Raw genomic sequence first — 57,671 nt, 5'->3', positions numbered from 1 at the left:
TGTTAAGTTCTTACGTAGTTGGAAATTATCTAATAAATTGATCGATGATGTTAAGAAAGTGGTACCTGCAGTTACCTCCATTAAACGTCGTTCATTCACTCGAGAGGAAATGTTTGAAGCAGGCCAGGATGGCTTGTATAATGCTAACCGCGTTGCCGCAATTTTCAATTGGAATATGATGCAAAGTGAGCTTGATAGTGCATACCAGCACTTACCGCTAAAATACAAAAAAGAATTAGCTATCAATGGTTCTGACTTGCTAGATGCTCAAGTCGTTAAGCCCGGACCAGAAATGGGCAAGTTGATTCATGATCTACAAGTCAAGGTTTTGTATGGTAAATTGCCAAATAACCACGAAAAGTTAATGGAATACGTTAAACAAGAAAGGGGCCAACAATAATGCAAACCCTGCGTGCTGAAGGGTTAACAAGCACTTATGGCGAAAAGATACTTTTTAAAAATGTTTCATTCCTGATTAAAGAACATGACAGAATTGGTTTAATCGGTGTTAATGGCAGCGGAAAGACGTCTCTTTTAAACGTAATAGCTGGCCTTAACAGTCCAGAAGCTGGATCTTTTGAAAAACCAAAAGATTACTCCATGGGTTATCTTTTACAACAACCAAAGCTGGATCCGAACAAAGACATTCTTGATGCTGTTTTGGCTGGTGACCAATCTTTATTTCAGTTGATTCGTCAGTATGAGCGAGTATTACAGACGGTTAGTCAACACCCTGAAGATCAATCCGCATTAAGTCAATTAAATGACTTACAGTTAAAGATGGACCAACAAAATGCATGGGAAGTTCAAAGCCGTGTTGAAACAGTCTTAACTCAACTAAAAATTAAAGATATGAACCAGCGGATTGGCCAAATGTCTGGTGGTCAGCAAAAGCGGGTTGGTTTAGCCCAAGTACTGATTCAACAACCCGATTTATTACTATTGGACGAACCTACAAACCACTTAGACTTTGACTCAATTATCTGGCTGCAGGATTATCTCGCAAAATATCGCGGGGCTGTTTTGGTTGTCACCCATGATCGATACTTTTTGGATGAAGTAACCAACCATATTTGGGAATTATCTTTTGGTAAGTTGTATCAGTATGATGGCAATTACCAGGAATATGTCCGTCAAAAAGCTGAGCGAGAAGAAAAAGCTGCTACAGCTGAACACAAGCGCCAGCAATTGTATAAAAAAGAGCTGGCTTGGATGCGTACTGGTGCCAAAGCGCGGTCTACCAAACAAAAAGGTCGCATTAATCGCTTTAACGAACTGAGTCAACACGTCGGCAAGTTAAAAACTGAGGGTAGCGTTGATATCGGTTTAGGTTCTCAGCGTTTAGGCAAAGATGTCCTAAGTATGAAAGACGTTAACCTAAAATTAGGTGATCACCAACTACTGAAAAACTTTGATTGGCTTGTCAAACCAGGTGACCGGATTGGTATTACCGGAGAAAATGGGGCAGGAAAAAGTAGTTTGCTGAACGTGATCGCTGGGAAAGTCCCCGTTGATAGTGGGACAGTCAAATTGGGTGAAACCGTCAAACTCGGTTACTACACTCAACAAACTGAACCCATTGACGAAGATATGCGGATGATTAACTACCTCAGTCAAGTGGCGGATAGCGTTACAGATGCTAATGGCCAGCGGGTCAGCGTCACACAATTGTTGGAACGTTTCTTGTTCCCACGTTTCATGCACGGAACGTTGATTCGCAAACTTTCTGGTGGTGAACAACGTCGTTTGTATTTGCTTAAAATACTGATGCAGCAACCTAATGTTTTGTTGTTGGACGAACCGACGAACGATTTAGATATTAGCACGCTGACTGTTCTAGAAGATTACATTGATAACTTTAATGGAACTGTCATTACTGTCTCTCACGACCGCTATTTCTTGGATAAAGTGGCTACTGATCTCTTGATCTTTGATGGTAACGCCAAAATTGAGCGCTACACTGGTCTTTTTACCGACTATCTGCAAGACCATCTGTCATCCAAAAAGTCCAATACACAAAAAACTTCATCAAATCAACCAAAGTCGAAGAAGACAAAGGACACCACTAAAAAGTCTAGTTCAAAGAAAACCAAACTTACTTATAAGGAAAAGTTAGAGTGGAAAGATCTTGAACCTGCTTTGGACAAACTGGATCAGCAAATCAAAGAAGTTCAAAATGAAATGGCTGCTAACGGCAGTAATTACGATAAACTTGCCGACCTTCAGAAGCAGTTAGATCAACTCAACCAAGAGAGTGATACTAAGATGAAACGCTGGGAGTATCTCAGTCAATTTGTTGACAATGACCAACTGTGAGGAGTTAAAAATGAGTATTAATGAAAATGAGGATCAATATCTCAATTTGGCGCGTTATGTAATGGAAAACGGCCATTTTAAGGATGATCGAACTGGAACGGGTACCCGTTCTGTTTTTGGCTATCAGATGCGCTTTAATTTACAAAAGGGTTTCCCAATCCTAACCACTAAACGGGTCCCATTTGGCTTAATTAAAAGTGAATTGCTGTGGTTTTTGCGTGGGGATTCGAATATTCGTTTCCTTCTGCAACACAAAAATCATATTTGGGATGAGTGGGCCTTTAAAAATTGGGTCAATAGTGATGAATACCAAGGTCCAGACATGACAGACTTTGGCCGCCGTTCACTGAAAGATCCGGAATTCAATAAAGAATATCAAACACAAAAAAAGATGTTCTGTCAACGGATTTTGGATGATGAAAATTTTGCTAAGAAATATGGTGAACTTGGCAACATTTACGGCAAGCAGTGGCGTCATTGGCGCACGAGCAATGGTCAATTTATTGACCAGTTAGGTAACGTCATTGAACAAATTAAAACTAATCCTCATTCGCGCCGTCTGATTGTGACTGCTTGGAATCCTGAGGATGTGCCTAGTATGGCTTTACCGCCTTGCCATACGATGTTCCAATTTTACGTGAACGACGGCAAATTAAGTTGCCAGTTGTATCAGCGAAGCGCCGATATTTTCTTAGGTGTACCTTTTAATATCGCTAGTTATGCTTTACTGACCCACATGATTGCTCACCAGTGCCATCTGCAAGTGGGCGATTTTGTACATACGTTGGGCGATGCTCATATTTATATCAACCACTTTGATCAGATTAAGGAACAACTGTCCAGAACACCACACGCTGCACCAAAACTGATTTTGCCTGACGAACCGAAGCCAATTGACCAGTATCAAATGTCCGATATCCAACTGGAAGGATATACTCATGAAGGTTCAATTAAGGCACCAGTAGCAGTTTAAGAGGTTGCTTATGTTAAATTTTATTTGGGCGCAAGACCGCAATGGTACCATTGGTTATCAGGGGTCGATGCCTTGGCATTCACATGAGGATATGGTGCACTTTCGCAAGTTAACCACTGGCCATCCAGTTGTAATGGGACGGAAAACCTTCGAATCCATGGGCAGTCGTCCCTTACCTCACCGTGATAACTATGTTTTAACTCATTCATCTTTGCAATTACCTGGAGTTCATCAACTTTCATCCCTAAGCGAGGTCAAACGACTCCTATCTTCGACAAAAGAAGATATTTTTGTGATTGGTGGCGCAACTGTTTTTCGCCAATTATTGCCATTGGCAGATTGCTTATATCAAACGATTTTGGATGGCAAATATCCATCGGATACAAAAATGCCACCGTTAAATATGAAACGGTGGCACTTGGTTAGCCAAAAGAAAGTTGTTGCTAGTCGCGATGGTGAACCCAATTGTACTTTTAATACGTGGGCATTAACAGCACAATAGGATGGAAAAGTACATTAACGTTGTTCCAATTAGAACGAAGATGTGCCAAATAAGATGCGTATAGGCAGTTGGAAAACTGTATAAGATTGCTCCCAGGGTGAAGGTGATACCACCTGCCAAGAGCAAACTAAAGCCCAAAGGACCTAGAGCATCCCAAAGTGGGAAAAATGCTATCATGCAAAGCCAGCCCATTACGACATAAAGAATTGTCGACAGGTGACTTTTGCCGTGATTTTTGAGGTGAATGGCTTTGTGGACAACTCCTAAGATAGCTAAAGCCCATATCACGCCAAAAAGGGTCCAACCTAACCACCCACGAATAGCAACTAAGCAATATGGGGTGTAGGTAGCCGCGATGACGAGAAAGATCATGGAATGATCAAAAATTCTGAAAACATGACGTGCGCGCGTGTAGATAAGGGCATGATACAGACATGATGATAGGTAAAAGAGAATTAAGACTGCTCCATAAATGCTGAAAGTCACAACTCTCATGGGACTACCGGTATTCACTGCCTTGATGATAAGAAACACAAGACCCACAATTGACATGATTGCTCCCAGTCCATGGGTAACAGCATTACCAATTTCAATTAAAAGTGTTTTTTTAGGATTTACGATGGTCATATAATTAATTAACCTCCTAAAGCAGACTCTTATGGATTCAATGAAATTAAGTAGAACTTCTGTTATACTGACAATAACATGGTTTTTCTACTTAGCTAGTATTAAAAATGCGCTTGCTAGTTTTGATAACTAGATATATTATAGCATAAAAGAATTATCTAGGAAGTGTTATGTCGCAATGGCTAAAATTAAGATTGTAGCTGATTCTTCAGCTGGTTTAACCGAAGACGAAATTAAAAAATATGGTATCACGATCATCCCCCTCAATGTCATGATCGATGGGACTATTTATGTTGAACGGGAAACTATTACTAACGATCAGTTCCCGCAAATGATGGCTAATGCTAAGTCATTGCCAACCACTTCACAACCACCAATTGGCAAATTCGTTGAGACATTTGATAAATTGGGTGAAGATGGTAGTGAGGTCCTTTGTGTTACTATGATGGCCTCAATTTCAGGAACTGTCCATACCGCTGAGCAAGCAGCCAACATGTCTAAGACAAAAGTAACGGTTTATGATTCCCAAAGTACTGATCGTGGTATGGCATTTGAAATTATTGAAGCTGCCAAGGTGATCGAAGCAGGCGGTACTGTCGACGATGCTGTTGCGCGGATGAAAGAAGTGCTGAGCAAATCAAAATTGTACCTGGCAATCGATAACCTTCACAACTTAGTGGCTGGCGGCCGAATTAATCGCTTTGCAGGAGCTCTCTCCAGTTTGCTCAATATTAAAGTGATGCTTCAAGTCTATGGCGGGCAAATCCATATTGCTATGAAAGGCCGTGGCACTAAAGCTATCCATAAAGAATGGGATAAGATCCTGCAAAACATGAGTGAAGGTCCTACAGTTAAGGCCATTGGTATTTCCCATGTGGAAGGTATGAAGGAAGTTAATCGTCTAAAGGATCGGTTAACGAAGTTGTATCCTAAGATTCCAATTGTGGTTCGCGAGACCGTCCCAATTATTGCCACTCATACTGGAATGGGTGCCTGTTGTCTAATGTATTTCACTGAATAAATTATTGAGGCTGCGTGAACCGTTGGGATTGCGCAGCCTTGCTTATTGAAAGGGTGAATCGTGGTTGAAAAAAGCTGTCAAAATAATGGTCGGTATCGTTATAGTGATGCTGATTGCAGCAACTGGATATTGGTTTTATCTGAGCAGGCCTTCAACTGCTCCGCAAAATCATGTTCACACTCATCGTCAAATCAAAAAAGTAAAAAAGCATATTCATCTCTATGCTATTGGTGATTCATTAACGTATGGTCAAGGTGACGAGCAGAAAAAGGGTGGCTACGTCAGCATCGTTGCTCACAAAATCCATCACCATTACCACACGAAAGTTAGCACAGTTAACTATGGGGTTAGTGGTGATCGTTCTGATCAGATCTTATACCGTCTTAATCACCAAAAACAGATGCGTCATGATTTACGCAAAGCCGATGTGATTACGATGACCGTTGGCGGCAATGATCTAATGCAGACATTGGAAAAGATCATTAGCACGAATAGTGAAAAAGAGATTAATTCCGACGTTGCTAAGAGTGGTAACCAATACCAGCAGAAATTGACAAAACTGATGGCTGCCATTAGAAAAGAAAATCCACGTGCACCAATTTTTGTCTTAAGTATTTATAATCCCGTCTACACGTATTTTGCTAATGTCACGTCAATCACCCGATCGATTGCCCAGTGGAATCGTATTACGAGTGAAACCGTGGGCGAAGACAATAATGCTTATTTCGTCAACATCGATCACTTAATGTCTTATGGCCAGTACCACAGCAAAGCATCACGGCAAAAGCTCGTCCATGCTGCGCAGAAGAGCGGTACGGATCAACTTTCACAAAAACAAGTGACATCGATTCTGAACCATAAAAATCAGAACTTAAATAACTATATTTCTACTGAAGACAACTTTCACCCTAACCACCGTGGCTACGAAAAAATGGCGGATCGCCTATTCAAGTCAATGCAACATCACAATGGTTGGGCTTATCAGAAAAGTGAGGCTAACAAATGACAGAAAAAAGATCATCGCAAGGGCATCAGCATAATTGGTGGAAATGGGCTTTCTTTGCTCTTGTAGCAATTTTACTTATTTCTGGTGGGGTGGTTTATCACAAAATCACTGCTCCCGTTCCTTCCAACATGATGGGTACCCCAGCGTACCGTAAAACGGATAACGCAGTGCAAGTTGATCTTAACCGCAAACAAGTTAATGCCTTATCCTCCAATTACCTCAATCATTTTTTGCACAATAGTAAAATTAAGTATCGGTTCATCGTCGGGCCTAAGTATGCCACTCTGATTGGCAAAACTAAGGTCTTGGGAGCTAAAGTACAGTTTGCCTTGAATTGTGTTCCTAAGAGGTTAAGCAATGGTAATGTCTTGCTTAGGGCCAAGGGCTTAGCTGTCGGCCGTTTAAATTTACCGGTTAGTTTTGTGATGGGCTATGTAGAAAATACCTATAAATTACCAAAGTGGGTTACTATTAACCAACACTCTAAGACCGTCCTTCTTGATTTAAATAAATACAGTCGTAGCAAGCAACTGCGCTATTCAGCTAAGGAAATCAACATGACAAAGGGGCAATTTAAGATCCAAATTGCTATCCCACCACATAGTCAAACACGCTAGGAGGAAGTCAATCATGTATCGGCAAAGTTTTTACCATTTTTTGATGACTTTGCGTCAGCCGAATAAACCGGATGAAGTTGAACAATTTGCTAATAATGCTTTTTACGATTCTGCGTTTCCAAAGCAATCCCAAAATTTTGAAGAAATTTCTCATTACTTGGAGGAAAACGCGGATTACCTGCCAACCATGACAATTTTTGATAAAGCTTGGCAAATGTATTTGGACAAAATGAACTAGGAGGAATTATCAATGGCTGATATTCAATGGTTTCCTGGTCATATGGCGAAAGCACTGCGTTTAATCCGGGAAAAGATGTCGCAAGTTGATATTGTTTTTGAGTTGGTTGACGCGCGGATACCATACTCTTCGCAAAACCCGGAAGTTGCTCTAGCCGCAGGACAGAAACCACGTCTGCTAATTCTTACAAAAGCTGATCTCGCCGATCCTAATATTACCCAGCAATGGCTTGACTACTTCAATCACCATAATCAGGCTGCCATCGCACTTGATTCCCGTGGCAATAAGATTAAGGGTCAAGTTACCTCAACCGTCAAAAGAATTCTTCATGATAAATTGGCTGCGGAAAAAGACAAAGGTATGAAGAAGAGACCAATCCGAGCCATGTGCGTTGGTGTCCCTAATGTTGGTAAGTCGACGCTTTTGAACCATTTAGTCGGCAAAAACGTGGCAGCTACTGCCAACCGTCCCGGGGTTACGACTGGACAACAATGGCTTCGTTCGTCTGCCGACTTGGAACTGCTGGATACTCCAGGTGTATTATGGCCAAAATTTGCCAATCAGGATCAAGCAAAACTGCTGGCTATCAGTGGGGCCATTAAAGACAGCCTTTACCCCAAAGATGACGTGGCTTTATATGCTCTCCAGTATTTACGCAAGTTCCGCCAAAAAGAACTGATGAATCGCTACCGTTTGTCAGAGCAGGATTTCGAAGAGAGTGTCAGTGACGCTGACCTGCTACTGACTATCACCGCTAAGATGGGTTTTCGCGATGACTATGATCGCGGCAGTGAACGCCTTATTTTTGAGATTCGGCGCGGCAAACTGGGTAAAATTTCACTGGAAAGCCCACAAGATCTATCAGATAAGCAGGAATAGACCATGACAAAATCAAGAAAAACTGTTAAGCAAATTCGTGACTTGCTAAAACAAGTCAGCTCTACAGAAGATCCGTTATTCCTCAGTTTAAAGGCGGACGACAGGCGAGGTGTGCAACAGGCACTGCAGAGTACTCGTCGCCGGCTAAAACGCCAAGAAGCCGCCCAGGCAGCCTTTAGAAAACGTTTTGCTTACGAAAAAGCTCTATGGTCCCATGGCAACCAGTATGTCGCTGGCATGGACGAAGTAGGGCGGGGCCCCTTAGCTGGTCCGGTCGTCACCTGCGCAGTGATTCTCAACCCCGATTTCGATTTAGTGGCAGTTACGGATTCCAAGCAACTGACGCGACACGAGCGAGAATCTCTGTACCTCAAAATCGTAAACGAAGCGGTGGAAGTTAGCATAGCTGTCAACGATAGACAAACAATTGATCAGCTTAATATCTACGCGGCCACTCAGCAGGCAATGCTGAGATCAGTGGCGCATCTGCACCATCGACCAAGTCACTTGATTGTCGATGCAGTCCCGCTAAAGACACCAATTCCACAAACAACCTTAATCAAGGGCGACCAGAAGAGCATCAGTGTGGCAGCTGCTAGTATCGTGGCCAAGGAATACCGTGATCACTTAATGCGCGATTATGATCGCCTGTATCCTGAATATGGATTTGCACAAAACATGGGTTACGGGACAGCGCAACATTTAAAAGCCCTGCAGCAATACGGTGCTACACCGATTCATCGCCGTTCTTTTGCCCCAGTAAAAAAATATTTAAAGTAATCAAAATGATTCCTCCGTATCTTTATGATGGGAGGAATTTTTTATGCAACCACGAGAGTTCTTATTACGCTTAGCATTATGCAAAGGTATTGGAATACTATCAAAGTATCATCTTTGGCAACAGGCTAGCAGCACTTACTGCTTTGATGATATGGCTAAGATTGCAAATGGAGCGGGGCTGACTTTGAATTCACAAACAGCCTTGATGAATAATTGGTCAAGCAAAAAGTTAGACGAAACTATTCAATTCAACCAATCTCAGCACTTTATCACGATCTTAGATGATCTCTATCCGCCACAGCTTAGGGAAAGCTATTGCCCGCCAATTGTGCTTTTCTATCAAGGTAATGCTGATTTAATGCGTGACGATAAGTGTTTAGCCGTTGTAGGCAGTCGACAAATGACAACCTATGGGCAATCCGTTGTGAGAGGCCTAATTCCGCCGATGGTTAAACATCATTTGACGATCGTCAGTGGCTTAGCACGGGGGATTGACTCCACTGCCCAACAAGTCGCCTTGCATTTTGGCGGACATACGATTGGCGTCATTGGATCTGGATTAGACCAGGCTTATCCCCCAGAAAATGAATCACTGCAGGCATTAGTGGCCGAAAAAGGGCTTGTCATCAGTGAATATCCTTTAGGAACACCGCCGTTGCCTTACCATTTTCCTGAACGCAACCGCATTATTGCAGGACTTTGTCATACTTGCTTGGTGGTAGAAGGTAAAAAGAAAAGTGGCAGTTTAATTACGGCTAACATCGCTTTACAGGAAAATCGTAATGTCTGTGCCGTCCCTGGTCGAATTGACGCGCCCTTATCTGTCGGTTGTAACGAGTTAATTGCGGCCGGAGCAAAGCCGATTCTTTGTGCCAATGATCTGCTAAATGAATTTCGCTTTCCGTCAAATTTAGCTGACTACTAAGGTAAAGAAAATATTATTAGTTTGACATCACCGCGTTAATGCAATATGCTGATTTTGGTTTGATCATTATTTTAGTGATTAATTTGAAAGTAAAATTTTATGCAGTAAGGAGCCTGACAATGGCAACCAAAAAATCAACGAAAACAACCACGCGGCGGCGTACACGTACAAATACGCGGAAGCTTGTAATCGTTGAGTCACCTTCCAAGGCAAAAACAATCGGGAGATTCTTAGGCAGAACCTACAAGGTTGTGGCCAGTTTGGGTCATATCCGTGACTTGCCTAAGAGCCGGATGGGTGTCGAAATCGATAACAATTACAAGCCAGAATATATTTCTATCCGTGGTAAGGGCGATGTAATTAAGGGCCTTCGCCGTGATGCCAAAAACGCTAAGGCAATTTACCTCGCATCTGACCCTGACCGTGAAGGAGAAGCAATTGCGTGGCACGTATCTAATATTTTAAAACTCGATCCTAAAGGAAAAAACCGCGTTACCTTTAACGAAATCACTAAAGATGCGGTAAAAGATGCCTTTAAGGAACCGCGTTCTATCAATATGGATCTGGTCGATGCTCAACAAGCTCGCCGTGTTTTGGATCGTTTGGTGGGTTACTCAATTAGTCCAATTCTGTGGAAAAAAGTTAAGACAGGCTTAAGTGCTGGTCGTGTCCAGTCCGTTGCCTTAAACCTCATTATTAAACGCGAGCAGGCCATCCGTGACTTCAAACCCGTCGAATACTGGTCCATTGATGCTGAATTTGCGAAGGGCAAAGAGCATTTCCAAGCCAGTTTCTTTGGCCAACACGGCAAAAAGATGGACTTGCACAATAATGACGATGTGCAAAAAGTTTTAGCCCAAATCGATAAAAAATCACCTTTTACGATCAGTAAAGTCACTCGACGTGAACGGCGGCGGATGCCGCAGCCACCGTTCACTACTTCTACTTTGCAACAAGAGGCCAACCGCCGTTTGAATTACCGCACTCGCAAAACGATGATGGCTGCCCAACAATTGTATGAAGGAATTAACATTGGTCAGGGTGCCGCTGTTGGTTTGATTACTTATATGCGGACTGACTCGACACGGATTGCTTCAGTAGCTAAGCATGAAGCTTCTAAATTTATTCACGAAAAATACGGGGCAGAATATGCTGCCGCTAAACCGGTTAAGGGTAAGATGCAAGAAGGTGCTCAAGATGCGCACGAAGCCATTCGTCCGACATCTGTTTACCGCACTCCAGCAGAGATGAAACAGTACCTGACTAACGATCAGTACCGCTTGTATTCGTTAATTTGGTCGCGTTTTGTGGCCAGTGAAATGACTGCACAGGTTGTCGACACAATGAGTCTGACAATTAGCCAAAATGACGTGGATTTCCGCGCAACCGGGTCGAAAGTGAAGTTTCCGGGCTTTACCAAAGTTTATCATCGCAGCAACAAGGATACCGATAACTTGTTGCCTGACTTGGCAGATGGTGATCAAGTCAAAATGGTTAAAGATGATCCTGCTCAGCACTTTACCCAACCACCGGCACGTTACACAGAAGCCGCTTTAGTTAAAACTTTGGAAGAAAACGGTGTGGGTCGTCCTTCAACTTATGCCCCAACACTGGACACCATTCAACGTCGTTACTACGTGCGTCTGGTAGCACGGCACTTTGAACCAACTGAATTAGGGGAGATTGTTAATAAGATTATTGAAAAGCAGTTCCCTGAAATCGTTGACGTCAAATTTACTGCCGATGTTGAACACAATTTGGACCAAATCGAAGAAGGCAAACGCCAGTGGGTTCAAGTGGTGGATCAATTCTTTAAGCCGTTTGAAAAAGAAGTCGATGCCGCTGAAAAGCAAGTGGAAAAAATCCAAATGCGGGATAAATTAGCTGGCATTAACTGTGACATTTGTGGTGCACCGATGGTTGTAAAAATGGGGCGTTATGGCAAATTCTACGCCTGCTCCCGTTTTCCAAATTGTCGGAACACCAAGGCAATCGTAAAGGACACGGGAGTCACTTGTCCGAAGTGTGGCAAAGGGACAGTCGTTGAACGCAAGTCAAAGAAGAACCGAACTTTCTACGGTTGCTCACGTTATCCTGATTGTGATTTTGTATCGTGGGATCAACCAATTGCACGAAAATGTCCAAAGTGTGGGCACTTCTTAGTTGTGAAGAAATTAAAAGGCGGTCAACAGATCGTTTGTCCAAATGGTGATTACAAGGAAAATGAGCAAAAGTAATGTTTATCACTCCTTTTCAACGTGCTCTTGCGGCACCCGAAAGGGGTGTTTTTATGTCTGAAATTAAAATTGCTGATATTTTACACGGAAGTAAGCTATCTACCAACGATCAAAACAATCTGATCAAGACTGCTGAAAACTTTCAACACTTTTTTGACGTGACCAGGAGCTTTCCTGGCTGGAATTGCGTCAGCAGTCGTGAACTTGCTATTTATGTTGAAGGGTTAAACCAGAGCAACGTAGACAGTCAGGTGATTAGTCAGAAACTGGATCAGCTTAGCCAGATTGGCCAGATTCTAGTCGATAATGATGTGCTTAAGCAAAATACACTAACCTATTCTTCCCTCTATCAAGACTACTTGACATCTGAACGTCAGTATTCCGACGATACGGTGAAAGCTTACTTAGAAGATCTCAAGGGATTCAAAAAATTTCTGGAAGATAATAATGGCTTTAGCAGTTGGCAAGCGGTTGATTCTTTAGACGTGCAGGTCTTTTTATCACAATTACGTGATGAGCAGGATGCATGGTCAACCGTTTCGCGAAAAGTCTCCAGTCTGCGTTCCTTTTATGATTTTTTAGAACGCAATCAGCTGATTGACCATAATCCTTTTGAGGATGTTTTAATTAAAAGACGATCGCGCACTTTACCCCGGTATTTCTACGAAAAAGAAATGACCGCTCTCTTTCAAGCTGCTGATGGAGAAGGAAAACCTCTCGATTTCCGCAACCGTGCAGTGCTGGAATTACTATACGCAACGGGAATGCGGGTTAGCGAGTGTGCTAACCTTCAGCTTTCTCAAATTGACGAAAACGTGCGTATGATCCTGGTCGAAGGTAAAGGTGGCAAGCAGAGATACGTGCCTTTTGGTCACTATGCCTTAGATGCTCTTCACAGGTATTACAAGCATTGTCGTCAGCCCTTGATGGCTAAGTTTCATCAAGATCACGAGCGAGTTTTTATCAATGCTCACGGTAAGCCAATCACCAGCGCTGGAATATCTTATTTGTTACAACAAGTTATGAAACGCAGCACACTCACTGGTAACATTCATCCCCACATGCTCCGCCATACCTTTGCAACGCATCTACTAGATAACGGTGCAGATATCCGCAGCGTACAGGAGTTACTTGGCCACGCCAGCCTCTCTACAACACAAATCTATACACACGTCACACGTCAAAAGCTGCGTCAAAGTTATGACAAGTTTTTCCCACGTGCCACAGAAAAGAAAGGATATCTTCATGATAAAAATTCAAAATGACAATTTACGGGTGCAGATCGATCCCCATGGCGCACAGATGCACAGTATCAAACTACGAAACTCATCTAGTGAATACCTATGGCAAGGCAACTCTAATTTTTGGGATCGGCAAGCTCCAATCCTGTTTCCGTTCGTCGGACGTTTAAAAGATGATCAATATGAATTCGCTGGCAAAATCTACCACCAAACTCAACATGGTTTTGCTCGTGATAGCGACTTTACTGTTGTTGCACAATCAGCAGATGCTGTGACTTTTCGTCTGCAAGATAATGTTCAAACTTTGCTTGCATATCCGTTTAAGTTTACGTTAGATGTGCAATATAAATTGATTAAGCAAACAATTCAAGTTTCATATAAAGTAACTAATCCGGATCAAAACCAAGATTTACTTTATTCAATTGGTGCCCACCCAGGATTTCACATCCCCCTAGAACATGATCATTTTGAAGATTATCAGTTAGTAATGCGACCAGCAAAAAAATATCAGTTAAGCAAATTAGTAGGCTCCTACAATGATCTCGGGACTGTCAACAACGATCCTCTGGATTTTTCAAAAGCAAGAGCCGTCAATCACCAACTTTTTAAAGACGATGTCCTCACATTAGTGACTCAGGGCGAACCCGTTTTAATCAAATTGTGGAATCCTGAAAATAAACATGGTATTCAATTAGGTGCCAAAGACGCGCAATTCGTGGGCCTATGGTCTTCTTATCCAGCAAAGGGTGACTTCGTATGTATCGAACCATGGTGGGGGATTGCCGACAATGTCAACACTGACGGTCAATTAATTCATAAACAGGGGATTCATTCACTTGATGCCCACCAAAGCGCTAACTATCAATTTGTAATCGAAATTTTCTAAATAAAAAGCGACTTTTGACGTTGGGTCAAAAGCCGTTTCTTTTTCGAATTTCTTAATGTTGGTGGTGCTGTCTCAAGTAGTTACCCAAGCCAAAAGATACCATTGATTCTTTGCCCTGAATGATTCGCATGATATTACTGCGGTGTCGAATAAAGACCAACACGGTCAGAATACCAGCCACGATTGATAATATGACGTCGCCTTCTACTAGGGCAATGATAAAAATGGTGGAAATCCCAACCATACTGGCGATGCTGGCCATACTGGTCAACAGCAGCATGGCTACAAAGACGGCAGCCGCCAAAATAAAAAGCGGGGGATTGTAAGCCAGCAAAATACCAGCACTAGTGGCAACTGCTTTACCACCATGAAAGTTATCAAAGATGGAAAAAGTGTGACCGAGAGAAGCAAAAATACCGATCAAAAGGGGATTAACTGCGGGATACATATGAAGAATGTAAGGCTGACTGGCAGCTAGCGTCCCTTTCAATATATCTACTAACAAAACGATTATTCCGGCACGAGTACCTAATACCCGGAAAGCATTGGTTGTACCAATATTGCCGCTGCCTTCTTTACGAATATCCTTGTTGTACATTAATTTACCAACCCATAATCCTGAAGGAATTGAGCCCAGGAAGTAGGCGATTACTATCATCAAGCCAATTAGGAAAATATGCATTGTAGTTATTTAATTCTCCTTGTTAATTCTTAACCTTTTAATCTTATCATGGTTCAATTATTACTGCCAGCTAATCATCAGCGCAATTCAGGATTTGCGCCTTTTTCTATTGTTCGTTATTATAGTATGGTATCGTTTTTTTCGTGGCGCCGCTAAAAAGATAGACGCCGCTAAATTTGGAGGGGATCATTATGGCAAAGTATGATGATGCTTCAATCAAAATCCTCAAGGGCCTTGAAGCCGTTCGCAAACGTCCCGGCATGTACATTGGCTCTACTGACACCCGTGGGCTTCACCACATGGTCTATGAAATTGTAGACAATGCCGTTGACGAAGCTCTGTCGGGTTATGGCAATGAAATTCAGGTTACGATTGGTGCTGACAATTCTATTACAGTAGTGGACCACGGACGTGGGATGCCAGTGGGAATGCATGCTAGTGGCAAACCGACGCCTGAAGTTATTATGACTGTCCTGCACGCTGGGGGGAAATTTGGCCAGGACGATGGCTACAAGACTTCTGGTGGCTTGCACGGGGTTGGTGCGTCGGTCGTCAATGCATTATCTACTCACTTGACGCTTTCGATTGTCCGCGACCACACTCTCTATCGTGAAGAATTTGAAAATGGTGGACATCCTGTTGGCACATTGAAAAAACTCGGCCATACTTCGACTGCTAGTGGGACCACGGTTTCATTTAAGCCTGATCCTAAAATCTTTACAACGACTACCTTTGATTTTAATACCTTGGCCCAACGTCTTCGTGAATCGGCTTTCCTCTTGAAGGGAATTAAAATCACTTTGACTGATCAACGCCCCGGTCAAGAGCAAACTCAGGTTTATCACTATAAGGATGGAATTAAAGAGTTTGTCGACTACCTGAACGAAGGTAAAGACGTCTTAGGTAAGGTGATGTATTTTGATGGTAAGGAAGATGGCGTCGAAGTAGAAGTCGCTGCCCAGTACAACGATGGTTACTCCGAAAACATCCTCAGTTTCGTCAATAACGTCCGAACACCTGATGGTGGGACCCACGAAGCCGGTTTCCGTAGTGGTTGGACTAAAACCTTTAATGACTACGCGCGCAAAGTCGGCTTGCTTAAAGAACGCGACAAAAACCTTGAAGGGTCTGACGTGCGGGAAGGCCTGACTGCTGTCGTATCCGTGCGCATTCCCGAACGGATTCTGCAATTTGAAGGGCAAACTAAGGATAAGCTAGGCACACCTGAAGCCCGTAAAATCGTCGACTCAATTGTCAGCGACCAACTATCATATGAATTGATGGAAAACGGCGATTATGCCCAGGATTTAATCCATAAGGCCTTGCGTGCCCGCAAGGCTCGTGAAGCAGCCCGGAAAGCGCGGGATATCTCACGCGGCAAGCGTAAGAATAAAAAGGAACGCAACTTATCCGGTAAGCTAACTCCAGCACAGTCGAAAAATGCTAAGAAAAATGAGCTCTTCTTGGTCGAAGGTGACTCAGCCGGCGGGAGTGCTAAACAAGGCCGTGATCGTCGATACCAAGCCATCCTTCCTCTTCGTGGGAAAGTATTGAACACCGAAAAAGCTAAGCTTGATGACGTTCTGAAAAATGAAGAACTCAATACGATCATCTATACCGTCGGTGCTGGTGTCGGGGCAGATTTCAATATCGAAGATGCCAATTACGATAAAGTGATTATCATGACTGATGCCGATGATGATGGCGCGCATATTCAAATTTTGCTCCTGACTTTCTTTTACAAGTACATGCGGCCGATGATTGAAGCAGGGCGTGTTTACATTGCTCTACCACCACTGTACCGTTTGCAACGCGGCAAGGGGGCTAAGACAACAATCCAGTACGCATGGACCAATGAAGAGTTAGCTAAACTGACGAGCAAGGGCCGTGGTGGCTCACTCCAGCGGTTTAAGGGTCTTGGAGAAATGAACGCTGATCAATTGTGGGAAACGACGATGAATCCCGAAACCCGGACCCTCATCCGTGTCCGGATCGAAGATGCTGCAATGGCTGAACGTCGGGTAACTACTCTTATGGGCGATAAAGTGGAACCCCGTCGTGAATGGATTGACAACAATGTCCAGTTTACGCTAAACGATAGTGACAGCGATCAACTGGAAGCTAGCCGTCGCCAGATGCGAAGTGGCACTCATCGCAAGACCAAGCATAGCAAAGGCAGCCAAGTTAGTTCACGTTCACCAAAACACACTCCTCATACTCACAATCAAACAGGACAACTCGATTTAAATATTTAAGGAGGGAACTGAAACGTGAGTGAACCAAAGATTAGGGAAGAAACACTTGAACAGTTAATGGGTGATCGTTTCGGTCGTTACTCCAAAGCCATTATCCAAGAACGGGCTTTACCTGACATCCGGGATGGACTCAAACCTGTTCAGCGGCGGATTCTCTTTGCAATGAACAAAGACGGCAACACCTACGATAAAGGATTCCGCAAATCAGCCAAGTCCGTTGGTAACGTCATGGGTAATTACCACCCCCATGGCGATAGTTCAATCTACGAAGCCTTAGTCCGGATGAGTCAGGACTGGAAACTGAGAGAGCCATTGATTGAAATGCACGGTAATAATGGTTCAATGGATGGTGATCCACCGGCCGCCATGCGTTACACTGAGGCACGCCTCAGCAAGATTGCTGGGCTGATGCTTCGTGATATCGACAAAGACACCGTCGATATGACCTTAAACTTTGACGATACCGAAAAGGAACCAACCGTTCTGCCAGCACGTATTCCGAACCTGTTGGTTAACGGGGCAACGGGTATTTCTGCTGGTTATGCTACCGAAATTCCGCCGCATAACCTAAGTGAGGTCATCGATGCTTTAACTTATTTGATGAAGCATCCCGATGCTAGCTTGGACGACCTAATGCAGATTATTCCGGGTCCTGACTTCCCAACCGGGGGAATTATTCAGGGTGTTGACGGTATTCGCAAAGCTTATTCTAAGGGCCGCGGGCGGATTGTCGTGCGCGCCAAAACTGAAATTGAAAACCTGCGCGGCGGCCGTCAACAAATTAACGTCACTGAAATTCCGTATGAAGTTAATAAGGCCCAATTAGTAAAACGAATTGATGACCTGCGGATCAACAAAAAAGTTGAAGGACTGGCAGAAGTCCGCGATGAAACCGACCGTACTGGTTTGCGAATTGCCATCGAGCTGAAACGGAAAGCTGATGCCCAGGGGATTCTTAACTATCTGTTCAAGAATACTGACCTGCAAATCAACTACAATTTCAACATGGTCGCCATCGAAGATCAGCGACCACAACGGGTAGGGTTGAAAGAATTCTTGCGTGCCTACCTAGTATTCCAGCAAGAAATTATTACCCGACGGACACGTTTTGACCTTAATAAAGCAGCCAAACGCTTGCACATCGTCGAAGGGCTGATTAAGGCTCTGTCCATTTTGGATGAAGTAATCCATACCATTCGCTCCAGTAAAAACCGTGCCAATGCCAAGCAAAACTTGATTGATCAGTACGAATTTACCGATGATCAAGCCGAAGCCATCGTGACCTTGCAATTATACCGGTTAACTAACACGGACGTGACTGATCTCCAAAAAGAGCAGCGCCAGCTACAATCTAAGATCAAGGAATACCATCATATCTTAGATGATCCGAAAGAGCTGAACCGGGTCCTGCAAAACGAACTGACTGCAGTTAAAAAAGAGTTTGGCAATCCCCGCCGAACGAAGATTGAGCAACACGTCGCTAAATTAACGGTCGCCCGTGAAGTGACGGTTGCTGATGAACAAGTGGTCGTACTGGTTTCACATGCTGGCTACATCAAGCGCAGCAGCTTACGTTCGTTTAATGCTTCGCCGATTGACGATAACGGCTTGCGTGAAGATGATTACCCAATTATGATCCAGCAAAGCTCGACGCTTAATCATCTGTTTATGTTCACGAATAAGGGCAATTTAATTTACCGTCCAATCCATGAATTATCGGACGTGCGCTGGAAAGACATGGGTGAACACCTTTCGCAAACTGTCGGCCTGGCTGATAATGAAGTGATTATCAAGGCTTTCACTTTTGACAAGTTAGACATGCCTGGTAGTTTCATCATGGCTACTTCTGATGGTCAAATCAAGCAAACCAAGATGAGTGATTATGCTCCAGGCAGTCGTTATAAGACACATGCTTCTAAGTACATTAAGCTCAAGAGCAAGGATGCAGAAGTCGTCAATGTCAGCTACTATGAACCTGACAGCAGTGCCAAACAGTCCATCTTATTGACGAGCCGGCAAGCTTATGCCCTGCGCTTTGACGTGGCAGAGGTGCCGACAACTGGCGTTCGAACTGGTGGGGTCCGTGGTATTAACCTGAAAGATGACGACCACTTATCCAGCATGAACTTAGTTTCTGAAGACCAACATCTAGCCGTGATTACGCAACGCGGCTCATTTAAGCTGATGAAGGTCGCTGATATCGAATTAGGCAGCCGGGCACGACGGGGCAATTTGATTTTGCGGCATCTCAAACGTAATCCACATGAACTGGCTGCGGCAATTGCGTTTGATCCTAACTATGACGGCAATGTTGAAGTAATCACTAGTCGCCCGCAGATCGTCGAAATCCCGGTTAAAGATCATCACGTCAGCGTTCCACAATCCAATGGTATGTTTGTGATTGACGTTGATAGTCAGGGTGAACCACGTACTATCAGGATGCCATTGGTTGTGAAATCAACCGCTAAAACCCATAGTAATGACAATGCTTAATAACTAGTTCCCAATTGCAGAACTGAAAGTGGTAAAATTGTGATGTAAGTTTCTTGCCAATTGAGCAAGCAAATCGAGGAGGAATTCATTTTATGAGTAAAGAATTAGTTTTTGGTCACCGCAATCCTGATACGGATGCCATTACGGCGGCAATTTCATACTCCTATTACCAAAACCAGTTGGGCTACGAAACCGAAGCTGTTGCTTTAGGCGAACCCAATGATGAAACTAAGTATGCCTTAGACCACTTCAACATGAAGGCTCCACGTGTTGTGAAGACCGTTTCTAACGAAGTCGACAAGGTTATGCTGGTCGACCACAACGAACCACAACAAAGTGCCGAAGACATCGACAAGGTCACTGTTACCCACGTTGTTGACCACCACCGGATCGCTAACTTTAACACGGCTCAGCCACTGTATTACACTGCTCGTCCTTACGGCTGTGTCAGCACCATTTTGACTGAAATGTACCAGGAAAAGAACATCGATATTCCAGCAAACTTAGCTGGTATGATGTTGTCAGCAATTATTTCTGATACCTTACTGTTGAAGTCACCAACTACCACTGACCATGATCGTGAAGCTGTTAAGTACCTTGCTAAGATCGCCGGAGTTGATTACGAAGACTACGGTCTGAAGATGTTAAAGGCTGGTACCAACGTTGATAAGCGCACTGACATGGACATTGTCGAAGGCGATGCTAAGTCATTTAGTCTTGGTGGCAAGAGTATCCGGATTGGCCAAGTTAACTGTGTTGACCTCGATGATGTATTTAAGCGTCAAGCTGACCTTGAAAAGACCATGCACAGTGAAATGGACAAGAACGGCTACGATCTCTTCATTTTGATTGTTACTAATATCCTTAACAGTGACTCCGACCTCTTAGTTGCCGGTGAGCCAACTGAAGCCGTTGAAAAGGCCTTTGGTAAGAAGCTCAATGATCAACACCGGATGAACCTGCCAGGCGTTGTTTCACGGAAGAAGCAGGTTGTTCCACCGTTGACTGACGCATTTGAAGGTTAATTCACAATTAACTATAGAAAAGTTGCAGTGCCATGATAGCGCTACAGCTTTTTTTCTTGCAGTTTTTTATTGCACTCATTGTTTTTTGTTATACAATGAACATAATCTTTTTATGAGAAGGAGGTGAGAAAGTGAAGGTAACTGCAGTGATTGAGGATTTTTCTGGAATTGGCAACATGTCAATGCTGACGGCTTTAGATATCTTGCATGCGGTGAACATCACAACCGCAGCATTACCAGCAACCGTTTTATCCACGCAGAGTGAAGGCTTTGGTCAACCGGCAGTCATGAATTTAAGTACAGTGCACCAGTTTCAAAAGCAAACACTAATGCACTGGGGTAGAGTTGCTAATATGCAAATAACTAATATTCTTTTAGGATATTTAGGCGACCTCTCTACAATTGACTCGGTTAGTCATTGGCTGCACTGCCAACATAATATTTTCACAATCATTGATCCTGTAATGGGGGACCAGGGTTCCTTATATCCAGGATTAAATCAAAATATTCCTTATAAAATGCGTCAATTAATTTTAAATGCTTCCGTTATTACACCAAATCTAACGGAATTGAAGCTATTATCTGGGTTATTCACTGAAAAAAATTATGATATTAAAGATTATATTGATGCGTTGAGGGATCTGGGATACTTCAATGATTGTATAATCACTGGCATTCCCAAAGATCAAATGATTGTTTCGGAATATTGGTCCAAAGATAACAAGTTAGTCGACCGCTACCAAACAAAAAGATTGACTGGCCATTTTTATGGTACTGGCGATGTTTTTTCGGCTTTGTTTGCTGCCTTTGTAAATATCGGTTTGCCGAAGCAAAAAGCATTTATCCAAGCCAATCAATTACTCACCACTGCAATTCAAGAAACATCGGTCCTACCTGAAGAAGATAGAAAATACGGTCTATTAATGCATGACCTTTTACAAAAACTTAGCTATTACAAAATAAGGAAATGATGAATAATGCAGAATAAGCGTTTACAAAAAACGATCTTTGCTGCTTTGCTTCTGGCAATCACTGTTGTCCTCGGGCGGATTTTTCTAATTCCAATTCCAATGACCCGGGGAAACATTAACCTTTGTGATGCACCAATTCTGTTAGCATCCATGTTGTTGGGCCCAATTTCTGGTCTAGTTGTCGGTGGCTTTGGTGGTTTACTGTTGGATTTGATCTCAGGTTATAGTCAGTACATGATCTTTTCATTTATTTCTCATGGTTTGGAAGGATTCTTAGCTGGTTGGATTATCAAGCGCAGTGGCAAAAAGAAGATTGCCTTACTGGTTGGCGTTGTTATCATGGTAATCGGTTACTTCTTTGCCGACTGGATCCTGTCCAAGTCAATTATTACTGGATTCTGGAGTATCGGAACCAATTTGCTGCAAGGAATTGTCGGTGCCGTCGTAGCATGGATCGTCGACAAGCCACTGGAAAAGCGAATTCATTTTTAAAGAGTGAAGTCAAAAGCTTTGGTGGGTGATACCACCAGGGCTTTTTTCTTTTGGAGATACTACTTGTGATAATATATATTATGTAAACTAGATAATCAAAAACGGATTTGCCCAACGGCAATACTAATTGCAACAGCAACTTGATCATCACTAAATATAATATTTTCAAACAAACTGCTGATAATGGACACTTATTTGTCTGCTTTCTTCATTTGAGGTGTAAAACAAGCTCTCTGTATTTTCTTTTAGTCATCAAATTTGATCCCACTAGTGAATGATAATATACTGACACCAGTTAGCTCTGAGAGTCACCTAGACGATCAATTACTCGTCTAATCTTTTAAAAATGCGTCTGAGGGCAAATCTGAGCACCAATGTAGCTAGAATGCCGTCAGACCAGGGTTTGAACGTCTTTTAAATAGTGAATGCGGTAATTTTGGAATTATTATGGGGCTAATTTGGTGATTTAACGACGAATCATTTAGAAATGAAGCCAAAATTGTGGATTGACGCCAATTATCAAAACGTCTTTTGATCTTGGATCCATCATTGGCTTTGCTGACATTCAACAATTTTAGTTTTAGCCCTAGAATTCTTGCATTAAATTGACTGAGGAACTTATAATTTTACATTTGCCGAAGTCGATACTTAGTTAAAGAATTAGGTAAGTGTTGATTGAGCTATGAAAAGTATTTGCGAAGATTATTTAGCTTCATTGATGATGGTGGATCTTCAAAGATGATTATTTAAAATCTGCACAACGATGATTCAATTTGCTTTTTGCTGTCATTAAAACTATAATTTTAATGACAGGTAGCAATTGGATTTTTGCACTCACCTGATTTCAATCTTTATCTGTCAAGCTTCAACTTTACTGGATGTAACTTTCTTTTGTTTTTATGTTGTTCTTCTTTGAAATCAATCTGGCTGAATCAGGATTGCCAGTAATTTTAAAATTATTTCCAATATCATGGCTTTTGCCAATACATTGATCATTTACTGAAATGCTGCCAAGATTTGCATTTGCTAACAATCGTCTGTTTTTTTACTTATATTTTTTGGTGTTTTTATGCACATTTAGTGGTTCAGCAAGCATATAAAATTTGTTTCTTATTGATTCAGTTAGCAATTTCTCGTTATTCGACTGGGATACGCTAGCAATGCCGCATTAACAGATTGCTGCAGTAATCCTTAGCCGAGTTAATGAGCCCAATCTGCAATAATACAAATAAATACCTTTAATTGATAATTATCTCGCGCAGGGGAAGAGAAACTTAACTATTCCCCCTACCCCGCCCCACTATTTCTAGGAGGGAAACACAATGCCGGTTAATAAATACCTCGATTTAATCAAACAGGAACTGGCTGCCATGCCATCTTTTGTTCAAGAGTATTATGTCGGAACAAACCATGCCGTTACAACAATTTACCAGTACTTAACGGAAATTCGTCGCTTTTTCGACTGGCTTCGTGAAGCTGGCTTAACTAAGGCTCAAACCAACCAAGAAATCACGACGGCTGATCTGGCAAAATTGCGACGTAATGACATCATGTTTTATATTGACCAACTAAAGCACACGACGAACAAGCAGCACCGCCTAGATTCGCCAACAACGATCAACCGTTCATTAAATGCTTTGCGGTCATTATTTAAATTCCTGACTGTCACGGCTGATAATAACAATGGTCAGCCGTACTTCGAACGAAACGTGATGGAAAAGATCGGCTCTCTTAATGACACCCAAACCCTAAACTACCGCGCCCATATTCTGGAGTCGCACATGTACACCGGCCAGCGTAAATATGATTTTATCGACTTTCTTAAAAACCAGTATGAAAAACAATGTGACCCCCATGCTCGCCCTGCTTTCAAGAAAAACCACGAACGTGATATCGCAATTATTGCCTTAATCCTCGGAACTGGCGTCCGGGTATCCGAAGCGGCCGGCGTCGACCTGCAAGACTTAAACCTCAAGAGTCAGACCCTTGATGTCACTCGCAAAGGTGGCTGGCGTGATACCGTACCCATCGCACCGTGGACAATTCCGTTGATTAACGACTATGCAGCTATTCGCAAGCAGCGCTACCAAGCCGACAAAAAAGAGCGTGCCTTTTTTCTGACACGCTACCATGGACAAACGCGGCGGATGACCACCAATGCCATTGAAAAGATGGTTAACAAATACTCACGGGCCTTTGGACATCCGCTAACGCCCCACAAGCTGCGGCACACCTTGGCTTCAGAACTATACTCAGTTACCAAAGATCAAGTGCTGGTTGCCCAACAATTAGGGCAAAAAGGAACCAGTGCTACCGACCTTTATACCCACGTTGATCAGGCTAAACAGCGCAATGCTCTGAAAGAAATTAGCAACCATGGTCAACATGACGCTAATGAATAAATTATCAATATTAAGTAATATAGTCAGTGAGCATTACTGGCCAAATGTCAGAGATAGGTTCTCCGCCTGCCGCTACTTGTGGTAGAATGAATAAGATTCAGCCATTAATAATTGGTTAATTAGTCATTATTACCTATAATTGTATATTCATTCAATATAACGGAGGAAAATTATGAACAAAGCGCCAACTCAAAAGATCAGTTTATTCTCTGGTATCATGTTGGCCCTCAATTCATTGATCGGTTCAGGATGGCTTTTCGGGGCGGGAACTGCCGCACGTGTGGCAGGGCCTGCTGCCATCCTGTCATGGATTCTTGGGGCCGTCATCATTATTTGTTTTGCCTTAAATTACGTTGAATTAGGGGCTATGTTTCCCGAAAGTGGTGGGATGTCGCACTACGCCCAATACAGTCACGGAGAACTCTTGGGGTTCATTGCTGCATGGGCTAATTGGATTTCGCTAATCACGTTGGTCCCAATGGAAGCTGTGGCTTCGGTTCAATACATGAGTTCATGGCCCTGGTCCTGGGCCAACTGGACAAGCCAGTTTCTCCATCACGGTCAAGTCACCACAAGTGGGATCGGCGTCGTGATCATTTTCATGATTATCTTCACCCTCATCAATTTCTGGTCAGTTAAATTGATGACTCACTTTACGAACTTGATTTCGTTTTTCAAAATCGGGTTGCCATCTTTAACAATTTTGATGCTGATTATCTCCGGCTTTCATGCCAGCAACTTTCATTCGGTAGCAACCGGTGGCTTCATGCCATACGGCAGCAAATCTATCTTTGAAGCAACCGCGGTTGCCGGAATCATCATGTCCTACGATGCTTTCCAAACCATTATCAATATGGGTGGTGAAATGAAGAACCCACATAAGAACATCGTCCGTGGGGTCCTGATTTCAATGTTTATCACCGCCGCAATATACATTTTGCTGCAGGTTGCCTTCATCGGGGCAGTCAACCCGTCAACTTTGCAACACGTCGGTTGGCACGGCATCAACTACACTTCACCGTTTGCAGACATTGCCATTATCTTAGGCATGAATTGGCTTGCCATTTTGCTTTATATGGATGCCTTCGTTTCACCATTTGGTACGGGAGTGGCTTTCGTTGCTACAGCATCACGGACACTAGCTGCCATGACGCGAACCCACCACATGCCAAAGTGGCTTGGTCGGCTGGCACGTCGTTACATGGTGCCGCGTTTTGCGATGGTAGCTGACCTTATTCTGGCGATTATCATTGTTAACGTCTTTCGTAACTGGTCACTTTTAGCTACGGTCATCACTGGCGCCACTCTAATTGCTTATTTGACCGGTCCTGTAACTGTCATCTCATTGCGAAAAATGGCACCAAACCTTAACCGGCCTTTCGCTCCTCATTATTTGTCATGGATGGCTCCCCTTTCCTTCATTCTTGGTAGTCTAGCCATCTACTGGACGATGTGGCCGACGACGGTCCAGGTTATTTTCGTCATTGCCCTTGGTTTGCCGATCTACTTGTACTACGAAATCCGTTATCAGCATCGCCCCTGGAAGCCACAAGTCAAAGGTGCCGCTTGGCTGATCGTTTACCTGGTCTTCATTTCACTGATGTCCTTCCTAGGCAGTAAAGATTTTGGAGGCCGTGGAATCATCGAATACCCTTGGGACATGGTCATCATTGCGATTATCTCTTATCTTTTCTTCCGCTGGGGAATCGCGAGTCACCTATCATCCATTGATCCAGCCGCTACGAAGTCTAACCAACGCGTCCATGATTAGTAAAAAAGGTTCTGCCCACAAGAGCAGAACCTTTTTGGTTACTAATTCTTTTTAACTTTGGTGCCTGAAAAGACATCAGACATCGGCACGGCATCTAGTGCCTCATCAATTTGTTTAACCTCATCAGCTGACATCTTGATTTCACCAGCTGCCAGGTTATCCTTAATTCGATTGAGGTGACGACTGCCAGGAATTGGAACAATGTATGGCTTCTTGTTGATCATCCAGGCTAATGAAATTTGAGCTGGCGTGGCGTTGTGATCCGCGGCAATTTCTTCAAGCAAGTTGAAGAGTTCTTGATTTTTCTTCAGCGCTTCTGGCTTAAACTGTGGCATCTTATTCCGCAAATCATTTTTGGCAAAGGTACTCTGCTTAATTTGATCCGTCAGCAGACCGTTAGCTAATGGAGAGAATGCTACCAGTCCCACATGTAATTCTTCAAGTACCGAGAATAAACTTTCGTAATTTCGATACATCATTGAGTAACGGTTTTGTACAGCAGTCACTTTGCAGACGGCATTAGCGCGACGCAAGTAATCCTCATTAGCTTCTGAAATGCCCCAGTGAGTGATCTTACCTTCATCGATTAATTCTTTCATCACACTCGCAACCGTTTCGGGAGAAACACTTGGATCAATCCGGTGCTGGTAGTACAAATCAATATGATCAGTATTCAGGCGTTTCAGAGAGCCTTCGACTGAACGGCGGATCGTCTCCGGACTCGAATCAACCTTTAAGTCTGATCCTTCATGAGCCGCAATACCAAATTTGCTTGCAATTACTACATCGTCACGAACATCATGCAGCGCCCGTCCCACTACTTCTTCATTGTAGTTGGTTGAACCATCAGGATTGATTCCCTGGTAAATTTCAGCAGTGTCAAAGAAACGGTATCCCATGTCGTAAGCCGCACGAATGTCTTTAACAGCTTGATCAACATCTACCGGTTTGCCATAACCATGGGAAAAGCCCATGCAGCCGAGGCCAACTGCCGTCACTTTCAAATCCTCACCCAGTATTCTTGTCTCCATTTTCTAAACCTCCATCTTAACTGTCGTAGCAAACTTGTTAATCTTACTTTAATCCTTATAGTCCACTCGAAGGCAAGCACATTTTCATGTAATTGCTCATTTGATTCTCATCAAAACTGAGAATTCTAAGCATTTGCTATCAAAAATAAAGTAGGCTAAGAGTGCGATAATACTTCAATAAGACTTTGCTAGAACCGTAGCCACAACGATTAGGCCAGGATATAATGAAGGTGTAAAGAGATATAGAAATTAAATGACATGGGAGGATTGAGCATTATGATGTCAGCTCTGAGTAATTTCATCGCAGTATTTAGTTTTGTGGCTATCATCGTTGCCTCGTTGGCATATCCAATGTTCCATCAGTACCACACACAACACTAAAACGAATTTAGTTTGATTAACGAAAAAAGTCGCTTGGGTGATTTCCAAGCGACTTTTTTGAAAACGGGCAAGGAAACACGTTCTTTTAAGGACGTGATGAATTGCCCTCTTTTTTGTGTCCTTTGGACACATGGATTAACTTAAATATGATATAATTATTGATATGAAAGATACTAATAGGCTTACATATGGGAGAACATCTGTCTATAATCTGAATTACCACATCATTTGGGGTACCAAGTATCGCAATAAGGTGCTTACCGGCCATGTAGAGGAGGTATTTAAGGCCTTAGTACAAGATATTGCGAAACAATATGGCTTTGACATTGCTCATTTGGAAATCGGTAAAGATGATCATGTTCACCTGCTAGTAAGTGCACCGCCAAAACTATCGGTGACTAATATTGTCCGTTGGTTAAAGGGAATTACTGCTTATCAGTTATTTCGCAAATGTCCCGAATTGCAAACTAGTTACTGGAAAAAGCAGGGACGTCATCTGTGGTCGCCCAGCTACTATGTGGAAAGCATTGGTGCAGTAAACGAACAAGCGGTAGCTAAATACATTGATGATCAGCGCAAAAAGGAGCAATAGAAGTGAGGTGAATGTAGTGACTAAAGTGATTAAGGGGATCAAACTTCGTTTGTACCCAAACCAAGCTCAGACCAATTTGATTTGGCAGATGTTTGGCAATGATCGCAAAGTCTGGAATCTCATGTTAGATATGGCTAAAAAACGTTATCACAATAATCCCAAGAGCCAGTTTGTGAATGAATATGGCATGAACTATCTTTTGAAACGCCTAAAGCAGGAATATCCTTATTTAAAATTAAGTGATTCCACGAGTTTCTTAGTAGTTAATCATAATTTGGCCTTGGCTTTTAAAGCTCTTTTTAAACACCGTGGTGGTTATCCACGCTTTAAATCACGGCATCAGCTACGGCAAGCCTACACTGGTCGTTCAGTTTGTCGGGTAGAAGCCAAGCGACGCATGAAATTACCCAAGCTAGGTAGTATTCGCACTAGCAAAACCGGCCAATTAATCCACAGCAAAATTAAACGCTATACGCTTAGTTACAACCCGACGGGTCGCTATTACTTATCATTGCAAGTAGAAACTGAGACCAAGTCGTTGCCTAAAACAGGTCAATCCGTGGGCATTGACGTCGGTATTGCTGACCTAGCCATTGCTTCTAATGGGATCAAATATCCAACGTTCAATGCTCATTGGTATGAAAAACAGGTTATTAAATGGCAATCTAAATTTAACCGTCGTAAAAATATAGCTGAAACGGCGGTCAACCAATGGAACCATAGCCATAAAACTATCAAAGAAGACTTGAATGATTACCAAAACTGGCAAAAAGCTAGAATGATCAAAGCCCGTTACCAAAAGGCAGTGGCCAATAAACGCCAAGACTATTTGCAAAAGCTGACAACCGATTTAGTTAGGAAATATGATGTAATTGTGATTGAAGATTTGAAAGCCAAAAATCTAATCAAGAACCATTGCTTAGCTAAATCCATTGCCAACGCTAGTTGGCGTCAGTTTCGCATCATGCTGGAATACAAGTGCGCTTGGTATGGCAAAAAGCTAATTACCATCAACGCCAAGGACACTAGTCGCATCTGTTCTAAATGTGGCTTTAACAGTGGGCCTAAACCATTGAAAATTCGTGAATGGACGTGTCCCAAGTGTGGTACCCATCACGATCGAGATATTAATGCGGCAGTTAATATCTTACATCGAGGATTAAAAGCCGTTGGCTAGGGACTAGCCATGGTAAAAGAACGAAGTTCTGTAAGTTGGGTAGCATGAATACATGCGCAATACCCCAAATACTACTTCGTGTTCCCAGAAGCTCGGTCATTCATGACCGAGTAGTTCACATTATCGCGCAAACAAGAAATTGATCAAAATGCGATCAACCTGCGTACTCTCGTGGATCTGACTGTGTGTCAGGCCGTGCAGTTCAACTTGTTTGTATTCCTTAGCAGAATCAAAAACTGGGCGCAATGCCCGTGAATACTTGTTAGGTACCCTTGTATCGGTACCGTGGGCTTTATCGCTGTAGACATTCAAAACCCGCAAGTTTTTGACGGTTTGCTTATTAATATTCCCAGCCATTTGTTGTTTAAATTGGGGGAACAAGCCACCAGCCAGAACGACTAAGTGATTTAATCGGGGCAAATTCTGATCATGAGCATGGCGGTTAACGTATTGCACCGCTAGCAAACTGCCCATGGAATGCCCAACCAGGTTGATGCGATTGTAGCCAGACTGACGCTGGGCTACCCGTACAACATTGACTAGCCACTGGTCATAGTGCTTCATGTCGCGTTGAGGATTATGAGCATTATAGTTCATCTCCACAATCGGGTTTTTAGCATGGTGCTTGATTTTACCAACTAATTTCACATGACCATTTTCACTAACATCGGCCCTGACAACTGAATTGCTTGCCCCATGGCTTGTCAGGTAGTTGGCCATCTGTTCTTCAGCGTGGTAGGAGCTGGCGTAGCCATGAACAAAAATCGTCGTTGTATGGGTATTCGGATACTGGGGACGCAAAGCAAGATAAGCCCCCAACCCTCCTAGAATGACTACCAGCACAGCGGCAATGGCAAAAAAGAAGCTTCTATTATTTCTCATCGGCAAATCCCTTCAACATCTTAAGCATATTTGTGTGCTACTTTAGCACAGGTTGCTGCAACAATCGCACCCAGTAAGTCATCGATGAAGGTATTAACGTGACCCTTATCCTCATCGAACTTCTTGATGATTCCGTATTTTACACGGTCGAGATAACCAAAGTTGGTAACCCCAATAGTGCCGTAGATGTCGGCAATTTGCAATGCCAACGATTCGTCAACGCCAAAGACACCAGCGTCATTTCTGACAATTGAAAGAAGCGGCTCCTTCAACTGATTTTCTTCAGCTAGGCGGTCCAATTCTAGGCCAACCATCACGTTATTAAGGAGTTCACGTTTGTGCAGGACGTTATTCAGTTCTTGATAGCATTCCTCTTCCGTTAGTTGTGGAATAAATTGTTCTTGTAAGTGACAGGCAATTTTACTGAGTTCGTGGAGATCCACACCACGCTTTTTGAGTTCACTGATTACAAATTCATAGGCTTTTGTATCCGGATATTTAAAATTTTTGGTTTCCAATTGATATTCTCCTTTCTTTCTCGTTTGAGCATCTTATGCTGTCATTGTATAATAATTGCATTCTCACTAAAATCTTTCCCAAAAGTGATCAAATTAACAATTAGGACCAACCAAAAAGAAAAAACTTCTGAAGTGCCAGTCCTAGATTATGAAAGGAGCAATTGTTTAAATGCTATACAATGCAGCACTGGTTCTTGAGGGTGGTGCCATGCGGGGCCAATATACCGCTGGCGTTCTTGACACCTTCTTGCGACATGACATCGAATTTAGTTCCGTCATCGGCGTGTCCGCCGGTGCGCTTTGCGGTTCTAATTTTGTGTCAAAGCAATACGGCCGTGCGTCGGGTGTCAACATTAACTATCGTCACGATAGCCACTACATCTCACTAACGCACCTGCTGAAGCGACAGAACATCATCAATTTTGATTTTATTTTCACCGACCACGGTTTCCGCTGGCACCAATTTGATGAACGCGCTTACGAACGTTCCGCGTCGGATTTTACGATTGTCGCAACTTCTCTGGCCAATGGCCGAACCGTGACCTTTGATAAACCCACGGGCGAGAACCTGATCAACGCCTTAAAGGCATCCTGCTCGATTCCCTTCATCTGTGATCCGCAGGAAACAACCAAGGGCAAATGTTTGGATGGCGGCGTAGCAGACTCAATCCCGTATGACCTTGCCTATCAGCAAGGATATGACAAGGTAGTTGTCATTCGGACCCGTAATAAGGAATACCGCAAAAAGCCTTCGGGTAAAGTGATGGAAAAGCTCAGCAATCGTACCTTTCAAGATCATCCAGAATTTGCCAAGGCGCTGATTAACCGGCCACTCATGTATAATCACCAAATTGACGAGATTGACCGCCTCGTTGATGAAGGCCGGATGTTCTGCATTGCTCCGTCGAATCCGGTTAAAATCGGTCGACTGGAACACAGCACTAAAAAAATTCGTGGTTTATACGAAACCGGCCTGAAAGAAGGGGCCGCTGCCGTTCCAGCCTTGACGCACTTCCTGATGGATACAGCTTACTAATCATCAGACCACAGATAATGGGCAACATCGTTAATGATGTTGCTTTTTTGGTGTAACATGGGATGACTAGTATGAGCATAAATATGCTCGTGATATTGAATGTTTGGATGATCCTTAATCAAATTGCGCAGCATCTCTGACTGGATGTGCGGAACTGAGCCGTCCGTCCGCTCCCCATCCTTGCTCCCCATCAGGTTGAAGATTTGATCGTTGTGGTGAGTATGCACTGATTTTATTTCTTTTTCAAGTATTTTGAAATTGTCGTCCTTGGACTTTTTGGCTAATCCCAATCGATAGCGTGTCTTGGTGCCAAAGCTTTCGTCGACTGGCACTCCTAAGAGGACAATTTTGCGAAAATCAATCATCTTTTGAATGCTTGGGGAACCAATGTAGGCGTGCATGAATTCTGTCCCACCATATGAGTGCGCAATCACGTTCATCTTGTTGACTCCGTAACTGTTGTGCAGCTTCTTTAAGACAATCGTTAATTGCCTCGTCTGCGGTTGATATGTCGCACTGTAGTTCCAGACGTAAAGCAACTGAATGAGAGGATTCTTCTGGTGTTGATCGAGCGATCCCTTAATAATGGTGCGGCCATTGGGGAAGACCCAAACCGTCATCGCTTTTTGGGCGATCTTCTTATTCTGGAAAGTTTGGATCATTTTGTCTGTACTCCAGGTGCCACCGCCCCATCCTGGGATTAACAAAGTTGGTGTCGAAGAAGCCTTAAAACCGCGTCGCTCGCTGGTAAAAGAATGCGTACGGCTGCCGTGAAGCATCCATATCTGGACAAGCAAAAGGATAATCACTAATGCTATGAATATGCGGCCAACCCATTTTAAAACAGTTCTCAATCTCATCACCAACTTCCAACTTTTGTTTCTATTATATGCCTCCCTCACAGCTACCAACACCAATTTTGACTCACATACTTGCACATTATTGCCCACGGTAGGAAATAATGTGCAATTTTTTTTGCGGTCTTTAACCGCGGTATGACGGCAATGTTTTGTATTCGCTTTCAAAATATTTGTGCAAGCGGTTGCATTATTGGTCTGATCGTATTATAGAGATAATTGTAAATTGATAGTTTGTTAGTTATTCAATGCAATTATTTATTGGAGGTTCTTCAATATGGAGAATAGTAAAGGTAAAAAGCAGCTACCTACATTAGCGTTCGCTACTTTAATGTTAATGACTTTTGGGAACCTTGGTACTTCGATGGCCTTCGCCTTACAAAGTTCCAACATGAGCCGGATCTTCCAAACTTTGGGTGCCGACCCAACGAAATTAGGTTTCTTCTTCATCCTGCCACCGTTGGCCGGGATGATCGTCCAACCACTTGTTGGTTACTTCTCTGACCGGACCTGGGTACCAAAGATTGGCCGGCGTCTGCCATATTTAATCGTCGGGACTATCGTTGCTCTGATCGTTATGATTCTGTTGCCAAACTCTGGTTCATTTGGTTTTAAGACTTCAACCGCTCTCTGGTTTGGTGCTATCGCCATTCTGTTCATGGACTTGTCTTCTAACATGTCTATGCAACCATTCAAGATGATGATTTCCGACATGGTTAACGACGAGCAAAAGGATGAAGCATGGTCCTGGCAAACTATTTGGGGCAACATCGGTTCTGTTGCTGCCGACCTCTTCCCATTCTTCTTAACCTTCGTCGGTGTATCCAACGTTGCTTCTAAGGGTGAAGTCCCTGCATCTGTTAAGGTTTCATTCTACCTTGGCGCCGCTATCCTGGTTGTTTCTTCTATCTTTACTATTTGGAAAGTTGATGAATACGACCCGAAGACTTACGCTAAGTACCATGGTTTCAGCAATGATGAACAAATTTCCGAAAACTTCATCACCATTATTAAGAAAGCTCCAAAAGTATTCTGGACTTTAGGTTTAGTTCAATTCTTCAGTTGGGTTGCATTCCAGTACCTGTCAACTTACGGCACTGGGACGGTCGCTCAAAACATTTGGCACGCAACTAACCCTGCTAGCTCTGGCTACCAAGCAGGTGGTAACTGGTTCGGTGTTCTGTCTGCTGTTGAAGTCGGTGTCGCCATCATTTGGGGATTAGTTCTTTCCCGCTTGAACGATAAGATGCGTAAGCCAGCTTACTCATTTGGTTTAATTATTGGTGCCATTGGTTTCTGGGGCTTGTCAGTTGCTCCAACCAAGTTACTCTCATTGATTGCCTTTATCGGCATCGGTATTTTCTGGGTAACGATGAACTCAATTCCGTTCACCATCTTAACTAACGCCCTCGATGGTAAGCACGATGGTACTTACATGGGCCTCTTCAACTGCTGGATCTGCTTGCCACAAATTGTTGCCTCAATTGTTTCATTTGGCCTCTTCCCACTTCTGGGCAGCTCTATGCCGCACATGTTAGACTTTGCCGCTGTAATGCTCATTTGTGCTGCTGCCGCTGTTTGGGTCGTCAAAGAAACCTCTGTTGAAAAAGGTGACATTGACTAATAGAGAATAAAGTAATCAAACAAAAAAGCCGCGTTGAAAAAACGCGGTTTTTTTTGCGATCAGCCAAACAATCGAGCAAAGAAGCCCTTGTGCTTTGGCGTAGACTGTTCATCATCTTTCTCCGTCTCTGGTTTCTTTTCTTCGTGCGGATTCGGTTCACCGATCCAACGGAAGAAGTCCGGACACTTAATTTCAACAAACTTACCGGTCTTACCGTTCATGCCGTCAACACAAATTTCGACTGGCAGCGCATTGCGGTATTCTTCCATGCTGTTTTCCCCGCCAAAGCCGTTGAAACTGCTGAGCTTGGCCATATCAAACAACAAACTATCTTTTTCTTTGCGGTAGATGAAGTCCTCCGGTTGAGTGACATACAGCTTAGCCCACTTGCTACGAGCGCTCTCGCGGAAGTCATCACAAACGGCGTCGGCAAAGTAGTCTGGCAACTCCATTCCAGCCATATCATAATACTGCTTAAAGATCAGGCGGGTATTAGCTAAGAAGTCCAGACGCCCGGTTTGGTCATTGAAAATTCGCCAAGGCGTCTCATCATTTTCGAGCTTTTCCGCCATGCGTACGACAAAGTCCTTAAACAGGCGGTTATTAAGGGTCTGGCGCACATTGTAGATGTACTTGTTGGCTTCGCCCTTCTTCTTTTCGTCGATAACTTTGTCAATTTGCAGGTAGTACGTCCGCCGGGCAGTTTCTCGAACCATCGTAAAACCAGAGCTGTAGTTGGTGGTGCCAATCATCGGGGCGATCGGCTGGGGATGATTGACAACCTGGTTCATCGTATCAACTACCAAGTGCCGACTGTACTGGGCTTGCTGGAAGAAGTATGGCTCGATTTCATCGACCAGAACCGGGTAAGTGCTACCCTGTTTCATGTAAGATTCCAGGGCTTGCACGGTCTTAGCCTTCCGTTGGTTGGTACCGCTAGGATAAATGGTACCGAAATCGATCAATGATTGGTCGGTGTCCCAAGTCAACTGGTTGATGATTCTCAGCAGCGTCGATTTACCGGAACCAGCCGTCGCACCTAATACCAGGAAGTTAGGGACGTCATTGCCATCTTCAGCGTTAAGACTGGCCTTTTGGCGAATTTCCCACATAAATGGTGCAGTGAAGCTGTATAAGATAGCCTCAAAGAACCGCTTCCCGTATTCTGGCGTGTAGTCCACCACAAATTGCTGGTAGCCCTTCATAACTGAATCAATACTGTGGAGGGCATCGCGAATTTCACTGGTGCTAGCGACTTTACCGAATGGTAACGGGTAAGAACTGGTGTCATTAGGTACGAACAACCCCGTCGTTTGGCGCGCAATATTGCGTTCGAGCGGCCGGTCGTACAAGAAGGTCTTGTACTTCTTTTCAACAGCCTGATCTTCAGCAGACAATGGTGACTTAAGAGCGTTATGCACGTTTTTCATAATCTGCTGACGATTCTTTAACTTCGGGTGGGTAGCCCGTGGGGAAACACTTTCCTTTTGCAATTGCAAAAGCAGGTCATCCTGTTGAATGCGACGACGCTGTTCATCTTTGGTAGCCGTGCGGTTCATCGTCACGTCACGCATATCGCGCGTGAAATTACTCTGCACGATCTTATCATCGATTTGTCGTTGCAGCTGCTTGGTTAAAAGATCAGTCAAACCATCTTCGGCAATCGCATCGGTGGTTTGGTTGTCCAAAATCACCAAGCTATCTTTACCCTGGTTAGCTTTGTGCATTTCCGTTAGCTGTTTTTGCGCTGCTTTCAACAGTTCTTCACTGAAGAATGGCACAACGACCGGCTTAATATCGACTTTGAAGTGAACCATCATATTATCATAAAGCGGTTGGTTGTCGAAAACCAATACTTCTTCATAGCGGTTCTGATTGTCGGTAAATGCTTGCTTGCTGAGATTAGCCGAAGTGATAATCAGCCGATGCTCATTCTTATCAGGATTGCTCAGCAGATAAAAACGTGAATGAATCACCTGGGTCGGTGCCATCTCTAATTTCAGGACGCCACCCAAAACGGCCAACTGAAGCTGACTTGTGAGTCCTTCAAACACTTTGGCTGGCTGCTTGTTGGCAATTTGGCGCATCGATTCGGCTAACGCTACCTTTGTCGACAATTCGACTTTACTGAAATTGTCTTCAGGCTGCTGATTGCCAATCACTAGTTCTAGCTGAACGAAATCAGCTAGGTAGGTATTGATAAAGTTGGCGTCGACTGTCCCGCAGACACCCACAAGTTGGCTATAGCGGTTAGAATCAAATAACTCACTGATGGACATCTGTTCATCCTGGTTATTGTGCACCACGTGCAACCGCGTCAGCTTTTCGCCAACTTTCTTTTTAGTTGTTTTATCTTTTTTTCCGGATGCGGTCATGATAACCCCCTCTAGTTAATACCGCGGATTACCGTCATTTAGGCCAAGCACAGAAATATAAAAAGCCCCGCCTAAACGGAGCTTTGAAACAGATGATTATAAACGGTGTAAAACCGTTCAAAAATGAGGTCTCTTGGTCCGATTTGTCCCATTAATTATATCACAATTAGCACCAAGGGCCCTCCTTTAGGCTATTTACGTACAAGATGGTAACGTTCACTTCGGTCAACATCTTGTACCGCTTCCGCAGGCTGACCAACGGGAACCATGACGGTTGCGCCATAACCATCGTCAACACCTAACCGCTTGAGCAAATCAGCATTGTCATTGAGCTTAATAGCGCCGCTCATCACGTAGACGCTACCCAAGCCGAGATCGGTTGCTTGCAGCATAATGTTTTCGGCAGCAGCGGAAGCGTCACGTTCGCCGAATGGGCTACCCTTCTTTGTTGCGATGACAAAGACCAGCGGCGCATTGTAGGCAGCGTCATCGGTTTGCTTCTCAATATCAGCCAACAGTTGGTCATCAGTGATGATTGACCCTTCCATCACGTCCATTTCGTGCATCCCGCAGGGACTCGCCTGGAAAGCCGCTGCTAATTGGTCAATTTGCTGCTGGCTTAACTTTTCGGCCTTAAATTTACGTACAGAATGACGATTTTGAATAATGTTTGTCATGGTGATTTCTTCTTTGTTATAAGTTAAGGTAAATAATTATATCAAACTAGAAAATTAATCATTCGCGTCCAACCACTTCATCAGCACCCGTTCGTAATCTTCGCGTCTTTCGACAAAGGACATGTGCCGGCAATATTCAAACAATTCCCATTTTGCATTAGGAATTCGGTCGTACATGGCCTTCGCCGTATAAGGCGTGCAGAGATCATCGGTCCCACTGGTTACTAGAACCGGGCTCTGAATAGATTGTAGTTGATCTAGGTAGTCATAACCAGCTAAATTGCCTTCTGGATTGTACTCATTGGGACCCCAACCGGTGAGATAAGCAACCTTCCCGGCCTTTTTCGGCCGTCTCAGTGGCTCCGGATCATCGGCCGACACCGGTGCACTACAATGAAGCGCCATAAATTTAGCATTGGCACGCTGATAAGCAGGACTAGTGAAGTCATCACGGGCTTCCGCGTCAGCAATTGCTTTTTGGTCAGCCGGTGCCATCAACTTAATCAGCCGGTGCAGTTCATCACGCCACATCCAGGATGCTGGCAAAGTGCTGGCGAGAATGCCTGATTTAATTCCTGCCGGATGCTCATCACAGAGGTACATGATCTCCAGCATGCCACCCCAGGATTGGCCCAAAAGGTGAATCTCTTTTAAAGCTAAATAGTCCCGCAGGGCCTTTAGCTCCTTCATCCAAGTCTTGGCATTATAGAACTCATCAGCCCGGTCGTCAGGCATTGATGATTTCCCACAGCCCAGCTGGTCATACATGATCAATTGGCGATGGTCCTTTTCTGCTAAATCGTCCAAGACTTCAAAATAGTTGTGAGTCGATCCCGGCCCACCGTGGAGCAACAGCAATGGTGCCTTCTCACTCTTTTCGCCGACAATGCGGTAATAGGTTTTGAACTGTCCAAAGGGCATGTAGCCTTCTTGTACTTGTGTCATCGTTTGTCCTCCTCATTATTTTGGCCGGGTTGTCCATATTTGAAATCACAGTCCTCAAGGTGGTCGTTAACAAGTCCCACCGCCTGGAGATATGAATAAACCGTCACCGGTCCTACAAACTTGAAGCCCACTTTTTTTAGCTGGCGGGATAAACGTTGCGACAATGCCGTCTGGGCAGGCATATCCGTCATTGTTCGCGGATGGTTGATGATAACATCTGGAACTGCCCGCTGCAGCAACTGCCCCATAGTCTGCCCATCGCGGTGCATCTTCACGAAAACCTGGGCATTATGGATAGCTGCCTCGATCTTGCGTCGGTTGCGAATAATTCCCTTGTCATTCATCAGCCGGGCCACGTCTTCATCCCCGTACGCCGCGACTTTATCGACATCAAAGTCAGCAAAAGCCTTCCGGAAGTTCTCGCGCTTCTTCAGGACGGTCAACCATGACAAGCCGGATTGGAAGCTCTCCAGCACGAGCATCTCGTACAAATAATGCTCATCCAGGTTGAGCTTTCCCCATTCCTGGTCGTGGTATTGCTGGTAAAGAGGATTATCCATCCCCTTCCAAAAGCATCGTTTTACCATCACAAAATCTCCCTTGTTGATAATGCTTACACTATCTCATGATAGCGGATTACTGATCCCAAAACAATCAGGGTAAATAAAAAAACACGTGCCGGAAAACTAGTGCTTTCCAATCACGTGTTATTGAACTTAACTTATTGCAGGGTATCAGCGATGATCTTTTGCATTGCCACGTTATCCGCAGCCTTGCCAACCGAAATCCGCAAGGCATCAGGAGCTAGTCCTTCGCGAATTTGGTAGCCGTTGAGCAGCAGTTTTTTACCAAGTGCTGCAGCTTGGTCGGTCTTAAAGTAAACGAAGTTCGCCTGCGAGTGGTAGGACTGGAGTCCCACTTGCCGGAAGAACTGCTCCCAACGGTCACGTTCGACGCGGTTTTTAGCACGCACGTCTTCGACAAAGGCTTGATCATCGAGGGCGACGCTGGCCGCTAACTGGGAAAGCGAGTTGAGGTTATAAGGCAAACGAATCGTCTGCACATAATTAGCCAGCTGCTGAGACATTACGATGAAGCCAACCCGCAAGTTAGCCAGGCCGTATATCTTGGAAAAAGTCCGCATAATCGCGATGTTATCAAATTCTTTCAGGAGCGGCAGTGCCGTCGCCGGTTGGGCATCCGTCACAAACTGGATGTAGGCCTCATCGATCAGCACGAGTACGTCCTGTGGCACCTTCTGCATGAAGGAACGAAGATCAGCGACGCTTTCGTAGACACCGGTCGGGTTGTTCGGGTTGCACAGCCAAACCATTTTCGTGCGGGAATTCATCAGATCGACCATTTTAGCAAGATTTTGCTTGCCGCTCGGTTCTTGCACCGGAACTTCGATTACTTTGGCCCCTTCAATCTGGGCATTCAATGCGTACTCGGAAAAGGTCGGTTGGGAAACGATGACTTCATCCCCTGGCTCTAAGAAAACCCGTGAGAGATAGGCAATGATTTCGTCAAGTCCGACGCCAAAGATGATGTTATCGCCATCCACCTTTAATTTGTTTGCCACCCTTGCTCGCAGTTGCGTGGCGTAGCCATCGGGATAGTAGTTTAATTCGTTAAAATCGAAATGCTGCAAGGCCGTGACCACTCTTGGCGACTGGCCATAGGAGTTCTCGTTAGCCGACAGACGGGCCAGGCGCTTTAGATTGTACTTTTTCTCCACTTCTTCAGGCAGTGGCGCCGGCTGGTAGCTTTGCAGTTTTTTAATCGTTTCTTTCATCGGCAATCTCCTTAGAGCTTTTCAATCGGGCGACGTTCCTTCAGCTTGCTCATCTTACCGACCCGCGAGCCCAGTTCTTCTTTAATTTGATCGAAGCTGACCCCTTGTTCCACCAGCAGCACCATCAAGTGGTAGAGCAGATCGGCGGTTTCGTACTGCAGCTCGGACTTATCAGGATTCTTGGCAGCGACGACGACTTCGGTACTCTCTTCACCGACCTTCTTCAAAATCTTATCGAGGCCCTTGGTAAAGAGGTAGTCCGTGTAGGAACCTTTAATCGGATTCTTCTTGCGGTCAGCGATCATATCGTACAATTCTTCAAGTTTTTGTTGTTCAGCCATAATTCATTTTCCTTTCTTATTTAAACGTCTTGACTTCATTGAAAAAACAGGAGCGATGACCGGTGTGACAAGCGGGGCCGGCCGGAACGACGGAAACCAGCAAGGTGTCGCCGTCACAATCCAAGGTCATCTTTTTGACTTCCTGCATGTTGCCACTGGTTGCGCCCTTATGCCACAACTCTTGGCGGGATCGTGACCAGAACCAGGTCTGCCCCGTTTTCAGCGTCAGCTGGTAGCTTTTCTCGTTCATCCAGGCAACCATCAAGACCTCTTTGGTCCGGTCATCGACGACCACCGTGGTTAAGAGACCACCCATTTTCGAAAAATCTGCCTTCATAATCGGACCGGCACCTCCTTTGCATTCAGTGCTCCTTTCACTTGGTTAATCGTCAATTCTTTAAAGTGAAAGATTGATGCCGCTAGAGCGCCCGTCACTTGAGTTTGTTGGTAAAGATCGACAAAATCATCAACCTTGCCCGCACCACCGGAAGCAATCACCGGGATGCGAACTGCCTGATTGATGCGCTGATACAGGCGAATATCAAAGCCGCTCTTGGTCCCGTCCTTGTCCATGCTGGTCACCAGCAGTTCACCGGCACCGCAGGAGACAACTTCTTTGGCCCAGGCAACGGCGTTGAGCTTCGTCTTTTCTTTGCCACCGTGAGTGTAAACGAAGTACTGATCCGATTCCGGATCATAGCTGGCGTCGATGGCAACGACGATCGCCTGACTACCAAACTGCTCCGCCCCGGCGGCGATCAGGTCTGGATTTGCCACAGCCGCTGAATTAATGGCCACCTTATCGGCACCGGCTTTCAGCAAGCGTTCCATGTCGGCAACACTGCTGATGCCACCGCCGACCGTCAGTGGCATGAAACATTGCTTCGATACTGTTTCTACCACGTCAGCCATCGTCTTGCGGCCCTCATTAGTCGCGGCAATATCCAGAAAGACCAGTTCATCGGCGCCCTGCGCTTCGTAGGCGGCCGCAATCTGGGCCGGGTCACCGACGTCGACCAAATTGACAAAATTGACGCCCTTTTTGACGCGGCCGTTATCCACGTCCAAACAGGGAATAATCCGTTTAGCCAGCATCATCATTCACCTCCTTAACTTCCTGCAGGGTCAGCGTACCCTGCGCTAGTGACATCCCCGCGATCATGTCCTTGATCCCGGCTTTTTGCAGGGCCCGAATGTCCGCTAGATTGCGAATGCCGCCGGAAGCGACGATGTTAGCATCCGGGAATTTCTTTTGTAGTGACGCTAACAAATCGATGTTGGGCCCGCTCATCATCCCGTCTTTGGCGACGTCCGTGACGATGAAAGTCTGAGCACCGGCAGCGACCATCTCACCAATCAAATCAGCCATTGGCATCACGGATTGGTCGAGCCAGCCCTCGGTCGCAACCTTACCGTCCCGGCCATCGACCCCGATGACGATTTTATCGGGGCCAAATTGCTGGAGGGCGGCCTTGGTAAAGTCGGGATCCTTCAGAGCCACTGAACCGAGAATCACGCGGCTGATTCCCGAATTCAGGTACTGTTCAATCGTCTCGCTTGTCCGAATGCCACCGCCGATTTCCATCATCCCCTGAAAACGACCGGCAATCTGCTGCACCGTCTTCAGGTTCTGGGGCTGACCGGCCTTAGCACCGTCCAAGTCCACCAGGTGGAGACAGTGGATGCCTCGCCAGTTGATCAGGGCCGCTTGTTCGAGCGGCTTACCGTTCACCAGGCGCGACTGCTTGAAATCACCCTGGAAGAGGCGGACGCTCCGCCCTTTTTGCAAGTCAATTGCTGGAAAAATCATCAACTTCACCTCGTTTCGTTAAAGAAGCTTTGCAATAGTTTGAGCCCCACCCGACCGCTTTTTTCGGGGTGGAATTGCATCCCGTAAACCTTGCCGCGCTGGACGATCGACGGCACTGGAACGCCGTAGTCAACGCTGGCAACGACGTATTGCTGCGGACACTGGGCGTAGTAAGAATGAACGAAGTAGGTATATTCTTGGTCGACGCTCTGAAAAAGCGGCGAAGGCTGTTTCAACTGGTTCTGGTTCCAGCCAACCTGGGGAATGAAGAGGCCGTCATCCGGCAACTGGACGACTTTGCCCGGAATCAGCCCCAGGCCCTGCGTCAGACCGAACTCAGCCGAAGATTCGAAGAGCATCTGCATCCCCAAACAGATTCCCAGCAGGGGAATTCCCGCTTGCACGGCCTGCTTCAGCACCTGGTCGAGGCCGCGCTGCTGGAGCCGGTTCATCGCCGATTTAAAGGCACCGACGCCGGGAAAAATAATGCCGTCAGCTTGCAGGATTTCTTGGGGATCATCCGTTAAGCGAGCATCGGCTCCTAAGTAGTCGCAGGCCTTCAAGACGTTAAAGACGTTGCCTGCTCCGTAATCGATGACAGCAATCATTAAATCACGCCCTTTGTGGAATTGACTCCTTGAATTTCTGGATTGATCGTCACGGCCGCCCGCATTGCCCGTGCCGTGGCCTTAAAGAGGGCTTCGATCTTGTGGTGGGTGTTGCGTCCGTACAAGACATTGGCATGGAGGTTCATCTCGTTGTTAAAGGCAAAGGCCTGGAAGAAGTCTTCGGTGACTTCGGTTTCGTAAATCCCCAGACGCGGGTTTTCCAGTTCCGCGTTGAAGACGAGGTAGGAGCGGCCACTTAAATCAACCGTCACTTGCGCCAGTGTTTCGTCCATCGGCACGAAGGCGTTGCCGTAGCGCTCGATCTGTTCCTTATCGCCGAGGGCTTCCTTGAAGCACTGCCCCAGGACGATCCCGGTATCTTCAACCGTGTGGTGGACATCGACGTCCAGGTCGCCCTTGGCCTTCACCTTCAAGCCGAAGCGACCGTGTTTAGCAAACAGCGTCAGCATGTGGTTGAAGAAACCGACGCCCGTGTCGATCTCGATGCCGGTCTGCTGGTCGATGTTCAATTCAACGGTGATATCCGTTTCACCGGTTTTGCGGGTAATCTTACTGGTTCGCATAGGCTAGTCCTCCTTTGGAAAACGTGATTCAACGGCGCGTGCGTGGGCTTCTAGGCCTTCGGTGCGGGCCAATGTGGTAATGGCCTTCAGGTCTGCTTGCAAGGCAGCACGGTCAAACTGGGTGAACTGGGTGCGCTTAATGAAGTCGTAGACGCCCAGCGGTGAGGAGAACATCGCCGTTCCACCGGTTGGCAAAACGTGGTTTGGACCAGCAACGTAATCACCCAGCGGTTCGGAAGCATAGCGGCCCAGGAAGACGGAACCGGCATTTTGGATGGCGCCGAGGTACTGAATCGCATCTGGCAACTGTACTTCCAAGTGCTCCGGTGCCACTTGATTCATCAAAGCAAACATGTCGGGGATGTTCTTCATGATGGCGATGAAGCCGCGGTTGTTAACGGCGGCTCGGGCAATCTCTTGACGCGGCAAAGTCTCCAACTGCTTTTCAACTTCTGCGTCGACCTTCTTGGCGAAGTCTTCGCTGTTGGTGATCAGCATGGCCCGTGCCCGCTTATCGTGTTCGGCCTGGGAAAGAAGGTCGGCCGCGATTTCCCGCGGGTTGGCGCTGTCATCGGCAAGGATGCCAATTTCGGACGGTCCGGCAACCATATCGATCGAAACCGTGCCAAAGACCTGCTTCTTGGCCGTGGCCACGAAGATGTTACCGGGACCGATGATCTTATCTACCTTCGGGATCGATTCGGTGCCGTAAGCCAGGGCAGCCACCGCTTGGGCGCCACCAACCTGGTAAATGGTGGAAACGCCAGCCAATTTAGCAGCAGCCAGGACAGCGGGCTTGATGCCATCCTTTTGCGGTGGCGTCACCATCACGATTTCTTTAACGCCGGCGATCTTGGCGGGGATGGCACTCATCATGATCGTGGAAGGATAAGCAGCGGTCCCACCGGGAACGTAGAGGCCGACCCGGGCCAGCGGCGTGATCTTCTGGCCGCGGATAATGCCGGGTTGCTGACCATCGATGAAGCCCTGTTGAACTTCCATCTGGTGGAAACTGGTGATGTTCTTCTTGGCCAGTTCTAGGGCAGCCTTCAGTTCCGGACTGATTTTATCTAAGGAAGCATCGATCTCTTCTTGTGGTACCTGAAAATCTGTCAGGTCAACCTGGTCAAATTGCTTTTCGTAGTCGCGAACAGCCTGGTCGCCGTTCTCCCGGACATTCTTTAGGATGTCGCTGACGGCTTGTTCAACTTTGAAATCAACGGTTTGCTGAGTGTAATCAGCGACAATTTTCTTCATTTCTGCTAATGACTTTTGATAGATTTTCATATGATGACCTACTTTCTATTAACTTCTTGGGCGAGCATATCAGTAAAGGCAAAGATTTCCTTGCGCTTTTGTTTAAGGGCGACGGGATTAGCGACCAGCCTGGTGGAAACCTGATCGAGATATTCATGAATAACCAGGTGGTTTTCCCGGAGCGTCGTCCCGGTTTCAGTGATATCGACGATCGCGTCGACCAAGCCAACCAGCGGCGTCAGTTCGACGGAACCCTCGATTTTGATAATCTCGACATCCTCCCCCTTGCGGGCAAAATATTGCTGCGCAATTACGGGGTATTTGGTGCCAATCACCTTGCGTTTCGGTTGGTTCCAATCAAAATCAGCCTTGGCCGCCAAGATAAATTGGCACTTGCCGGTTTGGAGGTCCAGCAATTCGTTGGCTTCCGAACGCTCTTCTTTTAAAACGTCGCTGCCGACAATACCGAGATCAACAACCCCGTTTTTCAAGTAAGTGATCGCATCGGGGCCCTTGATAAAGATGAACTGGTAGCGATCGCCTAAGTTAACGATCAACTTGCGTTTTTTATTGATTAGGGGCTGACAATCAATCCCGCATCGTTCCAGCAACGGAATAAACTTTTGTTCCACCCGGCCTTTGGTTAAGGCAATTTTTAACATCTACTCACTTCCTACGGTTATCAGTTCCATCCCAGCTTGCGCGGCTTCCTTTTGGGCACCAGCCAAATCAGCGGACAGTGCTAAGGAATAATTAGAATGCTGCGCAATCAGCTGTAAAGCTTTGGCATAAGCATCAGACTGGCAAAAGACCAGCTTGTTTTTGGTGCCAGCGGGCTTCTTCCAAAGTTGTGCTAGCAGATCGATGTTGATCCCCAGGCCAACGGCGGGCGCCGATGCTTCTTGAAAACCCGTCAGCAGTTTGTCATAACGACCACCGCTGATGACGTAATCATTGGATTGGCCACTGTAGGCCTTGAAGATCATCCCGGTGTAGTACTTTTGCGGCACCAAACTGCTGAGATCGATGATGACACTCTGGCCGGCCAAGTTATTCTTGACGAATTTAGCTAGTGAAACCAGGTCGTTGATGATCGGCTGAGCGACCGGCGGAATCTGCAGTGAAGTCAGCTCCGCTACCAATTCTTCTACCGAACCAAACAGGCGCGGCCACCTCTTCAAGAAAGAGTAATAGGGGTTATCCTGAAATTGCTTAACCAGCTCCTGGTAAGCCGGCAGGTTTTTGTTAAAAAGCGCATCAGATAATTGATTCTTCACCTTGTCATCAATCTGCAGCGAAGCCAGCACTTGGTCGACCAAGCGGGCGTCCCCTAACTCGACGGTTAAGGAATCCTGTAAATACTTTTGGGAAATCCAGTGGATGACCAGCAAGCATTCAACTTCTGCTTTGACGGAGGGAAAGCCGATCAGTTCGACCCCGGCCTGGGTGTTTTCGTTGGCCTGCCCGGATAGCTGACGACCGATCGACAGCCGTTCACCCAGGTAGTAGAACTTCTGCGGCAAGGGCACGTTGTTATTTGCTAGGAAACGCGCCACCGGCAAAGTCAAGTCGGGCCGCAACACCAGCATCTTCCCGTTAGCATCCACCAGCTTGTACATCTGATCTTTTAATTCATAATTTTGAAATAATTCTTCTTGTTCTAACAAAGGAGTCATGATTCGCGTATACCCCTTATGCCGAAACTCACGTAAAATTTGCTGGCCGAGGATATCCTTTTTAGTCGCTTGGATCCCGACTTCATCGCGCAAACCATTCGGTAGTTTAATTTTTTGCAAGGTGCTCACATCCTCCTTTTGATAATTAGCTAAGAAAAAGCCCCCTTCGCTCAAACTAATGAGCAAAGAGGACGTCAGTAACGCGGTCCCACCTCTCTTCGCCATCTCCTCACGAAGACAGCCTCGAGTTGAAGAAACTTCAACAGCCAATAACGGTGGCAACCGCAGCAGCCTAATCGGTTCAGCTGCCTAGTTCATAGGTGTGGTTCACTAGCAGTGGCCGTCCCTTTCCAGCAACGGGGCTCTCTTCAGACCTGCTCACCAGCTACTCTCCTAATCAACACTTTGGATAAGTTCTTGATGAATTGTTATTAATATTATCACATCGTTTTCTAATGTCAACACATCATTTACTAATTTTTGTCCAGATATTCAAACAAGTGGTAGCCCCGCCCCACTTCACTGACGCCGTGAGCGTCGGAACCAAACTCAAAGGGAATACCGAGCTGACGGGCCTGGGCAATAATCTGCCGTCCCGGATAAAGGTCATTGCAGTAAGGCTTATAGAGGCCCGCAGAATTAAAATCTAATTTTAGCTTTTTTTGCTGGGCAACCTCCAGGATCTGGCCGACGAGGTTCATGTTGATCTGGGAAAAGTCAGTTGGCAGCCCAAAGTAATCCTGGTACTTTTTGATCAGGCTCATGTGCCCGATCTTGGCAATGGCCTTGGCACCCCAGTCAGCCTGCACGCTGGCCAGGACAGCCCGGAAATAGCGCTGGTAAAGCTGCTGAACATCTGTCAGCTCGTCGCCAAAACCAGCCTTCAGCTCTGCCGGGCTGTAATCGATCCCGTAATAGCCACCGGCACTATTTTTCAGGTAATGCACGGAAATAATGTTGTTGGCAGTTTGTGGTGCGACCTTTTGCAAAAAAGCCCTGATATCTTCTTCATAATCTTCCAAATAATCCACTTCAAAGCCGACCGTGATCTTGATTCGATCGTGGTATTTTCTTTGCAATCGACGTCCCAGTGCAAAGTAATCATCTAGCTGGTCCCAGCTTAGCGAAGCGGTTTTAACGTTTTCCGGATCACCAGCATAGTTGGCCAGAAAGCCAACCGGCAGCGGCGCGTGCTCAGTCAGGTGATATTCCGTAAAACCCAGGCGAATTGCCCGTTCAATCATTAGACTTGTCTTCTCCCCCGTCCCGTGGGGGCAAAGTTCGGTATGGGTGTGGCCATCGATTTTGATCATTATTAAAACCCTCTCATTGTAAATTAAGAAAATTGTACACCAATCTCAGAAAATCTGCGAGCACACAAAAAGAGCACCCTCAGGGGGAAAACGAGGGTGCTCTTGATGTCTAAGACATCAGAGAAGATATTAGGGAAAATGGTTTCTAGTTATCTAACTAGTGACTACTTATCTTCTTTTTTCTTGCCACCTAAACCGAGCAATGCCATCAGGCTTGCGAGGCCGAAGCCAAGCAGAGCGGCATCGTTAGAATTACCAGTCTGTGGCAACTTCTGACCGGCATTCTGACCGTTATTAGCAGTTCCGTTGTTAGCAACAGCACCATTTGCAAGGTTACCATTCAAACCGTTGCTGCCATTAGCGCTGGCACCGTTTCCGTTACCATTGCCATTTCCGTTGCCAGAAATTCCTGGAACGTTGCTGCCGTTAGCACCATTGCCAGTACCGTGGTTAATACCATTACCATTGTTGGTATTGCCACCGTTGTTGACATTGCTGCCACCGTTGCCAGTGCCGTTGTTTGGCTTGTTGTTCCGTGAAGTGATGGTAATGTCACTTGGAACTTGAATTGGGTTCTGGCCTGGGATGTGGATTTCAACGATAACATGCTGAGTACCTTGCTTGTTTGGATCAGGTTCATGGCCTGGTACCCAAGTTACGGTCGTTCCTGCAGGGAAGTTGCCTGGGTTATTGATGATATCCCATGGACTAGTTGGGTTAGTGACGTGGTGGTTCGTAACAACGACCACAATGTCACCACTGATCTGGTCTGAACTACCATCATGGTAAGTTACCGTTACCGGTACATTGTAAACGCCGCTGCCAGTGTTTGCTGGAACGTTGTAGGAAATCGTCCCGGTGTGTGGATCAACGGAGATCCAAGCAGGTACGTCGGAGCCGGAAGTGATCTGGTAGGTTACCTGATCGTTTGGCTTCTTGTTGTTCTGCCACTGAACGTTGGCCGTGCCTTGCTCACCAGGGTGAGCTGAAATCGTTGGGTAGGATGGCTGGTACTGATGTGCTTCAGTGTAGGTAACAGTGGTTGGAACAGTGATTGGCTTCTGACCAGGTACCGTGATCGTAACGCTAGCTGGCTGGTCACCTGTCTTGTTTGGATCTGGTTCATGACCTGGAGTCCATACAACCGTGGTGCCCTTCGGCAGGTTGCCTGGGTTGTTGATGACGTCAGATGGACCGGATGGGTTAGTGACGTGCTGCTTGCCTGAGACAACGACAACCGTTTCACTTGCGTGATCCTTAGTGCCGTCAGGGTAAGTGATCGTAACTGGGATCGTTACCGTGCCAGTGCCCTGGTCAGCAGGAACGGTGTAGGTAATTGTACCAGTGTGTGGATCAACGTTAACCCAACTTGGAGCACTTGGATCCTTGGTGTAGGTGACGTTGCCGCTTGGTTGATCACCATCGTAGTGAACAGGAGTGGTAATGGAGTCACCTGGTTTAGCAACCGTGGATGGGTAGCTCGGGTTGTACTTGTCGGCATCGTTCTGACTTGGTGTCGTTGGGTAGGTTACCGTGGTTGGAATTGTTACAGGTTTCTGACCTGGAACAGTGACCGTGACACTAGTTGGTTGATCGCCAGTCTTGTGCGGATCTGGTTCATGACCTGGAGTCCATACAACCGTGGTTCCCTTCGGCAGGTTGCCTGGGTTGTTGATGACGTCAGATGGACCAGATGGGTTAGTGACATGCTGCTTACCAGAAACAACCACAACAGAAGCAGTAGTGTGATCCTTGGTGCCGTCTGGGTAAGTGATCGTAACTGGGATCGTTACCGTGCCAGTGCCTTGGTCGGCTGGAACGGTGTAAGTGATCGTGCCAGTGTGTGGATCAACGTTGACCCAACTTGGAGCACTTGGATCCTTCGTGTAGGTGACGTTGCCACTTGGCTGATCACCATCGTAGTGAACAGGAGTGGTAATGGAGTCACCTGGTTTAGCAACCGTGGATGGGTAGCTCGGGTTGTACTTGTCGGCATCGTTCTGACTTGGTGTCGTTGGGTAGGTTACCGTAGTTGGAATTGTTACCGGCTTCTGACCAGGAACAGTGACCGTGACACTAGTTGGTTGGTTACCTGTCTTGTGTGGATCAGGAGTTTGACCTGGAGTCCATACAACCGTCGTTCCACCTGGTAAGTTACCAGGGTTGTTAATGACGTCCTTAGGACCTGCTGGATTGTCAACGTGACTCTTACCAGAAACAACTACAACCGTGCCAGTAGCTTGGTCAGTAGTGCCATCGTGGTAAGTTACCGTTACCGGTACATTGACAACTTGAGTCGTTGCATTAGCAGGAACAGTGTAAGTGATCTTGCCAGTCTTCGGATCTACGCTAACCCAACTAGGAACCTTAGCACCTGGCGTTACAGCATAAGTTGCGTCACCATCAGTTGGTTGTTCATTATTCTGCCACTGTACATCAGTAGTTGCGGTGCGACCTGGCGTCGTCACAACTTCTGGATAACTAGGATCATACTGACTAGCATCAGTTTGAACATAGTTAATGGTTGCAGTTGTGCTTGCAGTGTCAGCAGTAACATTGTTAACAGCGCTGATCAGTGCAGGAGTTGCAGTGTAACCAGCAAAGTGTGGAGCATTGAATTGTGCCCAAGTGCCGGTAGCATCTTGACTCCCATCAACATGCCATGCGTTCCAAATAGTTTGCCGAGTAGATGGATCGTAGTAACCAGCATTGCCATTAGCATCATCCCGACTGAAACGAACTGTTTGAACAACAGTACGAGTTTGATGGTTTGGTTCGTTAATGACAATAGTCCGTGTTACTTCACGATACATGTCATTGTTAGTTGGAACGTAATGGATTGGTGTCCTAGTGCTTGGCGTCGTTGATGGCGTTGTGCTTGGCGTAGTCGATGGCGTTGTGCTTGGCGTGGTCGATGGCGTCGTGCTTGGCGTCGTTGATGGCGTTGTGCTTGGCGTCGTTGATGGCGTTGTGCTTGGCGTCGTTGATGGCGTTGTGCTTGGCGTGGTCGATGGCGTCGTGCTTGGCGTCGTTGATGGCGTTGTGCTTGGCGTAGTCGATGGCGTTGTGCTTGGCGTGTCGATGGCGTCGTGCTTGGCGTCGTTGATGGCGTCGCTGGCGTAGTCGATGGCGTTGTGCTTGGCGTCGTTGATGGCGTTGTGCTTGGCGTGGTCGATGGCGTCGTGCTTGGCGTCGTTGATGGCGTTGTGCTTGGCGTGGTCGATGGCGTCGTGCTTGGCGTCGTTGATGGCGTTGTGCTTGGCGTCGTTGATGGCGTTGTGCTTGGCGTGGTCGATGGCGTCGTGCTTGGCGTCGTCGATGGCGTTGTGCTTGGCGTCGTTGATGGCTTGTAACTGACATTGACAGTCACATTTTGATCATTAGCTTTTACAGTAGCTTTCTTTACATTTTGACTAGCAACATCATCAACATATGAAGTGTAACCAGCAAGTTGTGGAACATTAAATTCTGGCCAATCACCTTCAGTTGGTGTCCAGGTACCGTAGGAGATTACCTCGTTCGTTACTGAATCAATCGTCTTAGAACGACTGAAGTTAGCATCCTGCTTAGTAGTCTTGGTCTTGCCATCGGGGTTAGTGACATTAATCGTTCGAGTGATTGTGCGGAACATATCATCTGTGGCATCTGAGTCACCTGGGTTGACCGTCTTAGTCCCGTGTTCAACCGTAACGACAATGTCAGCCGGATCAGTAGTACTGATTGTTTCACCTGTTGGATAAGTGTAGCTAGATGAAATCTTCCAGTTAGCTGGACGATGGGCATCGATAGCCGACTTCTCATCAGCAGCAGAAACAGTAGCAGGCTTGGCTGAAGTAAAGGTGCCTTTAAGTGCGCCATTTACAGTAGCAATGGTATTACCCTTAGCATCCTTATAAACGATGTTTTGGCTGTAGTTTTGTTCAGTTGGCGTAACAACTACCGGAATCGTAAACCCATCAGATGTGACGTTGAATGAAGCTGGGTAGGTATCAATCGTGTAACCATGTGGTACATTCTTGTAAGCCAAGTCATGAAGCAACCCAGCAGTCAACGTGTCGCCAACCTTGGACTTAATATTAGTACCGTCAGCAATGTGCGTACCATCTTTAGTTTGGTAAACGATCTTACCATTTGCATTAAAGGTAGCATCAGACTTAACTACCAATGGAACATCAATTTCAGCAGGAGTTGCCGTGATGTTCGTCAATCCAGCTGGATAATTATAACCAGTTTGAATCTGGTAATTAGCAGGAACATTCCCATCAATTGCTGACTTCAACTGGTCTGCAGTCAGGTTGGATCCCTTAGCAATGTTGTCAATTGTCGTGTAAGCAACTTCTTTACCATTGTAAGTGTAAACAATCTTCTGGCTGAATTCAGTCTTATCACTGTCTGGCTTACCCTGGTCATTGTCCTTGACAACGTTAATCGTTGCTGGAACATCAAGATAAGTACCATCGTTAAAGAGAATCCGAACAGTGCCGGCAACGCCATCCTTAACTTCGGCAGTTGATGGCTGCTCATTTGGTGCCCAAACCATGCTGAATGTCTTAGCTGCATCAGTACCTGGCATGTAAGCAAGTGCTTGTGGTGCATCAGCGTTGACATCAGTACCGTTCCAGCCATCAGCACCAAGGTCAGTAACATCGATTAATTGACGGTATTGATCTTGAGTCAGGTTAGAAATGTCACTGTTTTGCTTGAAGGTCAAAGGTTTGTTAGTCTTTGCACCATAGAAGTTGAAGTAAACGTTAGACCAATCAGGACCTTGACCAGTATGAAGCTTAGCAGCTACTTCTGGGTCGATAGTGTATGAATAACGCCACTTTGAATTGCCACGAGTATTAAAGGTTGCACCGTTGAAGGTGAAGTTGTCATCCGAACCAGTATATTCAGCATCATTGTATGAACCATCAGCATTCTTATAAAGCATGCTTGAAGTGTCTTTACCAAAATTGCTGTTCGGGGTGTAACCCGTAATCCACTTATAGTGAATCTTGTTGGCAGCGAAATGATCGTTTGAATCTTTAATGTTAACAAACTCAGTGCCACGCCGCTCGTAAGTTACATGGTTCTTGTAATCAGAATAGTCATTACCCTTCTGATCCCAGCCAGTGTAAACATCAATTTGGTTAAATTGACTGTCATTGACATGTGGTTCATAGCCAGTGCTGGTCTTATGAACATTTGTTACATCACCAGACAAACTGGTCATACTTTGGTCGCCATAGTAAATAACCGGCTGATTTGGTTCAACTTTGGTTCCTGTAATGCTTACCGGAACATTGACAATATTATGTGAACCATCCGCATAATTTACCTGAACAGGAACAACAAATGAACCAAGACTAGCATTCTTATTAACATTAGCAGTTACCTCACCAGTAGTGTCCACAGTAATAGTGGTGCCAGCAGGATCAGTGAAGCTCGTACTCTTAGCATAACCGGTAATAGTATGTCCTGGCATCCCAGGCTTGGTAGTTGGACCAACATGTTTGCTTGCAATGGAGCCATCATTTGGACGAACAACGTTAAGGTCACCATAAGTTACTGGGTATTGGTCAGCATCAGAATCTTCAACGGTTACATTCAGAGGTGCGTAATCATACGAACCATCAGCATAAACTACCTTGATCATGCTTGATTGTGTCCCTGAAACGGTAGTTACCGGTGTTGGTGCCCAGTAATCTGTCGTAGCGCCAGTGTATGAATTACCCTTGTCATCTTTAATTGAAGTAATCTGATCACTTGCCGGGTACTTGCTCATATCGGCATTGTATGGAACAGTCAGATCCTTAGCAGTAGGGGTCATGCTGTCAGCAATAGTTCCAACGGTAACAATAACCGGAACATCCTTGACAACCTTGTTGTCATCACTATAAGTTCTTGTTACCTTAACATGAACTAACTGAGTACCAGGCTTAGTCGTGTCAGGTTTGGTAATCCATTCAACTGTATCAGCTGTCCGGTTATTATCAGTCTTGGTGTCGATTGTTGATGGATTGATCAAATCAATGGCATTCCCTGCGTCAGCACCATAGTCATAATGTTTAGTTTGACCTTGCGGATCAAAGACATCTGTCTCTGAAGAATTTGGCGTAACGTGAATGATTACAGGAACCGTTGTCTTATCACCATTTGGTGCAGTAATGACGACAGTACCAGTGGTGTCACCAGGCTTAGAAGTGTCAGGCGTCTTTTGCCAAGTAATATTGCCATCAGGTAAGTTGCTTGGCTTAGTGCCACTTGGCCAGTTAATAGCAGTCTTCGGGTCAGGGGTTGTCCCAGCAGGAACCGAAATATCCTTACCAGTAGGCGCCTTAACCGTTACTTGTACAGGAACGTCATCTACGGAGCCATCATTGTACTTAACTTCGACAACGGCCGGTTGAGTCCCCGGTTGCCAAACATCTGGAGCAGTACCCCACGTGATGCTTGAAACATTCTTCAAATCGCTTTGGTTAGCAATTGCATTGCCAGCTGCTGGTTCTACACCGTAGTCAGTACTGATGTTTTGGCCTTGTGGGTCATTAGCATCAGCGTCAGTCTTAGTAGTTGGAGTAGTCGTTGTTGAATCTGTCACAACAACATTAACTGGTACTTCATCCTTAGAACCATCTCGATAGGTAACTTCCACAACACCAGGTTTGGTCCCAGTTGTTGAGGTATCCGGAGTCTTGCCGTCCTTCCAAGTGTATTTTGTACCATTGGGCAGGTTCGACTTGTTCTTAATTCCATCAGCTGGATTAGGTGTTTGACCCTTGTTGACAGTAATATCCTGACCTTGTGGATCATAATTGTCAGCTTGCGCATTGACATGAACTAATACAGGAACATCATCGAATGAACCATCACTGTAGGTAACCTTAACAATTCCAGCATTAGTTGAGCCTGGAACATCCGTTGAAGGAGCAGATTCCCAAGTGTATGATGGCTTAGAATTCTTTGTTGGTTGATCAGTTGGCCATTCAATTGCATGTTCGGCATCATTTGTAGCATCCGTGACACCAGTGGTCGAACTATCAGTTAAAGTATGTCCTTGATCAACTGAAATTTCTGTGCCATTCGGCGTGTTTTGACTTGCTTCAAGAGAATCGGAGCCAAATAAAACGCCTGATCCATTCCACCAGCTAAATTGGTTAATAAAGCTATCAAGTGCCTTAGATGGATCTGATGAACCATTTTCTGGAACCACTGCTCCATTATTAAAGGTCATAGATCCCTTGTCATTAGAGTTAGTGGCTAATGTAACTGTATTCTGTTGACCGTTAATAGGATTATTTGCCGAATCCTTCATATATTCTGAACCAAAACTGTTCCAAGCATTATTAGTAGTCGGCGAGCCAGCCCAGAATGAATAAGCAAAGTCACCACCCCTTGATGTATTGTTAAGGTAATGAACATTCCAAGTGGTAGATTTACTCGAACCAGCTGGCGTAATAGTTAGAGGAGTGTAACCATTCGAAGTCGATGATTCAATTCGAATGTAACCTACATGTTGATCTTTAATATCATTACCCGTATCTAAGTGAATCAAGTAGCCTGGTTTGTTAGCAGCGTTTCCTGTCCGTTGTAAGTTAACTAATTTGGCATCCTTAAAGTCTACATAGTCTTGGCCTGAAGTGCCCCAAATAGTTAATAAACCTGGCCAACCATATTTATAGTTTCCGCCAGCGGCTACATCACTTGGAAATTTATTAGAATATGCTGAATCTTCGAGATCAAGTGAACCACCATTTACTTCAAAGTGGAAAACACAGTTATCAGCATTACCACTAATAGGGCCCATCGAAATTAATGGAGAATTTGATAAATCGACTCCTGTACGGATTACAGAAATTTTGGCATTGTTACCGACACGAACTGTACTGTCCTTTACAAGCTGATTAGAATCGACACTAATAGGTGCAACTACACGAACGTCAGAATTTGGAAGATTACCTATTTGGCTGTGAACAGTTAAATCAGAACTATCTGCCATATCAATATCACTGGCTCTGAGGATAGCAACTGAGTAACCTGACCCTAAATTAATATCTACAGTTGCATTGTTTTCTAAGCGCAGTACACCAGCAACTGGGTTGTCATCCAAACTGGTAGTAGCGTCCTTAGAAAAGACAATCCCGGAAACGTCAGCAGATGTGCCAGAAATTTGAAGATCTGCCTTTTTATCTTGTTTTGGATTTAATACATTATCACTATGATTAACAGTGAAGTTACCACCAACCAAGAAGGCAACTGCATGCAAAGATGAATTATTATCGTTTGCTTTGGTAACAGTAATTGAAGTCTTGCCGTTAATTACAACATTGCCAGTCGTCTTGAATAATGCACTACCGCCAATGTAAACGCCAGTTGCAACACTTCCATTACCACTAAGGGTGCCATTAACAGTGTTATTGCCATTAAAGGTTAAATTAGCAGCATTGATCAATGCTTTGCCACTAGCTGGGGCTCCATCAATCGTACTGTCAGTTAAGGTGACGTTAACTTGACCACCGTCATTATTAACAAGTGTTGTTGTGTCTTGATCAATCTTTACATGGTTAAAATTCAAAGAGTCATTTGCGGAATTCTTACTTACCTGAATGCACAAAAGACCGTAGGAATTATTTTGTGATTGGATATCAGTAATGTTTTGGAAAGTAATGTTCCAATTGTGAGTACTGTCTTCAGTATTATTGTTCAAGTAGATGTAACGTGAACCCATGTTCAGACTGTACTTATTTTGACCATTAATGGTGACTGTCCGACCAGTTTGAGCAGTTGAAATAGTGTCATAATCACCAGTGCCCATGGATCCATCGATATTGTTGGTCAAATTGATGGTAGAAACATTAGCATCCTTGAGAGCACTCAATAATTCTTGATAAGTCGATACATCTTTTTCTTGACCCTGAACTTCGCTTGCCCGCAAAGCAGATTCAGGCATGGTGTTGTTACCTAAACTTGCAACATTGAGCGTAGTTGAATCATTGTCTAATGCAGCAGAACTAGCAGCTGAACTAGTAGTAGCACTGCTGCTTGCTGCACTACTATTATCTGAAGTGCTCTTGGCAGCTGATGCTGGTTGTTGGGATGCGCTAGACGTAGCAGCAGAAGAAGCTGGTGTTACTTTTGAAACTTCCGTGCTGTTAGTTGCCGTCTGGTTACCCTGTACATCAGTATTAGCTGAGGCACTGATCCCCATAAACGTAAAACCGATTAAAACAGAAGCGAACCCAATCGTCAGTTTCTTAAATGCGAACCGTTGTTTTTTCGGTTCTTGTTGACGAAAGAGTTCGCTCCAATTATTTTTGGATAACATATAAATCCCCCTATATTTTTAAAACCAAATTAATTAACACCTTCTTAATTGTCATTCGAAACTTTTCATAATTACACCACAAATTTGAAACATTTTTGTAAAACATTGATAGGCCGGCCTACATTGCGAAAATTTATTTAGATTGGCATGATAAATAATTCATATAATGGTCTAAAGGCGAATGAAAATCGCTTACATTTTTTGTTGTGCCTATAATGCAAAATTTAGCATATTAATCCATTTTTATTTTTCATTAATTTGTTATCATGTCTATCTGAGCAAATTAAAAATGCTTTTCGTGCAAGGCTTAGCAGAAAAATTTAGAACTAAAAAACGCCCGTCTCTCTAACAAGACGAGCATTATTTTTGCTTATCATTCAATAACCATTTTGTAAATATTGGCTTTGGTAAAAGGCTTTATTTTTCTTGACTCATCCGGCCGTCCACAATTTGATAAATATGATCAGCGTAATTCCGCAGACGTTCATCATGGGTGACCACGACTACTGCTTCATGCCGTCGGTGTGCCAAATCCGCAAAGAGCTG

49 protein-coding genes and 1 other annotated feature (2 of these 50 cut by a window edge) are annotated in these 57,671 nt (G+C 45.1%); of the genes, 25 read left to right on the top strand and 24 right to left on the bottom strand.

Going from position 1 to position 57,671, the window contains the following annotated elements; all coding sequences use genetic code 11:
- The 4 genes in view from AB3114_RS02525 to AB3114_RS02510 are tightly spaced (at most 10 nt apart) and all read left to right on the top strand, a layout consistent with a single transcriptional unit that may run on beyond the window.
- Window positions 1-400: the end of a CCA tRNA nucleotidyltransferase gene (locus AB3114_RS02525; protein ID WP_367341691.1), read on the top strand. The gene continues 812 nt to the left of window position 1, outside the view; only the last 400 of its 1,212 coding nucleotides appear in the window; its start codon lies beyond the left edge, outside the window; the stop codon is at window positions 398-400.
- Entirely contained in the window at window positions 400-2,316 is a 1,917-nt protein-coding gene (locus AB3114_RS02520) for an ABC-F family ATP-binding cassette domain-containing protein (RefSeq protein ID WP_367341690.1), read from the top strand. The genes AB3114_RS02525 and AB3114_RS02520 overlap by 1 nt, the downstream gene beginning before the upstream one ends.
- A gap of 10 nt (window positions 2,317-2,326) precedes the next feature.
- Window positions 2,327-3,289, top strand: coding sequence for a thymidylate synthase (locus AB3114_RS02515; protein ID WP_367341689.1), 963 nt, complete (start codon window positions 2,327-2,329; stop codon window positions 3,287-3,289).
- 10 nt (window positions 3,290-3,299) lie between these two features.
- Window positions 3,300-3,791 (top strand): dihydrofolate reductase, encoded by a 492-nt coding sequence (locus AB3114_RS02510; protein WP_367341688.1) that lies wholly within the window; start codon window positions 3,300-3,302, stop codon window positions 3,789-3,791.
- Here AB3114_RS02510 and AB3114_RS02505 read toward each other — a convergent pair.
- On the bottom strand, window positions 3,777-4,418 hold the full coding sequence (locus tag AB3114_RS02505; protein ID WP_367341687.1) for a hemolysin III family protein: 642 nt from the start codon (window positions 4,416-4,418) through the stop codon (window positions 3,777-3,779). The genes AB3114_RS02510 and AB3114_RS02505 overlap by 15 nt on opposite strands.
- 178 nt (window positions 4,419-4,596) lie before the next feature.
- On the opposite strand from AB3114_RS02505, the gene AB3114_RS02500 reads away from it, so the two are divergent.
- The 10 genes from AB3114_RS02500 to AB3114_RS02455 all read left to right on the top strand — a co-directional run bounded on the left by AB3114_RS02500 (window position 4,597) and on the right by AB3114_RS02455 (window position 14,248).
- Window positions 4,597-5,439: a DegV family protein gene (locus AB3114_RS02500; RefSeq protein WP_367341686.1), complete on the top strand. Its 843-nt coding sequence runs from the start codon at window positions 4,597-4,599 to the stop codon at window positions 5,437-5,439.
- A gap of 85 nt (window positions 5,440-5,524) precedes the next feature.
- Window positions 5,525-6,445: an SGNH/GDSL hydrolase family protein gene (locus tag AB3114_RS02495; RefSeq protein WP_367341685.1), complete on the top strand. Its 921-nt coding sequence runs from the start codon at window positions 5,525-5,527 to the stop codon at window positions 6,443-6,445.
- Window positions 6,442-7,062, top strand: a complete 621-nt coding sequence (locus AB3114_RS02490; protein WP_367341684.1) for a YpmS family protein — start codon at window positions 6,442-6,444, stop codon at window positions 7,060-7,062. The genes AB3114_RS02495 and AB3114_RS02490 overlap by 4 nt, the downstream gene beginning before the upstream one ends.
- Window positions 7,063-7,075: 13 nt before the next feature.
- Window positions 7,076-7,300 (top strand): YozE family protein, encoded by a 225-nt coding sequence (locus tag AB3114_RS02485; RefSeq protein WP_367341683.1) that lies wholly within the window; start codon window positions 7,076-7,078, stop codon window positions 7,298-7,300.
- A gap of 12 nt (window positions 7,301-7,312) precedes the next feature.
- Window positions 7,313-8,179, top strand: a complete 867-nt coding sequence (ylqF, locus tag AB3114_RS02480; protein ID WP_367341682.1) for a ribosome biogenesis GTPase YlqF — start codon at window positions 7,313-7,315, stop codon at window positions 8,177-8,179.
- Between the two features lie 3 nt (window positions 8,180-8,182).
- Window positions 8,183-8,959, top strand: coding sequence for a ribonuclease HII (locus AB3114_RS02475; RefSeq protein ID WP_367341681.1), 777 nt, complete (start codon window positions 8,183-8,185; stop codon window positions 8,957-8,959).
- A 43-nt stretch (window positions 8,960-9,002) separates the two neighbouring features.
- Window positions 9,003-9,884 carry a DNA-processing protein DprA gene (gene dprA / locus AB3114_RS02470; protein ID WP_367341680.1) on the top strand — a complete coding sequence of 294 codons (882 nt, stop codon included), beginning with the start codon at window positions 9,003-9,005 and terminating at the stop codon, window positions 9,882-9,884.
- Window positions 9,885-10,003: 119 nt separating this feature from the next.
- Window positions 10,004-12,121, top strand: coding sequence for a type I DNA topoisomerase (gene topA / locus AB3114_RS02465; protein WP_367341679.1), 2,118 nt, complete (start codon window positions 10,004-10,006; stop codon window positions 12,119-12,121).
- Between the two features lie 53 nt (window positions 12,122-12,174).
- Window positions 12,175-13,386 (top strand): tyrosine recombinase XerC, encoded by a 1,212-nt coding sequence (gene xerC / locus AB3114_RS02460; protein WP_367341678.1) that lies wholly within the window; start codon window positions 12,175-12,177, stop codon window positions 13,384-13,386.
- Window positions 13,367-14,248: an aldose 1-epimerase family protein gene (locus tag AB3114_RS02455; protein WP_367341677.1), complete on the top strand. Its 882-nt coding sequence runs from the start codon at window positions 13,367-13,369 to the stop codon at window positions 14,246-14,248. Before xerC ends, AB3114_RS02455 begins: the two co-directional genes overlap by 20 nt.
- Before the next feature lie 52 nt (window positions 14,249-14,300).
- On the opposite strand, the gene plsY is transcribed toward AB3114_RS02455, so the two are convergent.
- Entirely contained in the window at window positions 14,301-14,930 is a 630-nt protein-coding gene (plsY, locus tag AB3114_RS02450; RefSeq protein ID WP_367341676.1) for a glycerol-3-phosphate 1-O-acyltransferase PlsY, read from the bottom strand.
- A 191-nt stretch (window positions 14,931-15,121) separates the two neighbouring features.
- Between plsY and parE the strand changes: the two genes are divergently transcribed.
- From parE to AB3114_RS02415, 7 genes are all read left to right on the top strand, one after another.
- The gene (gene parE / locus AB3114_RS02445; RefSeq protein ID WP_367341675.1) at window positions 15,122-17,185 is read left to right on the top strand and encodes a DNA topoisomerase IV subunit B; all 2,064 of its coding nucleotides are present in this window, start codon (window positions 15,122-15,124) and stop codon (window positions 17,183-17,185) included.
- A 15-nt stretch (window positions 17,186-17,200) separates the two neighbouring features.
- A complete protein-coding gene (gene parC / locus AB3114_RS02440) occupies window positions 17,201-19,678 on the top strand; it encodes a DNA topoisomerase IV subunit A (RefSeq protein ID WP_367341674.1) in 2,478 nt (825 codons plus the stop codon).
- A gap of 92 nt (window positions 19,679-19,770) precedes the next feature.
- Complete coding sequence (locus AB3114_RS02435; RefSeq protein WP_367341673.1) at window positions 19,771-20,703, top strand: manganese-dependent inorganic pyrophosphatase; 933 nt, start codon at window positions 19,771-19,773, stop codon at window positions 20,701-20,703.
- Window positions 20,704-20,834: 131 nt separating this feature from the next.
- On the top strand, window positions 20,835-21,674 hold the full coding sequence (locus AB3114_RS02430; protein ID WP_367341672.1) for a bifunctional hydroxymethylpyrimidine kinase/phosphomethylpyrimidine kinase: 840 nt from the start codon (window positions 20,835-20,837) through the stop codon (window positions 21,672-21,674).
- A gap of 6 nt (window positions 21,675-21,680) precedes the next feature.
- Complete coding sequence (locus AB3114_RS02425) at window positions 21,681-22,166, top strand: ECF transporter S component (RefSeq protein WP_367341671.1); 486 nt, start codon at window positions 21,681-21,683, stop codon at window positions 22,164-22,166.
- A 1,322-nt stretch (window positions 22,167-23,488) separates the two neighbouring features.
- Window positions 23,489-24,568, top strand: coding sequence for a tyrosine recombinase XerS (gene xerS / locus AB3114_RS02420; RefSeq protein ID WP_367341670.1), 1,080 nt, complete (start codon window positions 23,489-23,491; stop codon window positions 24,566-24,568).
- Between the two features lie 172 nt (window positions 24,569-24,740).
- Window positions 24,741-26,339: an APC family permease gene (locus AB3114_RS02415; RefSeq protein ID WP_367341669.1), complete on the top strand. Its 1,599-nt coding sequence runs from the start codon at window positions 24,741-24,743 to the stop codon at window positions 26,337-26,339.
- Between the two features lie 41 nt (window positions 26,340-26,380).
- On the opposite strand, the gene AB3114_RS02410 is transcribed toward AB3114_RS02415, so the two are convergent.
- The gene (locus AB3114_RS02410) at window positions 26,381-27,370 is read right to left on the bottom strand and encodes an aldo/keto reductase (RefSeq protein WP_367341668.1); all 990 of its coding nucleotides are present in this window, start codon (window positions 27,368-27,370) and stop codon (window positions 26,381-26,383) included.
- Between the two features lie 544 nt (window positions 27,371-27,914).
- Here AB3114_RS02410 and tnpA point away from each other — a divergent pair.
- Window positions 27,915-28,343, top strand: coding sequence for an IS200/IS605 family transposase (gene tnpA / locus AB3114_RS02405; protein WP_367341667.1), 429 nt, complete (start codon window positions 27,915-27,917; stop codon window positions 28,341-28,343).
- Window positions 28,344-28,359: 16 nt separating this feature from the next.
- On the top strand, window positions 28,360-29,520 hold the full coding sequence (locus tag AB3114_RS02400) for an RNA-guided endonuclease TnpB family protein (protein ID WP_367341666.1): 1,161 nt from the start codon (window positions 28,360-28,362) through the stop codon (window positions 29,518-29,520).
- Between the two features lie 120 nt (window positions 29,521-29,640).
- On the opposite strand, the gene AB3114_RS02395 is transcribed toward AB3114_RS02400, so the two are convergent.
- On the bottom strand, window positions 29,641-30,402 hold the full coding sequence (locus AB3114_RS02395; protein ID WP_367341665.1) for an alpha/beta fold hydrolase: 762 nt from the start codon (window positions 30,400-30,402) through the stop codon (window positions 29,641-29,643).
- Window positions 30,403-30,422: 20 nt separating this feature from the next.
- Complete coding sequence (locus AB3114_RS02390; protein WP_367341664.1) at window positions 30,423-30,920, bottom strand: phosphatidylglycerophosphatase A; 498 nt, start codon at window positions 30,918-30,920, stop codon at window positions 30,423-30,425.
- Window positions 30,921-31,089: 169 nt separating this feature from the next.
- On the opposite strand from AB3114_RS02390, the gene AB3114_RS02385 reads away from it, so the two are divergent.
- Window positions 31,090-31,956 carry a patatin family protein gene (locus tag AB3114_RS02385; protein WP_367341663.1) on the top strand — a complete coding sequence of 289 codons (867 nt, stop codon included), beginning with the start codon at window positions 31,090-31,092 and terminating at the stop codon, window positions 31,954-31,956.
- On the opposite strand, the gene AB3114_RS02380 is transcribed toward AB3114_RS02385, so the two are convergent.
- Window positions 31,953-32,735, bottom strand: a complete 783-nt coding sequence (locus tag AB3114_RS02380) for an alpha/beta hydrolase (RefSeq protein ID WP_367341904.1) — start codon at window positions 32,733-32,735, stop codon at window positions 31,953-31,955. The genes AB3114_RS02385 and AB3114_RS02380 overlap by 4 nt on opposite strands.
- Before the next feature lie 355 nt (window positions 32,736-33,090).
- Between AB3114_RS02380 and AB3114_RS02375 the strand changes: the two genes are divergently transcribed.
- On the top strand, window positions 33,091-34,437 hold the full coding sequence (locus AB3114_RS02375; RefSeq protein ID WP_367341662.1) for an SLC45 family MFS transporter: 1,347 nt from the start codon (window positions 33,091-33,093) through the stop codon (window positions 34,435-34,437).
- A 59-nt stretch (window positions 34,438-34,496) separates the two neighbouring features.
- Here the strand turns inward: AB3114_RS02375 and AB3114_RS02370 are convergent, their stop codons facing one another.
- The 18 genes from AB3114_RS02370 to AB3114_RS02285 all read right to left on the bottom strand — a co-directional run.
- Entirely contained in the window at window positions 34,497-36,812 is a 2,316-nt protein-coding gene (locus AB3114_RS02370) for an ATP-binding protein (RefSeq protein WP_367341661.1), read from the bottom strand.
- Window positions 36,813-37,003: 191 nt separating this feature from the next.
- Window positions 37,004-37,489: a nitroreductase family protein gene (locus AB3114_RS02365; RefSeq protein WP_367341660.1), complete on the bottom strand. Its 486-nt coding sequence runs from the start codon at window positions 37,487-37,489 to the stop codon at window positions 37,004-37,006.
- Between the two features lie 54 nt (window positions 37,490-37,543).
- On the bottom strand, window positions 37,544-38,434 hold the full coding sequence (gene pepI, locus AB3114_RS02360; RefSeq protein ID WP_367341659.1) for a proline iminopeptidase: 891 nt from the start codon (window positions 38,432-38,434) through the stop codon (window positions 37,544-37,546).
- Complete coding sequence (locus AB3114_RS02355; protein WP_367341658.1) at window positions 38,431-39,021, bottom strand: DNA-3-methyladenine glycosylase I; 591 nt, start codon at window positions 39,019-39,021, stop codon at window positions 38,431-38,433. The genes pepI and AB3114_RS02355 overlap by 4 nt, the downstream gene beginning before the upstream one ends.
- A 134-nt stretch (window positions 39,022-39,155) precedes the next feature.
- Window positions 39,156-40,229 (bottom strand): histidinol-phosphate transaminase, encoded by a 1,074-nt coding sequence (gene hisC / locus AB3114_RS02350; RefSeq protein ID WP_367341657.1) that lies wholly within the window; start codon window positions 40,227-40,229, stop codon window positions 39,156-39,158.
- An 11-nt stretch (window positions 40,230-40,240) separates the two neighbouring features.
- Window positions 40,241-40,570, bottom strand: coding sequence for a phosphoribosyl-ATP diphosphatase (hisE, locus tag AB3114_RS02345; protein ID WP_367341656.1), 330 nt, complete (start codon window positions 40,568-40,570; stop codon window positions 40,241-40,243).
- Window positions 40,571-40,586: 16 nt separating this feature from the next.
- On the bottom strand, window positions 40,587-40,907 hold the full coding sequence (hisI, locus tag AB3114_RS02340) for a phosphoribosyl-AMP cyclohydrolase (protein WP_367341655.1): 321 nt from the start codon (window positions 40,905-40,907) through the stop codon (window positions 40,587-40,589).
- Window positions 40,904-41,665, bottom strand: coding sequence for an imidazole glycerol phosphate synthase subunit HisF (gene hisF, locus AB3114_RS02335; RefSeq protein ID WP_367341903.1), 762 nt, complete (start codon window positions 41,663-41,665; stop codon window positions 40,904-40,906). Before hisF ends, hisI begins: the two co-directional genes overlap by 4 nt.
- Window positions 41,655-42,380, bottom strand: a complete 726-nt coding sequence (hisA, locus tag AB3114_RS02330) for a 1-(5-phosphoribosyl)-5-[(5-phosphoribosylamino)methylideneamino]imidazole-4-carboxamide isomerase (protein ID WP_367341654.1) — start codon at window positions 42,378-42,380, stop codon at window positions 41,655-41,657. Before hisA ends, hisF begins: the two co-directional genes overlap by 11 nt.
- A gap of 5 nt (window positions 42,381-42,385) precedes the next feature.
- Window positions 42,386-42,988, bottom strand: a complete 603-nt coding sequence (gene hisH, locus AB3114_RS02325; protein WP_367341653.1) for an imidazole glycerol phosphate synthase subunit HisH — start codon at window positions 42,986-42,988, stop codon at window positions 42,386-42,388.
- Window positions 42,988-43,572, bottom strand: coding sequence for an imidazoleglycerol-phosphate dehydratase HisB (hisB, locus tag AB3114_RS02320; RefSeq protein WP_367341652.1), 585 nt, complete (start codon window positions 43,570-43,572; stop codon window positions 42,988-42,990). The genes hisH and hisB overlap by 1 nt, the downstream gene beginning before the upstream one ends.
- 3 nt (window positions 43,573-43,575) lie before the next feature.
- Window positions 43,576-44,859 carry a histidinol dehydrogenase gene (hisD, locus tag AB3114_RS02315; protein ID WP_367341651.1) on the bottom strand — a complete coding sequence of 428 codons (1,284 nt, stop codon included), beginning with the start codon at window positions 44,857-44,859 and terminating at the stop codon, window positions 43,576-43,578.
- Between the two features lie 8 nt (window positions 44,860-44,867).
- Window positions 44,868-45,491, bottom strand: a complete 624-nt coding sequence (gene hisG, locus AB3114_RS02310) for an ATP phosphoribosyltransferase (RefSeq protein WP_367341650.1) — start codon at window positions 45,489-45,491, stop codon at window positions 44,868-44,870.
- A complete protein-coding gene (locus tag AB3114_RS02305) occupies window positions 45,492-46,625 on the bottom strand; it encodes an ATP phosphoribosyltransferase regulatory subunit (protein ID WP_367341649.1) in 1,134 nt (377 codons plus the stop codon).
- Window positions 46,626-46,689: 64 nt separating this feature from the next.
- Window positions 46,690-46,915 (bottom strand) — a binding site (T-box leader).
- A 63-nt stretch (window positions 46,916-46,978) separates the two neighbouring features.
- Window positions 46,979-47,818: a histidinol-phosphatase HisJ gene (hisJ, locus tag AB3114_RS02300; protein ID WP_367341648.1), complete on the bottom strand. Its 840-nt coding sequence runs from the start codon at window positions 47,816-47,818 to the stop codon at window positions 46,979-46,981.
- A 164-nt stretch (window positions 47,819-47,982) separates the two neighbouring features.
- A complete protein-coding gene (locus AB3114_RS02295; RefSeq protein ID WP_367341647.1) occupies window positions 47,983-50,631 on the bottom strand; it encodes a Rib/alpha-like domain-containing protein in 2,649 nt (882 codons plus the stop codon).
- The gene (locus AB3114_RS02290) at window positions 50,616-57,125 is read right to left on the bottom strand and encodes a Rib/alpha-like domain-containing protein (RefSeq protein ID WP_367341646.1); all 6,510 of its coding nucleotides are present in this window, start codon (window positions 57,123-57,125) and stop codon (window positions 50,616-50,618) included. The genes AB3114_RS02295 and AB3114_RS02290 overlap by 16 nt, the downstream gene beginning before the upstream one ends.
- Window positions 57,126-57,542: 417 nt before the next feature.
- A protein-coding gene (locus tag AB3114_RS02285) for an ABC transporter ATP-binding protein (protein WP_367341645.1) crosses the window boundary here: on the bottom strand, window positions 57,543-57,671 show its final stretch. Its footprint extends 546 nt past the window's final position; only the last 129 of its 675 coding nucleotides appear in the window; its start codon lies beyond the right edge, outside the window; the stop codon is at window positions 57,543-57,545.

The organism is Limosilactobacillus sp. (assembly GCF_040772465.1).
Lineage (GTDB): Bacteria > Bacillota > Bacilli > Lactobacillales > Lactobacillaceae > Limosilactobacillus.
This window is presented reverse-complemented; position numbering and strand designations above follow the sequence as displayed.

Excerpts from the sequence above, each read along its gene's own strand:
- AB3114_RS02495 (WP_367341685.1), top strand. The coding sequence starts at position 5,525 with ATGGTCGGTATCGTTATAGTGATGCTGATTGCAGCAACTGGATATTGG.
- hisA (WP_367341654.1), bottom strand. The coding sequence starts at position 42,380 with ATGATTTTTCCAGCAATTGACTTGCAAAAAGGGCGGAGCGTCCGCCTC.
- AB3114_RS02385 (WP_367341663.1), top strand. The coding sequence starts at position 31,090 with ATGCTATACAATGCAGCACTGGTTCTTGAGGGTGGTGCCATGCGGGGC.
- hisB (WP_367341652.1), bottom strand. The coding sequence starts at position 43,572 with ATGCGAACCAGTAAGATTACCCGCAAAACCGGTGAAACGGATATCACC.
- AB3114_RS02505 (WP_367341687.1), bottom strand. The coding sequence starts at position 4,418 with ATGACCATCGTAAATCCTAAAAAAACACTTTTAATTGAAATTGGTAAT.
- parE (WP_367341675.1), top strand. The coding sequence starts at position 15,122 with ATGGCAAAGTATGATGATGCTTCAATCAAAATCCTCAAGGGCCTTGAA.
- AB3114_RS02365 (WP_367341660.1), bottom strand. The coding sequence starts at position 37,489 with ATGACAAACATTATTCAAAATCGTCATTCTGTACGTAAATTTAAGGCC.
- tnpA (WP_367341667.1), top strand. The coding sequence starts at position 27,915 with ATGAAAGATACTAATAGGCTTACATATGGGAGAACATCTGTCTATAAT.
- AB3114_RS02295 (WP_367341647.1), bottom strand. The coding sequence starts at position 50,631 with ATGTATCGTGAAGTAACACGGACTATTGTCATTAACGAACCAAACCAT.
- AB3114_RS02370 (WP_367341661.1), bottom strand. The coding sequence starts at position 36,812 with ATGACCGCATCCGGAAAAAAAGATAAAACAACTAAAAAGAAAGTTGGC.
- xerS (WP_367341670.1), top strand. The coding sequence starts at position 23,489 with ATGCCGGTTAATAAATACCTCGATTTAATCAAACAGGAACTGGCTGCC.
- hisI (WP_367341655.1), bottom strand. The coding sequence starts at position 40,907 with ATGAAGGCAGATTTTTCGAAAATGGGTGGTCTCTTAACCACGGTGGTC.
- hisE (WP_367341656.1), bottom strand. The coding sequence starts at position 40,570 with ATGGCTGAACAACAAAAACTTGAAGAATTGTACGATATGATCGCTGAC.
- AB3114_RS02515 (WP_367341689.1), top strand. The coding sequence starts at position 2,327 with ATGAGTATTAATGAAAATGAGGATCAATATCTCAATTTGGCGCGTTAT.
- xerC (WP_367341678.1), top strand. The coding sequence starts at position 12,175 with ATGTCTGAAATTAAAATTGCTGATATTTTACACGGAAGTAAGCTATCT.
- AB3114_RS02380 (WP_367341904.1), bottom strand. The coding sequence starts at position 32,735 with ATGCTTCACGGCAGCCGTACGCATTCTTTTACCAGCGAGCGACGCGGT.
- hisH (WP_367341653.1), bottom strand. The coding sequence starts at position 42,988 with ATGATTGCTGTCATCGATTACGGAGCAGGCAACGTCTTTAACGTCTTG.
- AB3114_RS02425 (WP_367341671.1), top strand. The coding sequence starts at position 21,681 with ATGCAGAATAAGCGTTTACAAAAAACGATCTTTGCTGCTTTGCTTCTG.
- AB3114_RS02435 (WP_367341673.1), top strand. The coding sequence starts at position 19,771 with ATGAGTAAAGAATTAGTTTTTGGTCACCGCAATCCTGATACGGATGCC.
- hisF (WP_367341903.1), bottom strand. The coding sequence starts at position 41,665 with ATGCTGGCTAAACGGATTATTCCCTGTTTGGACGTGGATAACGGCCGC.
- AB3114_RS02455 (WP_367341677.1), top strand. The coding sequence starts at position 13,367 with ATGATAAAAATTCAAAATGACAATTTACGGGTGCAGATCGATCCCCAT.
- AB3114_RS02415 (WP_367341669.1), top strand. The coding sequence starts at position 24,741 with ATGAACAAAGCGCCAACTCAAAAGATCAGTTTATTCTCTGGTATCATG.
- pepI (WP_367341659.1), bottom strand. The coding sequence starts at position 38,434 with ATGACACAAGTACAAGAAGGCTACATGCCCTTTGGACAGTTCAAAACC.
- hisD (WP_367341651.1), bottom strand. The coding sequence starts at position 44,859 with ATGAAAATCTATCAAAAGTCATTAGCAGAAATGAAGAAAATTGTCGCT.
- hisJ (WP_367341648.1), bottom strand. The coding sequence starts at position 47,818 with ATGATCAAAATCGATGGCCACACCCATACCGAACTTTGCCCCCACGGG.
- dprA (WP_367341680.1), top strand. The coding sequence starts at position 9,003 with ATGCAACCACGAGAGTTCTTATTACGCTTAGCATTATGCAAAGGTATT.
- AB3114_RS02290 (WP_367341646.1), bottom strand. The coding sequence starts at position 57,125 with ATGTTATCCAAAAATAATTGGAGCGAACTCTTTCGTCAACAAGAACCG.
- AB3114_RS02520 (WP_367341690.1), top strand. The coding sequence starts at position 400 with ATGCAAACCCTGCGTGCTGAAGGGTTAACAAGCACTTATGGCGAAAAG.
- AB3114_RS02375 (WP_367341662.1), top strand. The coding sequence starts at position 33,091 with ATGGAGAATAGTAAAGGTAAAAAGCAGCTACCTACATTAGCGTTCGCT.
- AB3114_RS02395 (WP_367341665.1), bottom strand. The coding sequence starts at position 30,402 with ATGAGAAATAATAGAAGCTTCTTTTTTGCCATTGCCGCTGTGCTGGTA.
- ylqF (WP_367341682.1), top strand. The coding sequence starts at position 7,313 with ATGGCTGATATTCAATGGTTTCCTGGTCATATGGCGAAAGCACTGCGT.
- AB3114_RS02490 (WP_367341684.1), top strand. The coding sequence starts at position 6,442 with ATGACAGAAAAAAGATCATCGCAAGGGCATCAGCATAATTGGTGGAAA.
- AB3114_RS02510 (WP_367341688.1), top strand. The coding sequence starts at position 3,300 with ATGTTAAATTTTATTTGGGCGCAAGACCGCAATGGTACCATTGGTTAT.
- AB3114_RS02355 (WP_367341658.1), bottom strand. The coding sequence starts at position 39,021 with ATGGTAAAACGATGCTTTTGGAAGGGGATGGATAATCCTCTTTACCAG.
- hisC (WP_367341657.1), bottom strand. The coding sequence starts at position 40,229 with ATGAAAGAAACGATTAAAAAACTGCAAAGCTACCAGCCGGCGCCACTG.
- AB3114_RS02500 (WP_367341686.1), top strand. The coding sequence starts at position 4,597 with ATGGCTAAAATTAAGATTGTAGCTGATTCTTCAGCTGGTTTAACCGAA.
- hisG (WP_367341650.1), bottom strand. The coding sequence starts at position 45,491 with ATGTTAAAAATTGCCTTAACCAAAGGCCGGGTGGAACAAAAGTTTATT.
- plsY (WP_367341676.1), bottom strand. The coding sequence starts at position 14,930 with ATGCATATTTTCCTAATTGGCTTGATGATAGTAATCGCCTACTTCCTG.
- AB3114_RS02485 (WP_367341683.1), top strand. The coding sequence starts at position 7,076 with ATGTATCGGCAAAGTTTTTACCATTTTTTGATGACTTTGCGTCAGCCG.
- AB3114_RS02475 (WP_367341681.1), top strand. The coding sequence starts at position 8,183 with ATGACAAAATCAAGAAAAACTGTTAAGCAAATTCGTGACTTGCTAAAA.
- topA (WP_367341679.1), top strand. The coding sequence starts at position 10,004 with ATGGCAACCAAAAAATCAACGAAAACAACCACGCGGCGGCGTACACGT.
- AB3114_RS02410 (WP_367341668.1), bottom strand. The coding sequence starts at position 27,370 with ATGGAGACAAGAATACTGGGTGAGGATTTGAAAGTGACGGCAGTTGGC.